We start from the raw sequence: 57,671 nt of genomic DNA, 5'->3' as shown, positions 1-57,671 counted from the left end.
GTGGTCTGGGTGGATACGGGCTATCTACCAGCTGAGACCTATTTCTATGCCGATCAGCTCACGCGTCAGCTTGGGTTGGATTTAAAGGTGGTTCAAAGCCCAATGTCTCCCGCTCGGATGGAGGCTATCTATGGCCGGCTCTGGGAGACAGGCTCGGTGAAGGATCTGGAGACATATCACCGAATTCGCAAGGTGGAGCCCCTCGAACAGGCTCTGGATGATCTCCATGTGCATTGCTGGGCCAGTGGGGTGCGCAGTGATCAGACCGACTATCGGCGCTCAATGGCTTTTTTGGATCTGATTCGTGATCGCCTTTCATTGAGGCCTTTACTCGACTGGACTCCGAAGGAGGTTTTCTATTACATGCAGGAGCATCAGTTGCCGCAGCATCCTCTGTTTGAAAAGGGTTACTCCACGGTCGGCGATTTGCATTCCAGTGCTCCCGATGGGGGGGAGGCATCTGGACGGGAGACACGCTTTGGAGGTCTTAAGCAGGAATGCGGCCTTCACCTTCCAGGTGTGTTGGGCGAAGGCATCTAAAGGTGGAGGTTGTGAGGCATTGCCTGTTGATTGGCAACAGTCGCTGGCATTGGGCCGAGTATCAGGCTGATGCATGGCAGTTTTGCCATAGCGTTCCCAATCCGCTCAAGCTTCAAACGCTTGAGGCCCCTCTTGTGGCATGGGCTGCTGTTGGTCCGATCCCTGCGGGAGTTGTCTTGGATCCGAACCGGCGCTTGGTGTTGGGGGATGTGCCCTTAACCCGAATGCCTGAATGGCTCGGCATTGATCGAGCTTTGGCGGCCTGGGGTGCGTTGAGAAGAGCTCACATCAGCGGGATGTCGTCTTCAGGCCTGCTTGTGGCCGATGCCGGCACCGTGTTGAGCTTGACGCGAGTGACGGCGGCTGGTGATTTCGCTGGTGGACAGTTGGTGCCGGGTTTACGTCTGCAGCTAAGTGCCATGGCGCAGGGAACCCAAGGTCTGATTGATCCAGGCATTGGCTCAGTTAGTGCTGAACCATTTCCTTTCGCCACGGCCGAGGCCATGCGTCGGGGCAGCCTTCAGGCACTGCTTGGCACTCTTCTAGAGGCTCAGCGTGAGGCGGCACTACCGCTTTGGTTGTGTGGAGGTGATGCCTCGGTTCTTCAGGAAGCACTTAGTCAGAGGGGGCTCGGTGTGGTTCATCATCCGAATCTTGTCTTGGAGGGGATGGTTGACGTGCACGATCGGATTAGTCGAGCCCCAAGTCTTTGAGGATTTGATCGGCCATGGTTGCGGCTTTCACCTTGAGATAAATCAGTTCCAGGTTGCCCTTTGGATCTACGACAAAGCTATGGCGCATCATGCCCATGTATTCGCGCCCCATGAATTTTTTGAGCCCATAGCTTTCGTAGCAGCTGGCCACTGGGCAGGGTTCCGTGTCGCTAAGAAGGGTGAAAGGAATCTGATACTTGTTGATGAATTTGGTGTGGGATGTAGCACCGTCTTTGCTGATACCAAGCACCTTGATGTCATTGGCCTCGAAGCGTTTCCATTGGTCTCGGAAATTGCAGGCTTCCTTCGTGCAGCCAGGGGTGTCGTCCTTCGGATAGAAGTAGATCACAACCCTTTGACCTCTTAGTGATGCCAGCTGAACGAGGGTGCCGTCTTGATTGGGGAGATTGAAATCTGGTGCTGGATCACCAATCTGCAGGGTCATTGATGCCGCTTCAACTCAATAGCAGAAGCGTACTGGCGTTGTGGTTATTTCCGATGCAGGCTCCCTTGATGCCTATCAGTAGGGAGGAGGAGCAATGGGCTGGGCGATTGTCTGCGGGGCGTTCAAGGCAGTTCAGACAGTCTCGTGGCTATGTACGTCATGCCCTGGCTGACCTGTGGCAAGTGTCTGCACTTCAGATTCCATTGCAGGCCCCTCCAGGCAAACCTCCAGAGCTGGCAAATGGCTGGGGATACATCAGCTTCAGTCACTGTCAAGATGCACTGCTGGTGGGTTGGTCGCCGCAACGGGTCGGGGTGGATTTGGAGCGCAGTGACCGTCCTATTGCTGCGGAGTTGCTTGCACGTCGTTATTTCTGTGCTGACGATCAGGCAGCTCTCTGCCATTTGAGGGGTGCGGCTTTGCGGGATGCCGTGCTTGAGCAATGGCTAAGTAAAGAAGCAGCGATTAAATGGCAGCGGGGCAGCCTGGCGGCGGATCTGATTCATTGGCGTTGTGGGGTCGACTCTGCGTTTGCTGTTCATGAGCTATTGGGGCATCAGGTCGATGTTCATCGAATTCATCACAACATTTGGAGCATGGCGGTGGTGAGTGATTTCAGTGCGATGTCTAATTCCCCAATGCTCTGCTTAGTTTGAGGGTCATTGTTGAGACGCTCATGCTCGGCATGCTGAGCTCACAGAAAGCCCCATCGCTTGTAGCCGCAGTCCTTTTGGCAGTGATGGGTTTGTTGGGGATGCATCAGGAGCAGGGGCTCATGGTTTCTGGAACTTGGTCGAGTGGTGAAGATGTGACGTCTCTCTTGGCGGAACGGGAGGCCGCTCTCAACCTGCGCAGCGAGGCCGAAGCGTTGTTGTTGTCTTTCACCCGAGCTCAGATGACACGTTTCTATTGGGGTGAGTTTGCCTCGTCGTTGGATGAGCTGGGTCTGACTGTCGGAGAACCTCTCGTCGCACATGTGCAACGATCAAAAAACTTCACCATGTTGTGGTTGGCTCCTCAACATGGCGAGGAAGCCTATTTAGCCATTGTTCGTCGTGACAGCAGCGGCACTAGGCTCGAGAGACTTCATTGCAGAGGCAATGTTTCCAGGTTGAAGAAACCTTTTTTGGGTAGTTGCCCAGATGGATGGAGTGTATTTTTGCCTTTAAACAACATCTGAATGTTGCGATCTTCATTTATTCAGACCTTGTGTTGATTATATGAAGAGAGATTCTTGATCTCTAAGCATGAGGCATGGCAATTGGGGTTCTTATCTTAGCTGTTTACAAAAGTATGAGTTTGGGAATTGATAAGGCGATTGTGTTGGCGAATCTATCTTTAGCAGCTAGTTTAGATTGGATACCTATTCACAATCGTCCGTGTTCACTCGTCTTGCCGCCGGTTTGCTTGCCGGCGCTTCATTGTCGGTCCTAGCGATGCCAGCTCAGGCAGAAACTAATGCCCCCGTTCGCTGGAACTCGGGAGGTGCCGTTTGGACTACTACCTCCAATGATTTTGAAACTTTCTTGAGCACTGGTGAGACTAATCTTGATCGGGCTCTTGACCAAGGAATTGACCGCTCAGGTTGGTCTGCTGATGAAATTCAGCAGGGTATGACCAAAACCTATGACGTCGAAGTCATTGACGTCACTCGCTTCCTCTACTCCGATGATGGAGTTGTCTTCCTTAAGAATCAGACGAAGAGCTATTTCCCTTATTGGAAGATGACTGATACGGCTGTGCAGGGATTGCGTGCCGCAATCATTGCTGATTCCGCTGATGGCAGTATTTCTTCAGCTGGAATTATGGCCAATTTGCCAGTTTCCTTCCGTCTGGCTGACACCTGTGGCACTTTTGATGGTAGCCAGAATGTTTGTGCAGATGGCAAGTGTCAGGGCGACGCTCAATGCACCTCCCTATTGTCTTGGTATGTCTTCTTGCCTGCATGTGTTCAGGCCAACCAACTTGCACCTAGATGGATTTATGGGGGTAAGACATCAATTCCTATGGGTGGTGAGACTACTTTCTACTAACTAAAAAATGCCTTCTTTAAGGTCTTTGGTTAGGCTTTTTTGACGATATATTTCAAGCCCCGGCATTGCCGGGGCTTTTTTTATTGCTGTTGGTCTTCCCGATGGCTTGGCAGTGTTAGTGGAGTCTGCGGCTGCCGATGATGCGTTGATGGATCAGGCGTTGGGGTAGTTGTTGTCCTCGCGTGCGCTTGAGCATGAGCTCCAGGTTTTCCAGGACCTCTAACGATGCATGGTTCGCTACTAGGTCTCGGTAGGGTCGCCCTTCGCTGAGCCAGCGATGCTCAAGGCTCTCATCCACCTGCAGCGTCAGGAGTTCCTCCCATCTCTCCCAGGTCAGCTGCCAGCCGCACTCCTTCAGGTTTTGTGCAAGGAGGGAATCGAGGCGCTGGCTTTCAAGCCAGATCTTTTCGCTAGCGATCAGTGGTGCTAGCAGGTTTCTCTCCGCGGGATTGGCTCCTTTGCTCTCTAGTAATTGCAGTAGGGCCTCGGCCGGCCCGATGTCTGCATGGCTGATCAGGAGCCTTAGACCGGTTTCATTGGTGCATCGCTGGCTGATCAGGCTCCAAAGTTTCTTCTGTTCTGTACCTGCAATGTCTTGGCTGGAGAGACGTCCCCCAATCCATTCGAACTGATGTTCTGCTGGTAAGTCTTGGAGTGCATCGCTGCCTCCATCGATCAGTTCAGGGCGGATGATTGGGTCGAGCAGATCGAGCTGAGCGATTAGGCGCGCCTGATCCTGCGCTGTTGCGCAGAGGATTGTGACACCGCCTTCAGGCACTGCTTGAAGCGGATCGAGTGCCCAGAGCAAGGAGCGTCCACCCATCATCAGAACTCGATGGTGGCGTTGGCAAGTCACTCCCGACCAGAGGCGTTCGCGCAGGTGGTTTAGGCGTTCTCCATCTTGGCTGAGCTGGCGTTGCACCCATCTTTCTAGTTCAGGGGTTTCTGGACCACTGCTAACGAGCAATGGGTTCTCCTGGACTGATTCGCTTGCTGCGGCGAGCTGTGCTGCCCTTCGTTCCAGCATGAGCAGGCGCCGGTGCCCTTCCCAGCCTTTTTGGCTCGGTTGCCAGAAGACTTCTCCTTGCAGGGAGGTGGGTAGGTATTGCTGAGAAACCCAGTGTTCTGCAAAAGCATGGGGGTAGCGGTAGCCGACACCATCTCCAAATGCTGCTCCGTCCCGATGGGCATCGCGGAGATGGCTGGGGACGTCTTGCTTCTGGGCCTCCCGCACCGTGCGTAGGGCTTCGAAGAAACCCAGCACACTGTTGCTTTTTTCGGCGCAGGCCAAGTAAAGGGTGGCTTGTGCCAGGGGGTAGAGACCCTCCGGTAGGCCGATTCGCTCGAAGGCTGCAGCACAGGCTTCTACAACCACGATCGCCTGGGGATCAGCGAGGCCAATGTCCTCTCCAGCGGCAATGAGCATGCGTCTGAAGATGAAGCGTGGGTTTTCACCAGCCTCCACCATGCGCGCTAGCCAGAACAGAGCTGCATCGGCATCTGAGCCTCGTAGGGATTTGATGAAGGCACTGATGGTGTCGAAATGGGCATCCCCATGCTTGTCGTAGAGCACTGCCCGCTCCTGAATTGATTCTTCAGCGATGGCAAGGTTGATATGGATTGAGCCCTGTTCATTGGGACGGCTGCTCTCCACAGCGAGTTCGAGAGCATTGAGCAGACTGCGAGCATCGCCGTTGGCGACATTGACGAGATGGTTTGCAGCTGCTGTGCTGAGCATCACCTGACGATCGCCATAGCCCCGCTCGCAATCTTGAAGAGCGTGTTTCAGGAGGCGATGAAGATCTTCACTCTCGAGGGCCTGTAGTCGGAACAGCCTGGAGCGGCTTACCAGCGCTTTGTTGACTTCGAAATAGGGGTTTTCCGTGGTGGCACCGATCAGTGTCACGGTGCCGTTCTCTACCCAGGGCAGCAGGGCATCTTGTTGGGCACTGTTAAAGCGGTGTACTTCGTCGATGAACAGAATGGTGCGTAAGCCATGTCGCTCCAGCCGCTGCTTGGCTGCGTCTACTTCTTGGCGAAGTTCTTTAACCCCTGCCAGAACAGCATTGAGGCTGCTGAAGTTGGCACGTGTGTGGCCAGCAATAATCCTGGCCAGGGTGGTTTTACCAACACCTGGAGGACCATGTAGCAGCAAGTTGCCTACACGATCGGCCGCAATGGCTCGGCGTAGGAGACGTCCTTCCGCCAGGATCGAACCCTGGCCAACAAATTCCTCCAGGGTTCTAGGGCGCAGGCGATCAGCTAGTGGTGCATGGCGCTTTAGCTCCTGATCTCCCTGGTATGTGAACAGATCTTGATCCAATGAGCTCAGGCACTGGTGGACAATTCTTGCGCTAGAGGATGACTTGTTGTCGTGAGCTGGAAACTTTCCATAATCAGGCTGTTGAACAAGTCGTTAGTGCCGAATCAGCAGCGCGCTCTTGTCGTTTTTACGGTGCTGTTGCTTTGCGCCTGTGGCAAGGCGAAAATACCTTTCTCGCCGATTACCGTCAGCCAGACCCCTGTGAAGACGGCTCAATTCACGGACGATATCGATACGGTGAGCACCTTGGAGGCGAAGGAGGAGGTGCATCTTGCTGCACAAGCTTCTGGTCGAATTATTGAGTTAAAGATTGATCAGGGTGATCAGGTTCAGCCTGGTCAGATGTTGGTTGTGCTTGATCAAGCTCAGATTCGTGCGGAATTGGCAGATTTCAAAGCTCAGGAGCAGAAGAACAAACTCAATTGGCAGCGATATGAATTCTTGGTCCCTCAAGGAGCTGCTTCGGCATTGGATCGAGATGAATACAAGGCCCAGTACATCGCCTCTCGAGAAAAGGTAAAAGCCACAGAAGCAACGCTTGCATATAGCAATTTGCGTTCTCCAATTTCAGGGATTGTGGCTGATGTTGATGTCAAGGTTGGAGATGTTATCCGTTCTGGTGATCCATTCACCAAATTGATCAGAAATAACAGGCTTTTGGCTCGAGTTGAGGTGCCTGCCACATTCTCTGATCGGATTAAGATTGGCTTGCCTGTCTTTCTCAGCAAGACTGGATCGTCAGATGTGATGGCGACTGGTGAAATTAATTCTGTGGGCCCGACTGTGAATAGAACTACCCAGGGCTTACTAGTGAAGGCAGCCTTTGAGAATGGTAGTGGATCGTTGCGAAATGGTCAGCGCTTGCGAACGCGGGTTCAATTAGATACGAGAGAGGAGTTGTCTGTTCCGTTTGCTGCGGTAACACAAACTTCGGGCCAGAGCTTTGTTTATCGAGTGGGCAGTTTCCAAGAGCTTGAGGATTTTTCTAGCAATGTTTCTCTTGAGAAACTTCGTAAGTTACCCCACTCCACACGTTTTGCTTTGCAGACCCCTGTGACGTTGGGGAAATTACAGAAGCAGCGCTATGCAGTTGTAAAGGGGCTCAAACTTGGCGAGCAGGTGATCACAACAAATCTTTTGAAATTGAGACATGGTATGCCCATCTCTGTTAAAAACTGAGGCGAATAGATGTCTGCATCAAATAACTTTATTACGCGACCTGTTTTAGCAACAGTTTGCAGTTTGTTGATCGTCATTGCGGGACTGATTTCTATCCCTATTTTGCCGGTTGAAATGCTTCCGGATATTGCTCCGCCAACAGTAAAAGTAAATTCAATATACACCGGTGCAGATGCTGAATCGGTTGAGCAGGGTGTGACCAGCGTGCTTGAGCAGCAGATTAATGGTGTGGAGAATATGGACTATTTAACTTCCTCAAGCTCTGCTGATGGGGTGAGCTCGATTGCTGTTGCTTTCGAAAGTGGTAGTGATAGCGATATTAATCAAGTTAATGTTCAGAACAGGGTCGCGCTGGCAGAGCCACAGTTGCCGGAAGAAGTGCGTAAGGCAGGGGTGAGTGTTAATAAGGCTTCCAATTCTATCTTGCTTCTTTATAACTTCGTTAGCGAAGATCCAAACTATATTGAATATAGCGTAGAAACGATTAGTGGGCTGCTAGATCTGAGCCTAACGGACGAGGTTAAGCGGGTTAAGGGAGTTGGCGAGGTGACCTACTTTGGTAATCGTAAGGTTGCTTTTAGGCTTTGGCTGGACAATGAAAAGCTTGAGGTCTTTGGCCTGACTTCAGCGGATGTAATTGGGGCGATTGAAAGCCAGAACCGTTTGGTTCCTGCTGGGAATATAGGAGGTGAACCATCTGCAGAAGGGCAGATATTTACTTTTCCTGTGCAATTAAATGGCCGCCTTGTGAGCATTGGAGACTTTGAAAATATGGTCGTCAGGACTACCGAGGATGGCGGATTAGTGAGGTTCAGCGATGTCGGTCGTGTTGTGCTTGGTGGTGAAAGCTATTCCAACAGCGCTACGGATTTGCAGGGAGTCCCTTCTGTGAGCATGGCTGTTTATCAATTGAGTGGCAGCAATGCTCTTGAGGTTTCCAATGGAGTGAAAGATGTTCTTGAAGAATTTTCCGCCAAAATGCCTGTTGGCATGAAGATGGAGAAAATCTATGACAATACAGATTTTATTAATGCATCAATTAATGGAGTCATCAATTCGCTTAGAGATGCGATCATTTTGGTGGTGCTTATTCTGTTTATATTTTTACAGAATTGGAAAGCTACTTTGGTGCCTGGTATTGCCATCCCTGTTGCGCTTGTAGGTACATTCTCTCTGGTTTTAGGGTTTGGCTTCTCGCTCAACCAGCTCACCTTATTTGGATTGGTTCTTGCTACAGGATTAGTGGTTGATGATGCAATCACAGTGATTGAAGATACCTCAACTAAGAAGGCATCAGGGATGACTGCCTTGGAAGCTGCGAAGTCAACAATGGATGAGCTTTTCTCTGCAGTTATTGCTACATCATTGGTTCTTTTCTCAGTTTTTTTGCCAGTGTTATTTTTCCCTGGTGCTACGGGTTCGATCTACAAGCAGTTTGCAGCAACGATTATTTTCGCTATCGCGATTTCTACCTTTAATGCTTTAACTTTTTCTCCCATGCTTTCTGCCTTGCTTTTGGGCCGGGAAGGCACAGCTCCGGGACGCAATACATATGCAATTTCTGGGGCATTCATTGGGTTTATCTACGGACTATTAGTTGTTGGTGGTGGTGCTGCGCTGGCCTTGATCCCTATAGCAATCGCTGCAATTCTTGGCTTTGTGCTTTCTCGCTTGACTGGCCGTTCGTTGAGGCTGCCATTCTCTGTTGCAGGGGCTGTGATTGGCCTTTTCATCGCAGGAGTTTCAAATCCCGTGCCAGTTGTTTTATTCGCTGGCCTTGGCTTGGCCTTGGGTTGGTATACACCATGGATTTTTAGTCATTTCAATCGCATTTATTCCGTCTTTGAGCAGCGCTATGCCGATCTGCTCGAGTGGGTTCTTGGCCGCCGTTCTCTTGTGATGGGAATTCTTGCGGTAGGCGTTCTGCTTACCGGGGTTGCTTTTACTGCGATTCCAGGTGGATTTGTGCCTACTGAAGACCAGGGCTATGCCATCGGCGTGTTGCAGGCCCCAGAAGGTGTGTCTACTCAGGTCACCGAGAAGATTAATAAGCAAGTTGCTGAGATATTGCGCAGCGAACCCGATATCACTTCAGCAGCAATTTTTAGTGGAGCAAGTTTTGATGGCAATAGCCCTAACAAAGGATTGTTTTTTGTTGGGATGCGTAATTGGGATGAGCGAAAAAATCGTGATCAATCTGCCGATGCAATTGTTGGACGGCTAAATCAGAAGTTCTTTGGGGCTATTGATGGCGCGAGGATTTTTGTTGTTGAGCCACCTGCGATTCCTGGATACGGTATTGGCAGTGGATTTGAGTTCCAATTACTTGACAAGAGTGGAGGTGCTTATGGCTTAAACAACTTCTTTGCCTCGGCTGGTCAAATCATTCAGCAGGCGAATGCAAATCCATTGTTGAGCAGTGTACGGACTTTATTCTCTCCTGAATCTCCGCAGCTACGAGTTGAGGTCGATAGGGATATTATGGCCTCTCTTGATGTTGACTTCAGCTCTGCAATGCGTGTGTTTAGCGCTAATTTTGCAGGCGCCTATGTTAATGATACCTTCCAAGAAGGTAAGGTTCTTCGTGTTTATGTTCAGGCCGATGAATTGGGTCGGTCTGCACCTGAAAGACTGGCTTCAATTTACGTTAAGAATCGGGCGGGTGAGCAGATTCAGCTCTCGCAATTTTTAACAGTTGAACCTTCTGTCGGGCCAAGTGTGATCTCTCACTTTAACCTTTACAGATCGATAAAAATAGAAGGATCACCTGCTGCTGGTAAGAGCTCGGGGCAGGCAATTAATGGTATGAAGGAGCTTTTTGCAGCTCAGAATCTTAAGAGCCTCGGATTTGATTGGACAGGGATATCTCGAGAGGAAGTAAAAGCTGGTGCACTAGCTGTTGTGATTTTTGCATTGGGAATTTTGGTGGTTTATCTCGTGCTTGCAGCTCAATACGAGAGTTATGTAGACCCTCTGATTATTTTGATGACAGTTCCTACTGCAATGCTTGGAGCCTTGTTGTTTCTGGCATTGCGTGGCGAGGTTCTCAACATTTATGCACAGGTTGGCCTTGTGATGCTGATTGGCCTAGCTGCTAAAAATGGGATCTTGATTGTTGATTTGGCTAATCAACGCATGGCTGAGGGAGTTACGGCCCTTGAAGCAGTAAGGCAGGCAGCCAAGTCGAGACTTAGGCCCATCATTATGACTGCTATTTCGTCTCTTTTTGGCTTTATGCCGTTGGTCTTGGCTAGCGGAGCAGGAGCCCGCAGCCAAGCTTCTCTTGGCACGGTTGTATTCGGTGGCCTTTTGGTTGCCACGTTCCTTTCGCTTTTTGTTGTGCCTGTCTTTTATGTTGTTGTTAAAGCTCTTGTAGGCACCTTTAGTGATATAGAACAAGCCAGCACCAATTTACTTAATTCGGGAGACCCCTCTGGGCAGGGATAAACCAATGAATCGCTCTCGCTCAATAAGAAACAAGCCCGTCAGCGGTGCGAGGGTATTGATAGCGCTGCTGGTGGGGTTCTTGCTCGGAGGTCTTGTTGCCCTCTTTTTGCGTACGGTGATCTCAAACACTCCTGTAGACATTCACAGTCAGAGGCTGAACCTTTTTTTCATCATGGTCACGCTATCTGGAGCTCTTGGAGCAGTGGTCATTGAAAGCATGCGCCAGCTGCAACAAAGCAGCACCGAGGCGGAATATCACCGCCGCCGACGTCGTGGTCTTCGCTGATCTTTAGGTAATCACTGTTGGATGCTCCATCCCTGTGCGTTTACGTATCTCCGCTAGGGCATCAATACCGTTAATCAGATCGGCCAGGGAGTGCTGAGGATCTTGCGTCAGGTCGCCATTGCTGGCCACATAGCTCTCGAGGTAGACGCGCAATGTGGCTCCTTTGGTGCCGGTGCCGGAGAGTCGAACTACCACACGGCTGCAGTCTTCTAGCAGGATCCGCAGGCCTTGTGATTCTGTGACAGAGCCATCAATGGGGTCGGTGTAACTGAAGTTGTCAGCCTGACTGACGTTGCGTCCCGCAAATGGCTGACCAACCAATCCAGGCAGCATGGCTTCGAGTCTGTTGTAGAGATCATGGGCAGGATCAGTGGCGATGGCTTCGTAGTCGTGACGTGAGTAGTAGTGACGACCAAAGCGCGCCCAGTGGCTATGCATCACTTCCGCAACGCTGCAACGCCGTTTAGCCAGGATCTGCAGCCAGAAGAGAACGGCCCATAGACCATCCTTCTCACGCACATGGTTGCTCCCTGTGCCGAAGCTTTCTTCGCCGCACAAGGTGATGCGATCAGCGTCTAGCAGGTTGCCAAAGAATTTCCAGCCTGTCGGGGTCTCAAAGCAATCGATTCCCAGTTCTTTGGCGACGACATCAACAGCAGCGCTGGTCGGCATGGAGCGAGCGACACCGTTAAGGCCATTGGCATAAGCCGGAGCTAGCTCAGCATTGGCAGTGAGGATGGCGAGGCTGTCACTCGGATTAACGAAGCAACTTGTGCCCAGGACCATGTTTCGATCACCATCCCCGTCACAAGCTGCGCCAAAGCGATAGTTGTCGCTCTTGAGGAGTAGATCGGCCAACTCATGGGCGTAGGTGAGGTTGGGATCGGGATGGCCACCGCCAAAATCCTCAAGAGGTATGCCATTGCGAACGGTGCCCGTTGAGGCACCAAGTATCCCTTCAAGTAGTCGCGTGGCATAGGGGCCGGTGACAGCATGCATCGCATCGAAGGCGATGGGGAAGTCGTTGCGAATCAGGGCAGCGATGCTGTCAAAGTCGAAAAGCTTTTGCATCAGCGTGACGTAGTCATCAACGCCGTCGATGACATCAACCTGCATGCTTCCGATCGCATGCTGCCCAGGTTGGTTTAGTGGGATCTCAGGGCAATCCACCAGGCTGTATTTCTCAAGCGTTTGTGTACGTGAATAGATCGCGTTTGTGAGTGATTCGGCTGCTGGGCCACCATTGGCACCGTTGACTTTGACGCCGAAGTCGCCATCTGGACCGCCTTGGTTGTGGCTCGCGGAAAGGATGATTCCTCCGATGGCCTTATTGGCACGGATGAGATGGGATGCTGCCGGCGTGGAGAGAATGCCATTTGTGGTGGTGATCACTCGGCTTAGGCCATGAGCAGCACCCATACGCAGGATCACATCAATGGCGCGGTGATTGCCGTAGCGACCATCTCCCCCCAAGATCAGAGTCCCCCCCTCAACGCCAGGCAGGGTTTGGAAGATTGCTTCAATGAAGCTCTCCAGGTAATTGGTTTGTTCGAATTGCTTGCTGCTTTTGCGTAGGCCGGAGGTCCCTGGTTTTTGGTCGTTGAAGGGTGTGTTCAGATGCACCTGGCGCTGTGTGGGTCCCGTCTGGGCCGAGCTGGTCATCAGAGACGAAGGCAGTTCTTAATTGAACCTAATCAAACGCAATCATCGATCCTGTTTTGGCCCCCTCCAGTTCTCGCGGCTAGTGTTCGCAAAGATCATTGAGAGGAGCTGAGATGCAGCTCAGTTGTTGGGGAATGGGCCGCCAATCCTATGGGCTGGTTTTGGCTGCTGCCATGCTGTTTTTAACAACTCCGTCGATGGCGTTTAAAGGAATTCGTCAGATCCCTTATCCGCAAGCCGAACAGGTGACGCGTACAGCTGCTGAGGCTGTGATTGTGAGGTCCGGCAGTGAAAGCTGCTTGCGCGGCAAGCTAACAAATGCCCTGCTCGATCTCACCATGAGCTGCAGCGCAACAGGTCGGTCGTCCTCATTGTGCAAATTGGCTGCTCAAGTTGCCTCTCAAGAAGGAGAGTTCAGTCTTGTTCAGATGACGACGACAGCAGAGACCTTGTTGGATTTCCTCGACACTGATTCTGTCGAGCCTTGATTGTTGAGCCTAGGGATTAGTTCAGGGTCATGACTGGGAGCCAACACCTGGATATTTAGGATTTGGGTTTGCTCTTAGACAGCCTTAAACAGGCCAGCAGTTCATTGAGGCAGTAGGTGATCAAGATGATCTACACATCAATTGCTTGATGTGTGCTTGCTGGTTCAGCTTTGTTGGGGGACCAGGCCACCTTTTTGGGAAGGTTTAGGTGCTGTTTGTTTTGCTGGATTGATGCAAATGATGGAGAGTCTTTTAGCGGGCTGATCGATGGCATCCCTACGCTGGAAGCTGTTTTTAGGGACCTTGTTGGCCACCTGAAGCAAATCCCAGACGACATCCTTGCAAGAGGATGGCAAACGGGGGTGGTCTAGTAAAGGATCGATCAATACTCGGGTGCGGCTGCAGGCTTCTGCATCATTGTCTCGGGAGCAGGCATAGGCCTGAAGCTGGATGCTGCGCAGCTCATCTTTGGTTGGGATCGGAATATATTCCACCTCGCTGCGTGCAGCTGGTGCTGCAGCGACTGTGAGGCTAATGAGAGCAAGGGTTGCTGAGATTTTGAACTGTTTCATGGTATCTATTTTGCCTTGAATCATCTGGTTGACAAATCCTAGTTGGAAGGTTTGAGAGGAGTCGAAAAACTGGATGATTTAAATGGTCGAATGATCATGGCTTCTTCGGCGGTTTTAAGCCGCAAACGATTGGCAAACGGAGTGCGTTAATACTCCTTATTGGCCAAATAAATAACTCTGGACCAATCTGTTCTTAGCATTTTGGTGTTCTTAAATTAGTTCTGCTTGAATTGGATGGAAATCTTGACGAAGGCTTCTCTGTGCGTATCAGATCTCTTAGAGATGCCATGCTCTAGGAACTCTTCAAGAAGCAGCCTAGTTATCAGGAGGCCACACGATTTCTAGAGAAGATGTTTGCTCACGAGTACAAGAAGATATTTCCTCGCTCAGGTGCCTGAAAGATCGACTGTTGCCTTTGAACTGCGTTAGGTTTGTTTGCGATGTGCTGGAGGATGTTGCTCTCAAGTGAATTCTGAAGAATTAGTCTAATGCCCTTGAGGCTGATGGTGTATTTGGGCAGAATATATGGTGTCTATAGAAATGAATTTAGCGAATGATTTAAAACTGTTTTTGAGTCCAGAAATGGTACATGGCTGAGAACGTTGAAGGATTTTCTTTCTCAAATTTGCCCCAGTTTTTTAAAGAGGTCATTCCGTTGTCTTCTGGATATTGCTCTTGATAGAGCTTTTTGACTTGGTCGGGGAGCATGAAGCCGCAAAAAATAAGCCCTTGAGCATCGAGTAAATCCTTGAGTTGATCAGTCGTGAATCTGTGCTCTTGAACATGGAAACAGAGATCACGGCATTCTGAGAGTGAGAAAAAGTCTACAAATTTTTCTGGGAGATTTAATAGCTCTTCGATTTCTCCATGAAGCACTTTTCTTCTGAAATCTCTGATGCTTTCGGGAGTGCTCTCTAGCCCTAATGTGTGAATTATTTTCCTTGCGTCCACGATAACTTTTCGGGCAATTTCACTGTACAGGCATAGCTTGATATACCCGCCAGGTTTGAGCTGTTGAACTAATGCTGACAATCCATTGGTTGGATTATCCATATGGTGTAGAACGCCGCCACACTCAATGATGTCAAACATTTCTCCGAGCTCAGAAGCTTTAAGGAGATCCATTTTTTTAAAAGATATATTATTCATCTTGTATTCTTTTGATGTTCTAACAGCGTATGCGAGGCTGCTGCAGCTTAGATCGATAGCTGTTATTTTGGCGTTTTTATAGCGGCTAGCATTTATGATTTGATTGCCGGTGCCGCAGCCAGCAATTAATATTTTAGGCTCAGAAATTAGTTGGTTGAATTGTTCTGGGAATTCTAGTTTTTGTGCCGTCGTTTCTCGCTTTATTGCTTCTGCAGCTGTGCGAGCAAATTCACTGCCAATGTGGATCGCATGTCGATATCTTGGGTATGGATTTTCTTCGTACATTTTCTGGACATTCTGTGAGATTGAATCGGTGATGCGGGCTGAGCTTTTTTCTAAGATAGCCTTGATTGTTTTTTCTTGCTCCGGTTCGTGGAATTGGACGTTGATGAAATCTTGTCTTTCTTCACTGGTGATTGGGTAATTGCAGATTAACTCTTTGCGGAAGCCTACCTGAAGGATAGGTACGTAACAGCTTATGATTGCGAGGTGTTTGTTTAGGGCGTCTTGGCTTTCTAATGCTGTGTCAATCAGTTTTTTCAATAGTTTTGTTTCTTCTATAGATTGGTTATAACAATATTCGTTGAGATAGCATTGTGTTGCCAAGGCTTCCGATAGGAGTTCCAGTTGCGGTGATATTCTCTTTCTCTCGATTGCGAATATTAGAATCTCTTTTCTCAGTCGGGTGAAAAATAGCTCGGCATCTTTATACGGTGGTATTAGTAGGGTGAGAGATTTGCGGAATCTCCAGTCTGCCGCAAGATTGTTGAGTGCTATGTTGTTTTGTGTGATGAGGTTTTCAGCCGATCCAGCTGCTTGAATGGTTGAAAGAAATGCTTGTAGAAATAGGTTAGAGAGATCTCTATGTGAAATGTCTTTTTGGTGGAGTAGGAGTTCGTATACTTGAGTGACGTTCTGTGCATTCGTGGGGTTTAGAGATATTTTTCCGTAGAATTTTTTTAGATTGTGAAATGCTGAAGGGTTGATGGGTTTAAGTGTTAAAGATTTGAGGGTAGAATCAAGAGCCTGATCAAAGTTTCCGAGGTCTTGATAGATTTCGCCTAGCTTTACGTGGGCGCTGGGGTTATTAGGATTCAGTTCTATTGATTTCAGGGTAGAGCCAATGGCTAAATCACTATTGCCGAGACCTTGATAGATATCGCTAAGAATCATAAAGGCAATTGGATTTTCAGGCTTGAGTTCTACGGATTTGAGGGTAGAGGCAAGGGCTAAGTCAAGGTTGCCAAGCTCTTTATAGATGTTGCCTAGGTTTGCGTGGGCTTCAGAATAATTTGGGTTTATTTTTATGGCTTTTTTGTACAGATCAATGGCTTCGTATGGGTTCCCGGCGTTTTTACGGATCACGCCTAGGTTTGAGAATATGCCCTCATGTAGGTATCCAATTTTAATTGCTTCATTGTAGGCTCTTTCGGCATTTTCAAGGTGACCTCGCATGTGATAATTGACTGCTTGTGTGTGAAGCTGCTCTCCTTGTGCCAGGCTTGATGGCGGGGGGGTGTTCCCTTTCTTTTCGTTATATTTGACCAATTTTGCTATTTTTTTCTGTGATTACTTTTTCATATTAAGCCATGGTTAATTCCCGGCTCCTTCCTTTCTACGCCTTGGTTCTCAGGTATGATCTGGGCTCCTAAGACGTTTTAGGAGCAAGAAGCTCTTGTTGAGAACGGAATGGCTACGAACGGCTAACTCCTTCCCTGATGATTTGGCTTTTGGTTAGGGGAGCCTGTAGCTAGAATGCATTGCTGAAGATGGATTTTGAGGAAAGCATCTTCTCTGCTGAAAAACAATGTTGCGTTCCATGTGCGGGTGAGGTTCGACGGGGGCTACCATTTCATCAATTGCCTCGGTCGCTGGGACGATCTAGTTGCCAAATCCATGGGGGAAGTCATCTTTGCCGAGATCTGCCGTGATGCTCAGCATGATGATTTGGACCTGTGTCTGAGTCGATACCGCCCATTGGTGCAGGGACGTTATCAGGATTTGCTTGATGCCCTGAGAGCTCTTTCAGAGGAGAAGCCGCAGGCACTAGTCATCCATCCTATCGCGTGGTGCAGCGATTGAGGAGACGATTCGTAAGGGAATAATAAGCAATATTCCAAGCATTTGTCCTGGTCTAAGAAGGCTTATAGGCCCAGAATTGATACATGCCCCTAAATGTAGGTGGGTGTTTCCTTTCAAATTCACCCCAATTGGCAAGAGAGGTCATTTCAGTGTCGGCAGGGAATTGTTGTTGGTAATTTTTTTTAATTGCTTCTCGAAGCATAAAGCCACAAAATATTAATCCTTCAGCATCTAGGTACTCTTCTAGCAACAATGTCGTGAATCGATGCTCTTGGACGTGAAAGCAAAGGTCTCGGCATTCCGAGAGTGAATAAAAATCCAGCCCGAAGTTTGGCAAGTTGATAAGTTCTTTGAATTCTCCCCTTAGGATTTGTTGGCGAAACTTTTTGATGCCATCCTCTGTACTTTTAACCCCAAGCTGTTTGATTTGATTTCGTGCGTTAACAATATCTTGTCTGGCGATATCGCTGTATAGACCAAGCTTAATGTATCCACCAGATTTAAGTTGTTGGTTTAATGCTGACAGACCCTTGGCGGGGTCGTCCATGTGATGAAGCACGCCACCACATTCGATAATGTCGAATTTCTCATTAAGATTTGCTGCGTCTAATAGATCCATTTTTCTGAACTTAACATTATTCATCCCATAACATTTGACCTTCCTAATGGCATATGCCAGGCTGCTGCTGCTGAGATCAATGGCCGTGATTTGCGCATTCTTATAGCGACTGGCATTGATGACTTGATTGCCAGTGCCGCAGCCAGCAATCAGTACTTTAGGTTTTGAATGATTTCTGGTTAGTGCTTCCGCGAATGGAAGATTAGTCTTGGTTGACTCCTTTCCAATAGCTTTGGATATATTCTGGGCTAATGACTCATCAGTGTGGTCCGCATGACGATATCGCGGGTATGGGTTCTCTTCATACATGTTTTGAACTTTAACTGAGACTGCATCCTTTACCTCCGAATCATCTTGAATTGAGGCTTTGATCCTTACTTCTTCTTGAGGCTCCTGTAGTTGGGTTTGGATGAGTTCTCTGCCCTCCTCGCTCGTAATTCGATAATCCGTTAACCAGTCTTGGTTGAGGCTGAGACGGTAGATAGGGGTGTAGCAGGCTGCAATTGCCAGGTTTTGGTTGAATGTCTCCTGGTTTTCGCTTAAAGCATGGATTAACTGGTTGACTAGCTCTTTCTCTTCTGGTGATTGCGCATACACATATTCATTGAGGAAGCATTGTGTTGCCAGGGCCTCTGTAAGAGCTTTCAAGTCCTCTGGAATAGGCTTTTGATTAGCTGCCAGTACTAAAAGTTCTTTCCTTAAGCGCGTCAGGAAGTGCTCAATAGCTTGATTAGGTGGGATCAGTACTGTAAGAGACTTTCTTAATCGCCAATCCGCAGCAAGGCTGGTGAGAGCATTGTTGTCTACTGAGATGATGAGATCTGATCTGGCAGCTTCCTGGATAATTGGAAGAAATGCTTGAGTAAAAACTGTGGATAGTTTTTGGTGGGAGATATTGTTTAAATTAATCAGCAGTTCATAAGCTTTCGTTAGATTCTGCTCAATGGCTGAGCTGAGTGTGAGCTGGTCTATTAACCCTTTTAGGTTGTTTAGGGCGCCTGGGTTATCAGGCTTGAGTTCTAGGGATTGAAGGGTGGACGCAAGAGCATGATCAAGCTCATCGAGATCTTTGTAGATCCCGCCCAGGTTCATGTGGGCCGTGGGGTTATCAGGCTTGAGCTCTAGGGATTTAAGGGTGGAAGCAAGAGCATGATCAAGTTCACCGAGATCTTTGTAGATCCCGCCCAGGTTCATGTGGGCCGTGGGGTTATCAGGCTTGAGCTCTAGGGATTTAAGGGTGGAAGCAAGAGCATGATCGAGTTCATCGAGATCTTTGTAGATCCCGCCCAAGTTGATGAGGGCCGTGGGGTTATCAGGCTTGAGTTCTAGGGATTGAAGGGTGGAAGCAAGAGCATGATCAAGCTCATCGAGATCTTTGTAGATCCCGCCCAAGTTGATGAGGGCCGTGGGGTTATCAGGCTTGAGCTCTAGGGATTTAAGGGTGGAAGCAAGAGCATGATCAAGTTCACCGAGATCTTTGTAGATCCCGCCCAGGTTCATGTGGGAATCGGGGTTATCAGGCTTGAGCTCTAGGGATTTGAGGGTGGAAGCAAGAGCATGATCAAGCTCACCGAGATCTTTGTAGATCCCGCCCAGGTTCATGTGGGAATCGGGGTTATCAGGCTTGAGTTCTAGGGATTGAAGGGTGGAAGCAAGAGCATGATCAAGCTCACCGAGATCTTTGTAGATCCCGCCCAGGTTCATGTGGGAATCGGGGTTATCAGGCTTGAGCTCTAGGGATTTGAGGGTGGAAGCAAGAGCATGATCAAGTTCACCGAGATCTTTGTAGATCCCGCCCAGGTTCATGTGGGCCGTGGGGTTATCAGGCTTGAGCTCTAGGGATTGAAGGGTGGAAGCAAGAGCATGATCAAGCTCACCGAGATCTTTGTAGATCCCGCCCAAGTTGATGAGGGCCGTGGGGTTATCAGGCTTGAGTTCTAGGGATTTGAGGGTGGAAGCAAGAGCATGATCAAGCTCATCGAGATCTTTGTAGATCCCGCCCAAGTTGATGAGGGCCGTGGGGTTATCAGGCTTGAGCTCTAGGGATTTAAGGGTGGAAGCAAGAGCATGATCGAGTTCACCGAGATCTTTGTAGATCCCGCCCAAGTTGATGAGGGCCGTGGGGTTATCAGGCTTGAGTTCTAGGGATTTAAGGGTGGAAGCAAGGGCATGATCAAGCTCACCGAGATCTTTGTAGATCCCGCCCAGGTTCATGTGGGCCGTGGGGTTATCAGGCTTGAGCTCTAGGGATTTAAGGGTGGAAGCAAGAGCATGATCAAGTTCACCGAGATCTTTGTAGATCCCGCCCAGGTTGATGAGGGCCGTGGGGTTATCAGGCTTGAGCTCTAGGGATTTAAGGGTGGAAGCAAGAGCATGATCAAGTTCACCGAGATCTTTGTAGATCCCGCCCAAGTTGATGAGGGCCGTGGGGTTATCAGGCTTGAGTTCTAGGGATTTGAGGGTGGAAGCAAGAGCATGATCAAGCTCACCGAGATCTTTGTAGATCCCGCCCAGGTTGATGTAAAAGGGTGCAAATGTTGGGTCTAGATCTCTTGCTCTCTCAACCAACTGTTTGGCTAATGGTAAATTTCCTTGTTGCTTGGCAATAAGCCCAAGATTGTTAATAGATGGTGAATAGTCGGGATTGATCTTTAGGGAAAAATTGTAGTATTTTGCCGCCTCTTCATAATTCTGGATAGCGTTAAATATATTTCCAATATCTTTGACTGTTTCAGGATCGCTGCCATCGAGTTGATGTGCTTTGATCAGGTATTGCTGTGCTTTTTCGAATTGCCCTAGGGCAAGTAGGGATTTTCCTGCATACTTAAAAGCAAATGTTTCTGCAGGATTACCTTGAAGAATATTTTGGCAAGCCTGTAGGCATTCTTGATGGCTTCCAGTGGATGAGAGTTCCAGAATGGTCTTTTGGTTCACTGAGTGCTATTGCCATCGAGGAGAGTGGATTTATTCCGTTTGAGCCATTGCTCTAGCCACGCCTTAAGCCACCTCTCAAGCCGCTTTCAATCTCGCTCCACCCTACTCCCGCATTTGATTCTTTGCCGATCAAGCTTGTGGCGCATTCTCGCAGTGATCCCAAGTTCAGCACCACGCCAGAGCCGATTGATCTCATGGGTGAAGTGTTTGGCGAGCTGTTCCCCCATTCAGGGAATGCGTTAATGCTCTGGCAGCAGGGTCGAGTTTTCGGAGATAGCGGCTGGCCCATTTGGTATAGTCAGCCGGCGGCCAATTAAGGTCGCAGCCGATACATCTTTAGTCCTGCTGGTCACCTAGACCAGCCCGGCACTACTCCCACAAAGGAGGAGGTCAGTGCCTGTGCCGTCGCTGATGAAAGCGATGCTGAAGCTATGGCCAAGCTCAAAGGCGATTTACTGCTTGCCAAAGAGTTAGGTTCCCTTTAGAGAGACATCTCCTTCCAATTGCTTAGTTCTTTACAGTACTGCCGATCAATCTTCTCTAGGCGATCTCCATGCATGCCTGAATTTCTTTGTCAGGTCGTGTTTGTTATTGCGCTACACCAAGCTAGAAGTAGGGATATTTTGGGTCCTTCCTTCTGGAAATGTCTCGGGTGCAGTTCTTGCTAAAAAGAGTTAGTAAAGAAAATTCAATTGTCTAGCCAGGCATTGTTGCGTGAGCTATCTCATTCTTTTGAAGTCACATGTTGCTGCCTTGAAATAGTTCTTGATTGTGCTTACAGATGCTAATAAGAGTCAGCCAAAAACTTTTCATTTTTCTGGAGGTCAAATGCAATACAGATCCTTTGCGTTTTGGATTGAAAGGGCAGTGTCCTGTGAAAAAGAGAGGATGAGAAAATGTTTAAGTCTCTGACGTCAGGTCGGATTACTCTTGTATCGAATGACGAATCTCCTTGAGGGTATTTTGGGCCTTGATGGCTGAATTCAATTGCTCCTTCCATTGAGTTGTCTTCTCTTTCTGGCATTTGCAAGTAAAAGGTGCCGGTAAGCCATCCAAGCTCATGGTTGTGAGATAGAAGGTTTCCGCCTGTTTCCATTACGATCGCCCATCCTCTCAAGATGTACATATTATTTTCCCAGTTAGCCATAAAATCTTTGTCAGTATTTATGCTGCACGATTGATTGTAATCTTCAAGTTTTTTTATTAAGAGTTTTTTTAGTTCTTGAAATGGCTTCTTTGGTATGTCAAGTATGTTTCCAGATGTTTGCGAACCGTTGACTAGAAGCCCTTGGTGCTGCGGTTGAATTGTCTTTGCTGAAAGATGCTTGATTATTCCCTCGAGGAGCGTATCTGGGAATTCATGCTTTTTGATCTTTTGATTAACTATAGAGTCTAAGGTGCTTCCTTTGAGCCCATTGTCTAGGGTTTGACTGTATACAATATTGGCGTGGTCTATCGCTGCGATGCTTGTTTGGGTGTGCCAATTTTTGGCTATTAATTCTTTTGCGCATAAATTGAATTCTGCTTTTTTGTTGAGGCACAGGTAAAGGGCAAGAAGAAGGCCTTTCCCTTCTTTGGTCTGGGTTTCGCTTAAGGCTTGTATCCCTTCGCTATATAATCCCATATAGTAATAAGTATCGGCTAAAAGTACTGCAGCTGTTTCTCTCGTTTCTTCGCTTTTTTTAGCTTCTCTCAGGTAAGCAAGAGCATGATCAGGTTGACCTAGGTCTTTGTAGATCCCGCCCAGGTTGATGAGGGCCGTGGGGTTATCAGGCTTGAGCTCTAGGGACTTAAGGGTGGAAGCAAGAGCATGATCGAGTTCACCGAGATCTTTGTAGATCCCGCCCAGGTTGATGAGGGCCGTGGGGTTATCAGGCTTGAGCTCTAGGGATTTAAGGGTGGAAGCAAGAGCATGATCGAGTTCACCTAGATCTTTGTAGATCCCGCCCAGGTTCATGTGGGCCGTGGGGTTATCAGGCTTGAGTTCTAGGGATTTGAGGGTGGAAGCAAGAGCATGATCAAGCTCACCGAGATCTTTGTAGATCCCGCCCAGGTTCATGTGGGAATCGGGGTTATCAGGCTTGAGCTCTAGGGATTTAAGGGTGGAAGCAAGAGCATGATCAAGCTCACCGAGATCTTTGTAGATCCCGCCCAGGTTCATGTGGGCCGTGGGGTTATCAGGCTTGAGCTCTAGGGATTTGAGGGTGGAAGCAAGAGCATGATCAAGCTCACCGAGATCTTTGTAGATCCCGCCCAGGTTCATGTGGGAATCGGGGTTATCAGGCTTGAGCTCTAGGGATTTGAGGGTGGAAGCAAGAGCATGATCAAGCTCACCGAGATCTTTGTAGATCCCGCCCAGGTTCATGTGGGAATCGGGGTTATCAGGCTTGAGCTCTAGGGATTTGAGGGTGGAAGCAAGAGCATGATCAAGCTCACCGAGATCTTTGTAGATCCCGCCCAAGTTGATGAGGGCCGTGGGGTTATCAGGCTTGAGTTCTAGGGATTGAAGGGTGGAAGCAAGAGCATGATCGAGTTCATCGAGATCTTTGTAGATCCCGCCCAAGTTGATGAGGGCCGTGGGGTTATCAGGCTTGAGTTCTAGGGATTGAAGGGTGGAAGCAAGAGCATGATCAAGCTCATCGAGATCTTTGTAGATCCCGCCCAAGTTGATGAGGGCCGTGGGGTTATCAGGCTTGAGCTCTAGGGATTTAAGGGTGGAAGCAAGAGCATGATCAAGTTCACCGAGATCTTTGTAGATCCCGCCCAAGTTGATGAGGGCCGTGGGGTTATCAGGCTTGAGCTCTAGGGATTTGAGGGTGGAAGCAAGAGCATGATCAAGCTCACCGAGATCTTTGTAGATCCCGCCCAGGTTCATGTGGGAATCGGGGTTATCAGGCTTGAGTTCTAGGGATTGAAGGGTGGAAGCAAGAGCATGATCAAGCTCACCGAGATCTTTGTAGATCCCGCCCAGGTTCATGTGGGAATCGGGGTTATCAGGCTTGAGCTCTAGGGATTTGAGGGTGGAAGCAAGAGCATGATCAAGTTCACCGAGATCTTTGTAGATCCCGCCCAGGTTCATGTGGGCCGTGGGGTTATCAGGCTTGAGCTCTAGGGATTGAAGGGTGGAAGCAAGAGCATGATCAAGCTCACCGAGATCTTTGTAGATCCCGCCCAAGTTGATGAGGGCCGTGGGGTTATCAGGCTTGAGTTCTAGGGATTTGAGGGTGGAAGCAAGAGCATGATCAAGCTCATCGAGATCTTTGTAGATCCCGCCCAAGTTGATGAGGGCCGTGGGGTTATCAGGCTTGAGCTCTAGGGATTTAAGGGTGGAAGCAAGAGCATGATCGAGTTCACCGAGATCTTTGTAGATCCCGCCCAAGTTGATGAGGGCCGTGGGGTTATCAGGCTTGAGTTCTAGGGATTTAAGGGTGGAAGCAAGGGCATGATCAAGCTCACCGAGATCTTTGTAGATCCCGCCCAGGTTCATGTGGGCCGTGGGGTTATCAGGCTTGAGCTCTAGGGATTTAAGGGTGGAAGCAAGAGCATGATCAAGTTCACCGAGATCTTTGTAGATCCCGCCCAGGTTGATGAGGGCCGTGGGGTTATCAGGCTTGAGCTCTAGGGATTTAAGGGTGGAAGCAAGAGCATGATCAAGTTCACCGAGATCTTTGTAGATCCCGCCCAAGTTGATGAGGGCCGTGGGGTTATCAGGCTTGAGTTCTAGGGATTTGAGGGTGGAAGCAAGAGCATGATCAAGCTCACCGAGATCTTTGTAGATCCCGCCCAGGTTGATGTAAAAGGGTGCAAATGTTGGGTCTAGATCTCTTGCTCTCTCAACCAACTGTTTGGCTAATGGTAAATTTCCTTGTTGCTTGGCAATAAGCCCAAGATTGTTAATAGATGGTGAATAGTCGGGATTGATCTTTAGGGAAAAATTGTAGTATTTTGCCGCCTCTTCATAATTCTGGATAGCGTTAAATATATTTCCAATATCTTTGACTGTTTCAGGATCGCTGCCATCGAGTTGATGTGCTTTGATCAGGTATTGCTGTGCTTTTTCGAATTGCCCTAGGGCAAGTAGGGATTTTCCTGCATACTTAAAAGCAAATGTTTCTGCAGGATTACCTTGAAGAATATTTTGGCAAGCCTGTAGGCATTCTTGATGGCTTCCAGTGGATGAGAGTTCCAGAATGGTCTTTTGGTTCACTGAGTGCTATTGCCATCGAGGAGAGTGGATTTATTCCGTTTGAGCCATTGCTCTAGCCACGCCTTAAGCCACCTCTCAAGCCGCTTTCAATCTCGCTCCACCCTACTCCCGCATTTGATTCTTTGCCGATCAAGCTTGTGGCGCATTCTCGCAGTGATCCCAAGTTCAGCACCACGCCACAATCGGTTCATCTCACGCGTGAAATGAGCTGCAAGCTTGGGTGAATGAATCACCAGCAGTATTTCGTCATTGGTGTGGGCGGCGGCAGGTGATCAGTTGAAGCTCCCCGTGATCACTGTTTTCTCATCGATCACCGCGAACTTGTGGTGCAGCTTGTCGGTTCTGGCGAGGTGTGGGGTGCCGATACCTTGTGTTTGCAATGATTTTGCAGGAATCGCTCAGGGATACTTAGTACTCTCCTGATCCCATAAGCCCAAACCCAAGCCAGAAGGGCATTTGATCTCGTGTTGAGACGCCCAAGGGCTAAGAAGAGCTACTGGATCTCTAGACCTGGCTTGGCTTTTGAGGGATGTCAGCTCTAAGCCCGAATCCCATGGAAGGGAGACGGATGTTGAAGAAACCACCAGGGTGAGGGACAACAACGGTGCTCTCCAAGTCAGGTAGAGGCTCGATGGGCGTGATCTTTTCATCAATCGCCTTGGGCGCTTTGACGATCCAGTTGCGCAAGCCAGGGGGCAAGCCATCTGCGCCTAGATCTGGCGGGATGCTCAGCAGGGGGATTTGGACCTTTCTCTCAACCGTTACCGCCCATTGGTGGAAGGGCGTGATCAGGATTTGCTCGATGCCCTCAGGGCTTTGTCAGAGGAGAAGAAGCAGGCGGGTGACTCATGCCTATCGATTTGTGAAGCGGTTTGGACTACCGATTAGGACCAGAGCAGAGGTTGATTGCTTTTTGCCGTGGATGAAGGCAGAGGGATTGGCTGCATCGACGCAGTCCACGATCCGCATAAATTGCTTCTGCTTCTTGAAGCTTGACCTGATTGATTAGTACAATTGCTCGTTGCTCTTTTTTAGTTTGCTCCGTAGAGCTCTTGATGGGCTTGGGGTTAGGACATTACTTCTGAGAGGTACTCGAGAACCCAGAGGGCTGTTTTCTTGGTTTGCTCACGATTGAGTGACTAGACATGTTGAACCAAGGCTTGAGAGTTTCTCAAGCCATAGTCATGCTTGTGAGATTGAAGATTGCCGCCTTTTGCCAATTACGATCATCCATCCTCTTGCCAGGAAGCGATTGAGGAGAGAATTCGTCAGGTATATAATAAGCAATATCCCCAGCATCTGAACTGATCTAAGAAGGCTTATAAGCCCAGAACTGGTACATGCCTGTAAAGGTTGATGGATGTTGCTTTTCAAATTCACCCCAGTTTTTTAAAGATGTCATGTCAACATCTTCTGGGTATTGCTTTTGATAAGTTTTTCTAAGTTTCCCTAGCGGCAAGAATCCGCAAAATATTAGCCCTTGACTGTCTAGAAGCTTTTGCAGTTCCGCTGTGGTAAAACGATGTTCTTGAACATGAAAGCAGAGGTCCCGACATGCAGAGAGTGAGTAAAAGTCTAGCCCAAATTGTGGCAGATCTGATAGATTATTGAGTTCTCCAAGGAGAACTTTGTTGCGAAAATCTCTGATTCCAGCTGTCGTACTTTTGAAGTCTAATTGATTGATTTGATTTCGGGCTGCTATGATTTGTTGCCTAGCAATTTCGCTATATAAGCCAAGTTTAATATAGCCGCCAGGTGCGAGTTGGCTGTTTAATGCTGAGAGCCCTTTGCCAGGATCTTCCATGTGATGAAGGACGCCACTACACTCAATAATGTCAAATGTTTCATCAAGATTGCCTGCCTCTAATATATCCAACATTTTGAAAGATATGTTTTTTAGCTCATATTCCTTTGCTTTCCTTATGGCATATGCCAGGCTTGCACGGCTGAGGTCAATTGCTGTGATTTCAGCATTCTTGTAGCGACTGGCATTGATGACTTGATTGCCAGTCCCACAGCCAGCAATGAGCACTTTGGGGTGCGAGTGATTTGCTATTAACTCATCTGAGAATTGGAGATTGCATTTTGTTGACTCTAGTTTGATGGCTTCTGATGGGTTCTTGGCTAAGGATTTGTCAGTATGGTCAGCATAGCGATATTGAGGATATGGATTTTCCTCGTACATTTCTTTGACAATTGATGAAACTGCATCATCAATTGTCAAATTGCTCTGAATTGAGATTTTGATGCTTTCCTCCTCTTTTGGCTCCTCCAGTTGAATTTGAATGAGTGTCTTGCTTTCCTCGGTGGCTCTTGGATAATGCTTCAACAATTCTTGGTTCAGATTTAGTTTATATATTGGTGTGTAGCAGGCAATGATGGAGAGGTGTTGGTTGAATTCTTCTTGGTGTCTGTTCAAGTCCTTGATTAGTCTTTCAACTAGTTTTTCTTCTTCTGGTGATTGCGCGTAAACGTATTCGTTCAGGAAGCATTGTGTGGCTAAGGCTTCTGAGAGCTGTCTTAGTTGTGGTGGAATGGTTTCTTGATGGGAAGCGAGTGTCAAAAGCTCTTTCCTGAGTCGCGTGAGAAAATGTTCAAAATCTTGATGAGGTGGAACAAATAATGTTAGTGATTTTCTTAGTCTCCAATCAGCAGCGAGGTTATTTAGTGCGTCGCTATCCTCTGAGATTATGAGACTTGACTTAGAAACTGCTTGGATTGTTGGAAGAAACAAGTGAATCAAGATTGCCGATAATTTACCGTGAAAGATATTCTTTAGATTAAGCATTAGTTCATAAGCTTTTGTGAGATTTAGTGCATTAGATGCGCTAAGTGTGATCTCGCTGATGACTACGTTTAAGTGGTGAAAGGCACCAGGGTTATTGGGCTTTAGCTCTAGGGATTTAAGAGTGGAGGCAAGGGCTTGATCAAGGTTGCCGAGATCTTTGTAGATGACGCCTAGGTTGTGATAGGCATCTGGGTTATTGGGCTTGAGCTTTAGAGATTTGAGAGTGGAGGCAAGAGCTTGATCGAGGTTGCCGAGCTCTCTATATAAATTGCCTAGATTGGTAGGGGGGGCCGGAGCATTGGGATTAATCTCAATGGCTTTTTTGTATAAGGCAATTGCTTCTTCTGGTCTTCCACTGTTTTTGCAAATTACACCAAGATTTGAGAATAAACTATGGTTTAAATAGCCAGTTCTAATTGCTTCTCTGTAAATTATTTCGGCATTTTTGATATCTCCTTGCATGTGGAGATTTACAGCTTTTTTGTGAAGCGATTCTCCCCCTGACTCGCTTTTATTAAGGCGCTGGTTTTTCTTTTTTTTTTGCTCGCTAAAACCAGCCATTTGGCTTTTGCAATGATCTATTCTAATTTTATTTCACTGATCCAGCCGGTTTCTCCTTCGCTCTATTCCACTTACGCATTTCTTGAGCTGGCGTTCCAGCTTGCGCTGCATCCGAGCGGTGATCCCAAGTTCAGCACCACGCCAGAGCCGATTGATCTCATGGGTGAAGTGTTTGGCGAGCTGTTCCCCCATTCAGGGAATGCGTTAATGCTCTGGCAGCAGGGTCGAGTTTTCGGAGATAGCGGCTGGCCCATTTGGTATAGTCAGCCGGCGGCCAATTAAGGTCGCAGCCGATACATCTTTAGTCCTGCTGGTCACCTAGACCAGCCCGGCACTACTCCCACAAAGGAGGAGGTCAGTGCCTGTGCCGTCGCTGATGAAAGCGATGCTGAAGCTATGGCCAAGCTCAAAGGCGATTTACTGCTTGCCAAAGAGTTAGGTTCCCTTTAGAGAGACATCTCCTTCCAATTGCTTAGTTCTTTACAGTACTGCCGATCAATCTTCTCTAGGCGATCTCCATGCATGCCTGAATTTCTTTGTCAGGTCGTGTTTGTTATTGCGCTACACCAAGCTAGAAGTAGGGATATTTTGGGTCCTTCCTTCTGGAAATGTCTCGGGTGCAGTTCTTGCTAAAAAGAGTTAGTAAAGAAAATTCAATTGTCTAGCCAGGCATTGTTGCGTGAGCTATCTCATTCTTTTGAAGTCACATGTTGCTGCCTTGAAATAGTTCTTGATTGTGCTTACAGATGCTAATAAGAGTCAGCCAAAAACTTTTCATTTTTCTGGAGGTCAAATGCAATACAGATCCTTTGCGTTTTGGATTGAAAGGGCAGTGTCCTGTGAAAAAGAGAGGATGAGAAAATGTTTAAGTCTCTGACGTCAGGTCGGATTACTCTTGTATCGAATGACGAATCTCCTTGAGGGTATTTTGGGCCTTGATGGCTGAATTCAATTGCTCCTTCCATTGAGTTGTCTTCTCTTTCTGGCATTTGCAAGTAAAAGGTGCCGGTAAGCCATCCAAGCTCATGGTTGTGAGATAGAAGGTTTCCGCCTGTTTCCATTACGATCGCCCATCCTCTCAAGATGTACATATTATTTTCCCAGTTAGCCATAAAATCTTTGTCAGTATTTATGCTGCACGATTGATTGTAATCTTCAAGTTTTTTTATTAAGAGTTTTTTTAGTTCTTGAAATGGCTTCTTTGGTATGTCAAGTATGTTTCCAGATGTTTGCGAACCGTTGACTAGAAGCCCTTGATGCTGCGGTTGAATTGTCTTCGCTGAAAGATGCTTGATTATTCCCTCGAGGAGCGTATCTGGGAATTCATGCTTTTTGATCTTTTGATTAACTATAGAGTCTAAGGTGCTTCCTTTGAGCCCATTGTCTAGGGTTTGACTGTATACAATATTGGCGTGGTCTATCGCTGCGATGCTTGTTTGGGTGTGCCAATTTTTGGCTATTAATTCTTTTGCGCATAAATTGAATTCTGCTTTTTTGTTGAGGCACAGGTAAAGGGCAAGAAGAAGGCCTTTCCCTTCTTTGGTCTGGGTTTCGCTTAAGGCTTGTATCCCTTCGCTATATAGCCCTATAGAGGAATAAGTTTGGGCTAAAAGTATTGAAGCTTTGGCTTTCACCTCGTCGCTTTTTTCTGCTTCCCTTAAACAATAAAGAGCTTGATCAAAGTTGCCTATATCTTTGTAAATGCAGCCCAGGTTCATGTAGGCATCGGGGTTATTGGGCTTGAGTTCTAGAGATTTGAGGGTTGAAGTAAGAGCTTGATCGAGATTGCCGAGATCTTTATAGATGCAGCCCAGGTTGATGTGGGCAGTTGGGTTATCAGGATTGAGCTCGAGTGATTTGAGGGTGGAGGCAAGAGCTTGATCGAGCTGTCCGAGATCTTTGTAGATGCAGCCCAGGTTGATGTGGGCAGTTGGGTTATCAGGATTGAGCTCGAGTGATTTGAGGGTGGAGGCAAGAGCTTGATCGAGCTGTCCGAGATCTTTGTAGATGCCGCTCAGGTTGATTAGGGCATCTGGGTTGTCAGGATTGAGTTCTAGGGATTTGAGAGTGGATTTGAGAGCTTGATCAAGCTGTCCCAGCTCTTTGTAGATGAGGCCCAGGTTGAGGTGGGCCGTGGGGTTATCAGGCTTGAGTTCTAGGGATTGAAGGGTGGAAGCAAGAGCATGATCAAGCTCACCGAGATCTATGTAGATGCCGCCCAGGTTCATGTGGGCAGTGCTAAGTTGTGGTTTAAGTTTAATTGCCTTAAGGCTACTCTCTAGACCCTTTCCTCGCTCTCCATTCTGCCATTGGATGTAACCAAGCCTTTCCAGGTATAATGGTTGATTTGGGGCTAGTGCTACTGCTCTACTAGAGTGTTCATGAGCTTTCTTTAGATCGTATTCTTTTAGTAGTCCAGCGTAATTGTGGTGAAAGTCGGGGTTGTCTGGATTCAGGCGTAGTGATGCTTTAAACAGCTCTGATGCGGATGTTGTATGTCCTAGTTGCTTTTCGATGGTGGCGAGGAGTCCTAGTATGGAACTGTCTTGTGGTGATTCTTTAGCCACTTCAGTGCATAGATCTTTCGCTTCCTTTAGTTGACCAGACTGGTATGCAGCTATTGCTGTTTGAAGTTTTACCTGAGCATTATTTGATTTTGTTTTCTTGATGGGTCTTGGATTTTTCTTATGTCCGAATCCCGCCATTTTTTCTGCCAAGATTCTTTATTTTAATCCTGATTGGAAGCCCCTCTCAGTCCCTCTTCACCCCACTTCTGCACTTCAGCCGTTGCCTCTCCAGCTTGAGTTTGATTCGTGGCGAAATCCCCAGCTCAGCACCACGCCACAATCGGTTCATCTCACGCGTGAAATGAGCTGCAAGCTTGGGTGAATGAATCACCAGCAGTATTTCGTCATTGGTGTGGGCGGCGGCAGGTGATCAGTTGAAGCTCCCCGTGATCACTGTTTTCTCATCGATCACCGCGAACTTGTGGTGCAGCTTGTCGGTTCTGGCGAGGTGTGGGGTGCCGATACCTTGTGTTTGCAATGATTTTGCAGGAATCGCTCAGGGATACTTAGTACTCTCCTGATCCCATAAGCCCAAACCCAAGCCAGAAGGGCATTTGATCTCGTGTTGAGACGCCCAAGGGCTAAGAAGAGCTACTGGATCTCTAGACCTGGCTTGGCTTTTGAGGGATGTCAGCTCTAAGCCCGAATCCCATGGAAGGGAGACGGATGTTGAAGAAACCACCAGGGTGAGGGACAACAACGGTGCTTTCCAAGTCAGGTAGAGGCTCGATGGGCGTGATCTTTTCATCAATCGCCTTGGGCGCTTTGACGATCCAGTTGCGCAAGCCAGGGGGCAAGCCATCTGCGCCTAGATCTGGCGGGATGCTCAGCAGGGGGATTTGGACCTTTCTCTCAACCGTTACCGCCCATTGGTGGAAGGGCGTGATCAGGATTTGCTCGATGCCCTCAGGGCTTTGTCAGAGGAGAAGAAGCAGGCGGGTGACTCATGCCTATCGATTTGTGAAGCGGTTTGGACTACCGATTAGGACCAGAGCAGAGGTTGATTGCTTTTTGCCGTGGATGAAGGCAGAGGAATTGTTCCAGATCATTGCCATTGTGCCACTGGTCAGTTAGGGGGCTGCGGTAACGCGCACCATCACGATGGTTGAATACAACTTTGATGCCTACAGGCAAAGGTAACTCTGCTGGCGGTCTGCCCACAATGGAATCAGCCTGACTGCGACTGACGCAGTAGAAGAGTGTTGGCCATAACTCTGACAAGGCAAGTCTGCGCAAAACTTGTACGTCTTGACCTATAAATAGTTTTCCACTTCTCACTGACCTCTCCAAGTGACCTTTTGGGTTGGTTTTAATATTTGCCTTTTTTGGGGTTGATTAGAATGAGAAATTTAGCCAGGCTTATATACCCAGAACTGATACATGCCTCGAAAGGTCATTGGATGTAGCTTTTCAAATCTTCCCCAGTCCTTTAGGCTTGTCATATCGGTATCATCAGGAAATTGATCTTTATAGGTTTTATAGATTGAATTTGGTAGCATGAACCCACAGAAAATCAACCCATGAGTATTGAGAAGTTTGCCAAGTGATTCTGTTGTGAACCGATGCTCTTGTACATGGAAACAGAGATCTCTGCATTCAGAGAGTGAGTAAAAGTTATCTCCTAATTTAGATAACCCTTTTAATTGATCTAAATCACCATTTAGAACTCTGCTGCGAAAATCTCTAATGCCTTCTGGAGTGCTTTTGATGTCCAATTGCTTGATCTGATTTCGCGCCTCAATTATTTGTTGTCGAGCAAGTTCGCTATACAATCCAAGCTTCATGAAGCCACCAGGTTTTAGCTGGTGGACTAATGCTGAAAGACCCTCCTCAGGATCCTGCATGTGATGAAGTACACCAGAACATTCAATGACGTCAAATTTTTCGGTTTGCGCGGCGATATCTAAAATATCCATTATCTTAAAGGTTACATTTTTCATTTGATAATCATCTGCTTTTCTTATGGCATATGCCAAGCTAGTTTTGCTTAGATCGAATGCTGTTATGTCTGCATTTTTGTAGCGGCTAGCCATGATGACTTGATTGCCTGTTCCGCAGCCTGCGATTAGAACTTTTGGGTGGGCAATGTTGATTGTCAATTCTTCCATAAATGGTAGATCTTTTTTTGTGCTTTCTATACGGATGAAGGTTGAAATATTGAGAGATGTGTCCTGACTTGTGAAGTTTGAAAAGCGGTATCTGGGGTAAGGGCTTTGCTCATACATAGCTTTGACATCCACTGAAACTGCGTCACTAATCGCTGAACTGTCGCCAAGTGATTTCTTTAGACTTTCCTCCTGCAGTGGTTCATCAAGCTGTGTCTTTATCAGGGCCTTGCTCTGCTCGCTCATGGTCGGATAGCTGTTTAACCATTCTTGTTTAAGATCCAATATGTATATTGGGATGTAGCAAGCGATTATGGCTAAGTATTGATTCAATTCTTCCTTACTATTGTGGGCCATATTGATCAACTCTTGAACATACTTTTCTTCATCTGATGATTGTACATAAGCGTATTCATTGAGAAAGCATTGAGTGGCTAGGGCTTCTGAGAGGGGTTTTAGATGGTCTGGAATAGCCTGCTTTTTTGATGCGAGTATTAGTAGCTCTCTCCTAAAACGAGTCAGAAAATGTTCGATATCTGGATGAGGAGGGATCAGTAGAGTGAGTGATTTGTTCAGGCGCCAGTCTGATGCAAGTTGATTGAGTGCTTTATTGTTCTTGGAGATGATTGGCTCTGAATTTGATGCTGCCTTGAATATCGGAAGAAATGCTTGAAGAAAGATCTTGGCCAATGTTCTGTGTGAGGTGTTCTCGTCATTCAGTAGCAGCTCATAAGCTTTTGTAAGAATGTGTTTATTTGATTTGCTTAGTGAAGCTTCTTTGATTAATGCTTTTAAGTTATTCATGGCAGCTGGGGTCTCAGGTTTGATGGCTAAGGAATTAATAGTTGCTTCTAGGGCTTTATCAAGCTTGCCAAGCTCTTTGTAGATGATACCCGTATTGATGTAAGCGTCTGCGTTGTCTGGTTTGATCTCTAATGATTTAAGCGTTGTCTCTAGAGCTTTATCAAGCCTGCCAAGTTCTTTGTAGATGATGCCCATATTCATGTAAGCGTCTGCGTTGTCAGGTTTGATTTCTAATGATTTAAGTGTTGCCTCTAGAGCTTTATCAAGCTTGCTCAGTTCTTTATAGATGACGCCCATATTCATGTAAGCGTCTGCGTTGTCAGGTTTGATTTCTAATGATTTAAGTGTTGCCTCTAGAGCTTGGTCAAGGTTGCCAAGATCTTTGTGTATGCTGCCCAGATTTCTATAGTACAGGGCAAAATCTGGATTTATTTCAGTTGCTTTTTTGACCAGAGAAACTGCTTCTTGATGTCTTCCTTGCTTTTGAGCGATTAGCCCTAGATTATTTAGAGCTGGAGCATAATTAGGGTCAATTGAAAGTGCGTGCTTATATGCATTGATGGCTTTTGCATATTCCTGGGCAGCGTTGAAGCAGTTGCCAATATCCTTTGCTGTTTCGGGGTCTGACTGATCGAGCTGATGAGCTTTGAGCAAAAGCTTCTTCGCCTCCTCTATTTGCCCAAGAGCCAAGAATGATTTCCCGGCGTATTTGTAAGCAATTGCCTGCTCAGATTCGACTTGAAAAGCTTCCTGACACGCCTGGATGCATTCTTGATGGTGACCATCCGCTGATAGTTGCTTTATGGTTCTCAGATCCTCCACGCGTTTTAAAGCCAGATACTGATAAGACTACAGCTCTTGCAAAGCAAACCCTCATGTCAGTACCCCCCAGCATCAGCTTTCTAGCTAATGAGCTTTATAGATGGCAAGAAAGGAGAAGCTTTTAAGAAAAAAATTTGATGCTTGATTGAAACTAAGTAGGCTTATATACCCAGAACTGATACATGCCTCCAAAGGTCGTTGGATGTAGCTTTTCAAATCTTCCCCAGTCCTTTAGGCTTGTCATATCGGTATCATCAGGAAATCGATCTTTATAGGTTTTATAGATTGAATTTGGTAGCATGAACCCACAGAAAATCAACCCATGAGTATTGAGAAGTTTGCCAAGTGATTCTGTTGTGAACCGATGCTCTTGTACATGGAAACAGAGATCTCTGCATTCAGAGAGTGAGTAAAAGTCATCTCCTAATTGAGATAACCCTTTTAATTGATATAAATCACCATTTAGAACTCTGCCGCGAAAATCTCTAATTCCTTCTGGAGTGCTTTTGATGTCCAATTGCTTGATCTGATTTCGCGCCTCGATTATTTGTTGTCGAGCAAGTTCGCTATACAATCCAAGCTTCATGAAGCCACCAGGCTTTAGCTGGTGGACTAATGCTGAAAGACCCGCCTCAGGATCCTGCATGTGATGAAGTACACCAGAACATTCAATGACGTCAAATTTCTCAGTTTGATTGGCAATATCTAAAATATCCATTATCTTAAAGGTTACATTTTTCATTTGATAATCATCTGCTTTTCTTATGGCATATGCCAAGCTAGTTTTGCTTAGATCGAATGCTGTTATGTCTGCATTTTTGTAGCGGCTAGCCATGATGACTTGATTGCCTGTTCCGCAACCTGCGATTAGAACTTTTGGGTGGGCAATGTTGACTGTTAATTCTTCCATAAATGGTAGATCTTCTTTTGTGCTTTCTATACGGATGAAGGTTGAAATATTGAGAGATCTGTCCTGGATTGTGAAGTCTGAAAACCGGTATCTGGGGTAAGGGTTTTGCTCATACATAGCTTTGACATTAACTGAAACTGCGTCACTTATTGTTGAACTGTCGCCGAGTGATTTCTTTAGACTTTCCTCCTGCAGTGGTTCATCAAGCTGTGTCTTTATCAGGGTCTTGCTCTGCTCGCTCATGGTCGGATAGCTGTTTAACCATTCTTGTTTAAGATCCAATATGTATATTGGGATGTAGCAAGCGATTATGGCTAAGTATTGATTCAATTCTTCCTTACTATTGTGGGCCATATTGATCAACTCTTGAACATACTTTTCTTCATCTGATGATTGTACATAAGCGTATTCATTGAGAAAGCATTGAGTGGCTAGGGCTTCTGAGAGGGGTTTTAGATGGTCTGGAATAGCCTGCTTTTTTGATGCGAGTATTAGTAGCTCTCTCCTAAAACGAGTCAGAAAATGTTCGATATCTGGATGAGGAGGGATCAGTAGAGTGAGTGATTTGTTCAGGCGCCAGTCTGATGCAAGTTGATTGAGTGCTTTATTGTTCTTGGAGATGATTGGCTCTGAATTTGATGCTGCCTTGAATATCGGAAGAAATGCTTGAACAAACATTTTGGAAATGTTTCTATGTAAGGTGTTCTCGTCATTTAGTAGCAGCTCATAAGCTTCCCTGAAAACATTTGGCTTGGTTTTGGTTGGTGAAACTTCTTCGACCAATGCCTTTAAATTATTGATTCCAGCTGAGTTGTCAGGGTTGATAGCTAAGGAATTAATAGTTGCCTCTAGAGCATTATCAAGCTCTCCAAGCTCGCTATATGCTAACCCAAGGTTCATGTGGGCAGAGACGTTATCTGGATCTAGAGAAATAACTTTTTTTGTTGCTTCTATTGCTTCTTTAATACGACCTTCCCTTTTATGAATTACTCCTATATTCCGCCAAGCTTCAACAAAGTCTTTGTCTAGTTTGATCGCTGTTTCAAAAGCGGCAATTGCTTTATCACTTACGCCAGCCTCTATTAGGCAGAGCCCATAGTTGTAGGGGATTAGTTTGTTATGAGCTACTCCTAAATTTAGTTTCTCATATTCACTGATAGCATCAGACCACTGTTGTTGATTTTGATAAGCCTGTGCTAGCAGAAGAGAGATTTGCTCATTTGGGGCTATTATTGATGCTTGCTTGAGAAGCTTGATCGATTCTGCTGCTTCTTTTCTTTGTAAGAAAATAACTCCTAAATTGACCATTGATACGGAAGCGGCTGAGTTTCTTGAAATTTCTTTTTTGTAGTGCTCAATAGCCTTTTCCTGCTGACCAGTGTTTTGGTATGCGATTCCTAGTAGCTCGTGAGCCTTCAGGGTGTTTGGGCTGATCTCAAGTGCGTTTATTGCAAAAGCAATGGCTTTGTCTGGTTGATTTAGGGCGATTGCACTAGAAGCTGCTCCTAATAAAGCTGGGAAAAGATTTGGATCAGCTGCAATGGCTTGCTTGAAAAGTTCTAGTGCACTGTTGTGATTACCTGACTGGCTGTCTAGATTAGCGATATTGTTTATAGCCGGAGCATAATCCTTGTTGATTACTAGTGATGCTTGATACCATTTTCGTGCATTGGCTATATCTTGAAGTTGTAGATATGAGTTGCCAATATCCTTTGTTGTTTCAGGGTCTGACTTGTCGAGCTGATGAGATTTGATCAAAAGCTTTTGAGCCTGTTCTATTTGGCCAAGAGCCAAGAAAGATTTTCCGGCGTATTTGTAAGCAATTGCCTGCTCCGGTTCGACTTGAAAAGCTTCTTGACATGCCTGGATGCATTCTTGATGGTGACCAGCAGCTGATAGTTGCTTGATGGTTCTGAGATCCGCCACGCGGTTGAAAAGCCAGATGATGATAATGATACATTGATTCCAGAACAAACTCATTAGTCATTTTATGTGCCTCGTTATGGAAATGTCTTTATGCTTTCGGCAAACTAGTGCTAAAGGAGTCGATTAGGTAACAATCAATAGTGAAAGATGTGCTGAAGGATTATGGAGGATAAAGTTAGAAGAAGCTGTGTTTTTGTTGATTGGAATTTTTCCATTTATGAAGGCTTATAAGCCCAGAATTGATAAGTTTCACTAAATGTTGTTGGCCTTTGCTTTTCAAATTTCCCCCAGTTCTTCAGACTTGTTATGTCGCTATCATCTGGGAATTGCTCTTTATAGGCTTTGAGAATTGATCCTGGGAGGATAAATCCACAGAAAATCAATCCGTGATTATTAAGGAGTGCTTGAAGTGATTCAGTAGTGAATCGATGCTCTTGAACATGAAAGCACATATCTCGGCACTCTGAGAGTGAGTAAAAGTCACGTGCCCATTGAGCTATTTCGAAAAGTCCCTCTATATTGCCTTGTAGAACTTGGTGTCGAAAGTCTCTAATGCCTTCTGGAGTGCTTTTGATATTTAATCGCTTGATCTGGTTTCGTGCCTGGACTACTGGCTGTCTAGCAAGCTCGCTGTATAAGCCTAATTTGACATAGCCACCTGGCTTTAGATTGTTGATTAATGCCAGGAGACCTTGTTGTGGCTCTGACATGTGATGAAGCACACCCTTGCATTCAATTATGTCAAATTTCTTGCCTAGTTTGCTAATATCTAAAATATCCATGATTCTAAAATCAACATTCTGGATTCCATATTCTTCTGTCTTCCTCATGGCATATGCTAGGCTCTTGGAACTCAGGTCAATGGCAATTATTTTTGCGTTTTTGTATCGGCTTGCATGGATAATTTGCTGACCTGTGCCGCAACCTGCGATTAGAACTTTTGGATTTGAATTGCTGGTTGTTAATTCCTTCGCGAATATAAGTTTTTGTTTTGAGCTTTCTTCTTTAATATAAGTCGAGATATTCTTGGCTATTTCTTTGCAGGTGAACTGTGCAAAACGGTATCTGGGGTATGGATTTTTCTCATACATTGCTTTGACTTCAACTGAAACTGCGTCACTGATGGTTGAAAAACTTCGCAGTGAATTTTTTAGCTCTTCCTCTTGCAGAGGCTCCTCAAACTGTATCTTTATCAGAAGATTGCTCTCCTCATTCAGCGTTAGGTAGCTGTTTAACCATTCTCGTTGAAACTCGAGTTCATGTATTGGAACATAACAGGCAATGACGGATAAATATTGATCGAACTCTTCTTTTTTATGGCGAGCCCTGAGAATTAATTTATTAACATAATTTTCTTCCTCTGAGGATTGTGCATAAGCGTACTCATTGAGAAAGCATTGAGTGGCTAAAGCATTTGAGAAGGGCTTTAGATGATCTGGAATAGTATTTCTCTTTGATGCGTGCATTAGAAGCTCTTTTCTAATACGAGTCAGGAAAAATTCTATATATGGATGCGGAGCGATTAGTAGGGTTAAGGACTTTATAAATTGATGGTCTGTTAGGAGCTCCTTTAGTTTTGTATTGTTTGCTGAAATGATCGGGTCTGAGCCTAATGCTGCCTGGCAACCTGGCAGAAACCTGTAAACGAAGATTTTCGAAAGCTTGTCATGAAAAATGTTTTTATTATTGAGTAAAATAGCATAAGCCTGTGTTAAAATTGCAGCATTTTCTTGGCCAACTATGGCCTCCCTCGAGAATTTATTTAGGTTATTTATAGCTAAAGCATTGTCAGGCTTTAATTCTAATGATTTAAGGGTATGCTCTAGTGCTCGTCTAGTGTCGCCTAAGTCTTTGTAGATTGCACCCAGGTTGATATATGCTTTCTCGTTATCAGCTTTTAGTTCTAAGGATTTAAGTGTTGCCTCTAGTGCTTCATCATGCTTCCCAATCTCTTTATAGATGTTGCCCAGGTTAATGTAGGCATCAGCATTATCAGGTTTGATTGATAAGGATTTAAGTGTTGCCTCTAGTGCTTCATCATGCTTCCCAATCTCTTTATAGATGTTGCCCAGGTTAATGTAGGCATCAGCATTATCAGGTTTGATTGATAAGGATTTAAGTGTTGCCTCTAGTGCTTCATCATGCTTCCCAATCTCTTTATAGATGTTACCCAGGGTAATGTAGGCATCAGCATTATCAGATTTTAGTTCTAATGTCTTAAGGGTTGCTTCTAAAGCTTCTTCAAGGTTGCCGAGCTCTTTGTAGATGCTACCTAAGTTCATATGTGCAACCGCATTATTAGGCTCTAGGAGAAGTGCTGTTTGCGTTGCTTCAAGAGCTTCTTTAAGTCGACCTTCTCTTTTATGAATTACTCCGATATTCCCCCATGCTTCAACAAAGTCTTTGTCTAGTTTGAGTGCTGTTTCAAAAGCGGCAATTGCTTTGTCACTTACGCCAGCCTCTATTAGGCAGAGCCCATAGTTGTAGGGTATTAGTTTGTTATGAGCTGCTCCTAAATTTAGTTTCTCATATTCACTGATAGCATCAGACCACTGTTGCTGATTTTGATAAGCCTGTGCTAGCAGAAGAGAGATTTGCTCATTTGGGGCTATTACTGATGCTTGCTTGAGAAGCTTGATCGATTCTGCTGCTTCTTTTCTTTGTAATAAAATAACTCCTAAATTGACCATTGATGCGGAAGCGGCTGAGTTTCTTGAAATTTCTTTTTTGTAGTGCTCAATAGCCTTTTCCTGCTGACCAGTGTTTTGGTATGCGATTCCTAGTAGCTCGTGAGCCTTCAGGGTGTTTGGGCTGATCTCAAGTGCGTTTATTGCAAAAGCAATGGCTTTGTCTGGTTGATTTAGGGCGATTGCACTAGAAGCTGCTCCTAATAAAGCTGGGAAAAGATTTGGATCAGCTGCAATGGCTTGCTTGAAAAGTTCTAGTGCACTGTTGTGATTACCTGACTGGCTGTCTAGATTAGCGATATTGTTTATAGCCGGAGCATAATCCTTGTTGATTACTAGTGATGCTTGATACCATTTTCGTGCATTGGCTATATCTTGAAGTTGTAGATATGAGTTGCCAATATCCTTTGTTGTTTCAGGGTCTGACTTGTCGAGCTGATGAGATTTGATCAAAAGCTTTTGAGCCTGTTCTATTTGGCCAAGAGCCAAGAAAGATTTTCCGGCGTATTTGTAAGCAATTGCCTGCTCCGGTTCGACTTGAAAAGCTTCCTGACATGCCTGGATGCATTCTTGATGGTGACCATCCGCTGATAGTTGCTTGATAGTTCTGAGATCCGCCACGCGGTTTAAAAGCCAGATGATTATAAGGATACATTGATTCCAGAACAAACTCATGAGTCATTTTCCAAGCCTCTTTGAAGAGTAACTAAGAGAGATACTTCGAAATAATTCTCGCTATTTGTGGGCATATAATATTGCGATTGAAGCAGTCTCATTATTTTAACTATTTGACAAGAAAATAGGATTTCAGTGAATGCCGAAGGATTGCTCGTATTAGTTCTCAGGAGGCTCTAAGATGGCCGGTTGCTTTTTGTCTTCGTCAATTTCCCAATGTTTGGGATCTATGGGTGCAACTAAAAGTTAGTGGATTTAAAGCTGCGTACTCGGCACCAAAAATTCCAGGATTTACAAATGCCTTTAGATAGTTTGGTCTTGAGAACTTGATGATCCTTGCATTGTGTTCAAAAAATAAACAATGCAAACCATAATTTTAGTTTGCTTTTTTGTATGGGTGTTGCCCATGCCTGAATTCAACAAGTGTTCCTTTGTGCTCGATAAGCACTTGCTTAAAAGTAAGCCCCATTAAATCAGCTTCAATTAAGATGTCCTGAGCTCTCCATTGTGTTGGTATAATAAGTATATCAATATGCTTGCTTGATAGGCAAGATGGCGGTTTGATTTCTTGCCCCACGCCAGGAACATATGTTCCCCACTTACGCTGATCTGAATCTACTACCAGAGGAATATCTGCACTGGAGATGTCATAATGATGCATAAAAGCGGCACACTTTCCTGTACCACCCCAGATAGCCAGTGATTGGCCTGCCTTCCTAAAATCAAATAATTCTCTTTTGATCTGATTAATTGCATTGGAAGTAGCTGAGAAATAAATGTCTGCATTCTTGCTGAGCTCAGTCTGCTCTGCTGATGGCGTGAGTTCTACGAGTCCGCATATTACCTCTCCATCATAGGCAGGATGAATATCTACAACTTTCCCAGCGGTGCTAAGCATCCTTTTAAAAGATGATGTTGTGAATTGCGATGGATGCTCATAGTAGAAATCTGCCAAACGACCTGTTTGAAACACGCGATCGATGCAAGGGACTTCACAGTAAAGATATGTTGGCTTTCCATAGCCAGATGCACCCCATGCAAGTGAATGTAGAAATGATGAAGGTGCTGTGAGATGTTCAATCACGTGCCTCATCACAATCAGATCAGGTTTGTGTTTTGCAGTATCTACTAAAGGTGAAAATAATTCACGCTTAAAGTTTATACCTGGCTGGTTTGGATCAACATCTCCACTTGGATCATACCCATGGAATTTGCCTTTGCCTCCACAGTGCTCAGCCATGCTGATGAGAAAACTTCCGTCACCACAGCCAATGTCAATAACAGTTGGATTGCTTTGTATCTGATCTGATAGCCATTCTTGTAAATATTCAATGTGCTTCTTCCAATGTGAACCGTTGTTAAACATCTTGTTTGGTTTGTTTCCGTAGGGCACATGCTCCCAATCAAATAGATGGTTCCAAACATGCGCACAATTCAAGCACTGAATATATTCTTGTTTGAATGCCTGAACCGCTTTTGCTTCTTCCTCGGACTCTGCCCAGGCAATCGTTGCAAGTGGCTTTACCCCTGCGTCAAAAATAATTTTGGCGATTGTGTAGCCGCATGCAGGGCACTGCTTATTGAGATATTGGCTATTCACGGAGTATTGCTCTTAGTTGGTTTCCAGTTTACAGGAAGTAGCTCACCTGTTTCCCGTTTGCAGTCTACCGCTGTATGAATGAATTCAAAAATTTCATCAGCTACTTCTTGGTCGTCAAAGAGATGCTTTTGAGCAGCAGACTTGATTTTACGCTTAAGGGTTTCTCTTAAGTAAGAATCCTTTACCAGTCTGACTGTGATATCAATGTATTCATTGATATTTGCGGCAATAGGCGCATCGTCTAGTTTCATCTGATTGTATCCGCCTTTCACAATTCGTCCCCGCATGTATTTCCCTGCTGTTGTCACCAGAGGTGTGCCTACAGCCATTGATTCATAAAATGTATTTCCGCTCCCAAAGTAAATTGGATCTAGAAGGACATCAACAGTTTCTAAAAGGCAGAGGTAGTCTTGTTGAGTCATTCTTGGCAAGAAGATTGCATTCTCAAGTGTCTTTGGCGCCTCTATTGCCCACCTTGCTTTAAGGCGTTCAGTCTGTGGTTTATTTGTGCCTTCTATTAGGATTAATTTTGCGCTGGGAAGTCTTGAAATAATTTCTTCCAACACCTTATCGTAATCCGGATGAAACTTGAAAAGACTTTGTGGTATTCCAATCAAGTCTTTGTCTGATGGCAATTTGAATTTGGATCTATTTTTTTCGACCAAGTCTAGACTTGGCATCTTGTATACAGTAGGTAGCTTATTGAGCCTAACAAGTTGTTCAAGGTAATGATCTTGCCCGTTAGTTGGCTCTATGAGACTAGATGATAGATAGTAGTCCATTGTCTCAGAGCCCGTAGTTACTGGATTGCCCCATGTTGCAATTTGTACTCTTGCCAGCCTAGACATGGACAATATGTACGGACAGAAGCTTGCTGTGTTCTCGGTGTATATGATTGCATCAAGGTCTATGTCCCTTATGCGTTTTATGTTCGAAGTAATATTGCTTGAAAGTTTAAGCGATCTGGAGGAAATTGAGGCTAGACGCTTTTCTTGTTCTATACTTTTCTCTGGCGGCGTGATAATCCATGTCTCCGCCTCTTTGTTGGTGAATATCCTTACTAATTCTGCAAAAAGCTTGTGAACGCTATGCTTCTCCTGAGGATTGTCGAAATAAAAACCGATCCGTAGCTTCGCTAGACTCTTTTTGTTTATTTGTTCGTTCAAAGGCCTTTTGCAGATTATTCCTTTTAGTGCCTTGCTCCTTGAAAATGCATCGCATGCCTGTCGAAGAATTTCTTTGTCATCATTTTCGTTATGATAGGCAAGATAGAAAGTGTCTAGGTTTATTGGTAAGCCTTTGTACACGAGGCTCTTGTCCTCCAGCGTTTTTATGATTGATTCGCGAAATTCACGCCTTTGATTAATAATGCTTTGCTTGTCAAGCTGTATATCACGAATTAGACCTATCTTGCACAATCTAAGAGATAGATCTGTTCTCTTAAGTTCGGATGCTCTTTTGAAGCTGTTTTGTGAACTCTCTAACTGTCCGAGTTCTTTGTAGATGCTGCCCAGATTTATATGGGCATAGGGATTGTCAGGCTTGAGCTCTAGGGATTTTAGAGTGGAAGCAAGAGCTTCATCAAGCTTGCCCAGATCTCTGTAGATGCCACCTAGGTTCATGAGGGCAGTGTCGTTGTCAGCGTTGAGTTCTAGAGATTTAAGGGTGGAAGCAAGAGCTTGTTCGAAGTTACCGAGATCTTTGTAGATGCCGCCCAGGTTCATGTGGGCATCTGAGTTGTCAGCGTTGAGTTCTAGAGATTTAAGGGTGGAAGCAAGAGCTTGTTCGAAGTTACCGAGATCTTTGTAGATGCCGCCCAGGTTCATGTGAGCATCTGAGTTGTCAGGCTTGAGCTCTAAGGATTGAAATGTGGAGGCAAGAGCTTGATCAAGGTTGCCGAGATCTTTGTAGATGCCGCCCAGATTCATGTGGGTAGTGGGATTGTCAGGGTTGAGCTCTAGAGATTGAAGTGTGGATGTAAGAGCTTGGTCAAGGTTTCCGAGTTCTTGATAAATCAAGCCAACGCTCATGTGGGCAGTAGGGTTGTCAGGCTTGAGATCTAGAGATTTGAGGGTGGCGGCAAGCGCCTGCTCATGGTTGCCGAGACCTTTGTAGATGATGCCCAGGTTGATGAGGGCAGTGGGGTTATGGGCCTTGAGATCTAGAGATTTGAGGGTGGAAGCAAGAGCTTCATCGAGTTCACCTAGCTCTTTGTAGATCCAGCCCAGGTTCATGTGGGCGTCGGCGTTATTAGTTTTTAGCTCTACGGATTTGAGGGTGGAGGTAAGGGCTTGTTCAAGATTGCCGAGATCTTTGTAGATCCTGCCCAGATTCATGTGAGCTGTGTGGTTATCAGGCTCTAGCTCTAAAACTTTATGTGTTGCTTGGATAGCTTCTTTTGTACGACCTTCTTTTTCAAGAACGTTACCTATGCTTCCCAGTGCGGCAATAAATGTCTCGTCTAGGTGAACGGCAATCTGGAATGCTTCTATGGCTGCATTGTTGTCGCCAATTTCTAGCAAGCAGAGTCCAAGATTGAATGGAATAAGCTTGTTGTTTAATTGATTAATATTCAATTTCTTGTATTCAATAATAGCTTCTTTGAATAGCTCTAGATTTTGATATGCCTGCGCTAAAAGAAGTGAGCATTGTTCGCTTGGTACAAGAGCTGATGCTTTTGCGAGTGCTTCAATGGCTGCTGCTGTATGTCCTTTCAGTAGCAGAAGCCGTCCTAAATTGAGAAGCGAGTTTCTTGCTTGTGGATTAATGATTAATTCTTTTTGATAGTACTCAATGGCCTTGTCTGGATTGGCTCTATTTTGAAAGATGATTCCAAGAATTTCGCTTGCTCCTGGTGTGCTTTCATTGATGTCTAGGGCTTGATCTGCAAATGATTTGGCTTGATCAAGATCCCCAAGTGCAAGGTGGCTTTTGGCTGCTCCTCTATATGCCTGGAAGAGTTTTGGATCTGCTTGAATGGCGCGCTTGAATAAATCGATCGCTTCATGGTTGTCGCCTGTCTGCATCTTGAGGTTGGCAAGGTTATTAATAGCAGGAGCATAGTTATTGTTTATTTCTAGGGCTTTCTCGTACCATTGAGAGGCAGCGTCTTCATTGTCTAGATTCAAAAAAATGTTGCCAATGTCTTTCGCTATTTCGGGGTCGCTGCCATCGAGTTGATGAGCTTTCGCTAAGTACTGTTGAGCTTTCTCTAATTGCCCTAGAGCGAGAAATGATTTTCCTGCGTATTTATAGGCAAATTTCTCCTCAGGATTCCCTCGCAGAGCATTTTGGCAAGCTTGTAGGCATTCCTGATGGCGAGCAGCCTCTGAGAGCTCTTTGATGGTCGCCATATCTGCCATGACTTCTGGTGTGTGATGGGTTGGGCCTACATGTATTTCTAGCCGTCCTCAAAGCTAGATCAGAAGCCTCAGTGGTCTCCAGTATTGGTTTTACTCCCTCTCAACCCCACTCCCACATTTCTTTGACTGCCGTTCCAGCTTGCGCTGCATCCGAGCTGTGATCCCCAGCTCAGCGCCACGCCATAAACGATCCATCTCACGGGTGAAGTGTTTGGCAAGCAAAGGTGAATGGATCACCAGCAGGCTCTCGTCGTTGGTGTGAGCTGCAGCAGGACTCCAATTGAATGAGCCTGTGATCACTTTTTTGTTGTCAATCACCGCGAACTTGTGGTGCAGCTTGTCTCCGCTCGCCAGTCTCGGTGTACCTACACCCTTAAGAGGTGAATTAAAAGGGTTATTACCTGCTTCTATTTTGCAACGGTGATCTGGAAGTGCAACACCTAATAAGTCCAGTACTTCTGAATAGGAGCGGCTGGCAAAGCCAGGGTCGGCGATTAATCGTATCTTCACACCGCTTTGAACTTGCTCCCGCAGTTTGTTAGCCAAACCTTGTGCAGAAAAGATGAACAAGGCCATGTCTATGCTTTGTTTTGATGTTTCTATTTGCTTGGCAATGAATTGCAGGCCGTTCATCTTTTGTCGTTTTGCGTGTGGAGCGAAGAGCACTTCAATTCGGGTGCCACTAACCTTTGCAGTTTGAATGCCAGGCGCGTTTTTAGCTAACCCAAACTGGCTGTCTTTTGCACCTCCCGGACCATCGCCCCACATCAAAAGGAACTCCTTTTTGAATAGTTCAGCTAGTTCTGTACTGTTAAAGCTCAGCAAGTGGTTGACATTGCCGCGCGTTTGTATCGCTGCGGGATCTCCATGCATGCCTGAATTGCTGAAGTTTGCACTTCCAGTAATCACTATTTGATTGTCGATAATCAAGAATTTGTGATGCATAAGTCCACTGCCTTTGCTGCCGTCTTCGCTGTCATCAATTAAAGGGATTTGATGACGCCTGAGGATTTGCATCGCATCGCCGCGATAGCGTTCTGTGGGGCTTAGCTCCCCGTCGTGATTACGATCTGCCAACATCTTTAGATGGGCTACTCGACGGCGTTCATGAAGGGACAGATCTGCTTCATGTAGATCACCCCAGGGCTGGCTAAAGCTGTTTTCGATCACCATTTGCACGGTCACGCCCCGTTGCTTGGCTGCCACGAGTGCATCTGCTACTCCAGGCAAGCTGAGTTCTTGCACGGCCACAAGAATCTCTTGCTGTGCTTTTTCTATGGCAGTGATGACGAACTTCTCAAGGTTGTCGCCGTTGCGCCACTGATCATCAAGAGGACTGCGGTATCGCGCACCATCGCGATGGTTGAAAACCACCTGGATCCTTTCAGGTAAGGGCAGTTCCGTAGGGGCATTGCCCTGTACAGATCCAACTTTGCTGCAACTTGCACACCCTAGAAGTACGGGGAGCATCCACTCCCAGGCTTGCTTGCACACCTTTTGACCTCAACCAGCCGCTAATAGGGTTCCACCTTGATTTCGCCCCAGTTTGTTAATGGGGCATTTCTGCGGTGCGCAGCATGGTTACGAACCAGATAGTGGACACCATCAGCGTTATGAGCACTCCTGCACCGACACCAAGACGGGCCATGCTGAGGGGTACAACGAGAGGGAGGATGATCGCCCCAGCAAGAGGAGTGATGGCGACAAACCTACGCAACGTCGTCATGATCTTGGGAGCTCATTTAAAACCATTCTGCGACTGCTTGGTCTTCTGGGTTTGTGTTATCGGTTGGCGTTCTCCGTTGGAAGTTCAAGGTGATATTGCGCTTCTGCTCACCGTCGGCCGCAGTCGCCTCAATCGCATAGACCTGCTCTCCGTCGCGGAAGGGAACTTGGATTCGGAAGGTTCCATCATTGGAGAGAGGAATGTCTTCGCCGCCGATGGTTAGGCGGGCAGAAGGATCTGTCGCGCCGTAGATCATCAGCTCAGCGTCGGCAATAAGCCAGAAGGTTTTTGGGCGTGGTGGTACTCCACCCAGTCCGGACTCATTACGACCACTGGCCCAAAGGCCGACACCTGAATCGTTCAGACCACGTTGATCGCTATTTAAGTTGTTGTGTTCTTGGAAGACTTCCGACCCGACCCTGCTGCTGCGGAAGTGTTGTGTGGCGCTCTGATAGAGCCGCTCGTGTAGACCGCTATCAATTGCGTCGCCAATGGGATCATCCTCTAGCTCTGGTGCTTGTGTAGCGGTGGGTGCAGGACTGCTTGTGATGCCCTCAAGGCTGAAGGGAACAAACTGATCGAGGATTTGCTCGCTGGGGTGGAGTGTTGGGACCTTGGCTATAGAGGAAAAGGCCAGGGACATCCAGAGAGTACCGACGCGATAGCCGAGTTCAACTCGATAGTCCCTATTAGACATTGGAACAGGTAGGTACCATTCGTTGCTGTGGCTGTCTACAGAGACTTCCTGGAGTGTGTGGGGATGTGCTTTGTCGTTATCGATGCCGGTTACGTCGGTTAAACGTAGGCAGAGTCGGTTTGCTCCTTTCGATAGGGCTCGCTTGCGATCAGTTTCGGAGAGTTCCCAGAAGACATAAGCCCATTGAGGATCTCGGGGTAGGAAAACCACTCGAGTATCGGACTTGAGTCTGGATGGGGAGTTGAGTTCAGCTTCTAGCCCCAGTCGGTTGCTTTCTTCTTTTTCCTGACGAACAGTAATAGCGCTGAGCAATTGTTCCTTTGTCTTGCGGCTGTAAAGGGTTACGCCCAAATCGCTGGCGACTTGGCGGAGCTGACGGATGGTGAGACGTGCCATAGAAGATAAGGCTTGGGTCACGTCTAAAAACACTCCGTTTTTGTTTGGGATCACATTCTGTGGGCAATTGGTCGTTTACGGGTGGTTAGAGCTCTGGTGGTCAGCATCTACTGACCGCACTGGGATCTGCAGGTGACGCTCAATTGAGTGCACCTACAAAGCAACAACTCAGCTTTCCTCTTGGCTGTGAATGGGAGCTTCTGTTGATTTGTTCTCGAGCTGGGATGGATCAGAACTCAATGCTGCGACATCCACCTTGGCCATGCAGATCATTCCGGGGCTGTTCCCTCCCCCTTGAATGAGATGCATAGGTGCTTTGCTGGTGAGTGCATCCTGGGGAAGGGCTCCTCTGGTCTGCCTTGACGGGATTGGCAGAAGATTTGACCTTGGGTACTTCCGATGGCAGTGGCCTCAACCACGATCAGGCAGGCAAAATTGCACTTTGTAGGTTTTGCGGTTGCGGTGTTGGTGACCTTGCTCGGACCTTGCGCTGATCGACCCAGCGATTGGGCTGGTTTGGGAGGGTGTCGTAGCCGGAAGGATGGAATTATTTTGGCTGTCGCGGATTTGATTGAGCCTGGCTTGGATCTGCCCGAGGGACTTCCAGGCTGAGAGGATGCACCTACTACGTCTCCTGATCAGTCATGATCTTGAGTTGGCTTGATTTGGAAGCCGCAGCAATTGCCGTATTCCAGACGCCAGTTCACTCGATCAATCAAGCAGTCGGGGAATGTTTGTCTCATGAGCAGTAATTCCTGCTCGCAAACCGATGGATACTCCTCTGCAATTCTTTGCAGGGAACAGTGAAAGTCTTTGATGAACCAGCCAATACCATCTGGAGCGGGCTGCCATTCTGTTGCATAGCCCTCTTGGCGACGTAATTCCACCAGCTTCTCAAGGCGATCCTCGATAGACCCTGAGCCGAGCTGATGGCGGTAGAGGTTGGCTTTTTTGAGTGCTTGTTGACTTAGTAGTGACGTAAATGTCTCGGGAGACAGGGCGGCTTTCATGGACTCCATCAAGCCAAGGGCGAAATTCTCACTGCCATCAGGGAAGTGATGATGTCCCTGCTCTGTCAATTGCCAGAGGTTCGAGGGACGCCCTGGGCCTGTGGGAGTTGGGCTGGCCTCGACCAGACCATCGTCTTCGAGACTGCGTAGATGGCGTCGCATTGCTTGGACTGAGATGCCCAACGATGCAGCCAGGTTTGCCGCACTACTCTCACCCTGCCGCAATAGCAGAGTGAGGGTTGCTTCGCGGGTAGGTGCCTGCGCCTCTGTGGTCATGGATAGTCAGTGCTCCTATAACCATGCCACGCAGAAACAGAAGGTGGCGGCATAGGGTGCGTTAGATCAGGTTCAACGCAGGGTTCAAGCCGCAATCCTATGGACACAATCTGGTTGCGTCTTGAACATTGCTTCACCAAGCGGCCAGTCACCTCAAGGCCTTTTGCCTTAGGCTTCTGGAAACGAAACCTATTGGTTTCGTTTCTTCTGAGAGCCTTCAACGGCTTCTTGTTTATTCATGTCGTCGTGCCTACGTTGATCGGCCCATCCTCCTTCTCGATGTCATGCCAGATGCGGTCCTCCATATTTCACAAGCAAAGGCCTTTGTCTAGAGGGTTTCAAAACCTTCACTCCCTTCTGATCGGCTATCAATTATGACCAGCCAAAGCCACGTTGGGCAGCTTGTTTCAGAGCCTTATAAGTATGGGTTCGTAACTGACATCGAAACTGAAAAGATCCCTAAGGGCCTTGATGAAGATGTGGTTCGCTTGATTTCGGAGAAGAAAAATGAGCCGCAATTCCTGCTTGATTTTCGGATCAGGGCCTATCGACACTGGCTTAAATTGCAGACGCCTGATTGGGCAGGTCTTGGTTATCCACCGATAGATTATCAAGATATTGTTTATTATGCGGCCCCTAAACAGAAGGAGAAAAAAAATAGCCTTGAAGAGGTTGATCCAACTTTGTTGGAAACTTTTGATAAGCTTGGTATTCCACTTAGTGAACAAAAGCGCTTGTCAAATGTCGCTGTTGATGCCGTATTTGACAGCGTTTCGATTGCAACTACCTATAAAGAAAAGCTTGCCGAGCATGGAGTGGTCTTTTGTTCCATTACTGATGCTGTGAATGAGTATCCAGAATTGGTTCGCAGATATCTTGGCACAGTTGTGCCTTCGAATGATAATTATTTTGCAGCGTTGAACTCAGCTGTGTTCAGCGATGGCTCTTTTGTTTTTATTCCTAGGGGTGTGGAATGCCCGATGGAATTATCTTCTTATTTTCGTATTAATTCGGGCGATATTGGACAATTTGAGCGGACTTTGATTGTTGCAGAAGAGGGGGCGTCTGTGAGCTATCTCGAGGGTTGTACAGCTCCGATGTTTGATACGAATACACTCCATGCTGCTGTTGTGGAGTTGGTGGCACTTGATGATGCTTCGATCAAGTATTCCACGGTACAAAACTGGTATGCGGGTGATGAGAATGGTGTTGGAGGTATTTATAATTTTGTCACCAAGCGTGGGCATTGCTGTGGCGCGCGCAGTAAAATTAGCTGGTCACAAGTAGAAACAGGTTCAGCGATTACTTGGAAGTATCCAAGTTGCATCTTGCAAGGTGCTGATTCCGTAGGTGAATTTTATTCGGTTGCTCTCACAAATCATCGTCAGCAGGCAGATACTGGCACAAAAATGATCCATCTAGGGCCTCGTACTCGCTCTACAATTGTGAGCAAGGGCATCAGCGCAGGCCATTCGGCGAACAGCTATCGCGGTCTGGTGCAGATGGGTCCAAAGGCTGTCAATGCCAAGAATTACAGCCAGTGCGATTCCATGTTGATTGGCGACCAGGCTGGAGCCAACACCTATCCTTATATACGCAGTCAGCAGCCTGATGCCAGTATTGAGCACGAGGCCAGTACCTGCAGAATCTCAGAAGATCAGCTTTTTTATCTTCAGAGCCGGGGCATAGATTTTGAAGCTGCAATTTCGATGATTGTTAGTGGATTTTGTCGAGATGTTTTTAGTCAGTTGCCAATGGAGTTTGCTGCTGAGGCTGATAAGCTATTGGCTCTTAAATTGGAGGGTTCGGTTGGATAATGAATTGCTGCGTTGGCTTACCCTCTCCTAATTCTTTTCGTTTCTTATAGTGATTTCTCTCGATGCTCCAGTACTGATAGAGATACGCGACTTGTCTGCTTGCGTTGATGATCAGCCTATTCTTAATGGAGTAAATCTCACCATCCGTGCAGGCGAGATTCATGCCTTGATGGGTCGTAATGGCAGCGGTAAAAGCACTTTATCTAAGGTCTTGGCAGGGCATCCTGCTTACAAAGTCACCGAGGGCAGTGTTCTTTATCGCGGGGAGGATTTACTCCCTCTTGAGCCAGATGAGCGCTCTCGAATTGGGCTCTTTCTCGGTTTTCAGTACCCGGTTGAGATTCCTGGAGTGAGTAATCTTGAGTTCTTGCGGGTATCCACGAATGCCCGTCGCCTAGAACAAGGTCTGGAGGAATTGGACACCTTTGCGTTCGAAGATTTTGTGCGTGAGCGTCTCGGTTTGGTGCAGATGGACCCAGCTTTTCTAGATCGTTCGGTGAATGAGGGCTTCAGTGGTGGAGAGAAGAAGCGCAATGAGATTTTGCAAATGGCGTTACTAGAACCTCTTGTAGCGATTCTCGATGAAACCGATTCCGGTTTGGATATCGATGCTTTGCGCATCGTTGCTGGGGGTGTCAATCAACTCGCAAATCTTGATAATGCCACCTTGTTGATTACTCATTACCAGCGTCTACTTGATCTCATTCAACCCGACTACGTGCATGTGATGGCGGCGGGGAGGATTGTGCGCTCCGGTGACAAGGCGCTGGCACTTGAGTTGGAGCAACGAGGTTATGAATGGGTGGATCGTGAATTGGATGCACTGGAGATGACCTGATGGTGGAAGCCCCCATCAAAAACTCCTCAGCTCTCGATGACTGGTGTGAGCGGCTCTTGCACAGTCTTGAAGCCCCATCAGGTCCGATGGCTGCCTGCCAGGCTCAGTCGCGCAATCACCTTGAAACCCTCTCTGCCCCTCATCGTCGACAGGAGGCATGGCGTTTTTGTGATCTTGCACCCATCGCTGAACTTGAGCCTCGACAGATTTGCTCTCTAGGTGAGCCATCGGCTCCTGGTGTTTCTGATCAGGTGACACGTCTGGTCTTAGGGACGGGGCAGGACCCTTTTGCTGGAGTGACTCTCCCGAAGGGCCTGTCGCCGCTTAGCGATGAGGAACTGAAGCATTCTCTCGGGCACACTTTGAACCTGGCGACATCCAAAGGCCAATGGCCTGTGGCGTTGAATCAGGCCATCGCTTCACAAGTCATTGGCTTGCGGGTTCGCGGGACAGTGGATAGCCCTCTTGAATTGGTGTGTGATGCCGGCGCCGATCGGGGTGTTTTTGCCGTGCGGGTGCTCTTGTTCCTTGAGGAAAAGGCCAAGCTTGAGTTGCTACAAGTTCAGCTGAGTTCAGGTGCCAATCTCACCAGCGTTTTGGTGGAAGCTCACTTGCAAAGTGAGGCCAAGTTGCGTCATGGCCTTCTAGCTTTCGGCCATCCTCAAGCTGCATTGTTGGCTCATCTTGCTGTTGAGCAGGAACCAAGCAGTGATGTTTCCCTGGGGAGTGTCTGTCAAGGTTGGGGTGTGATTCGTCATGAGCCCCAATTGATTCAGTTGAAAGGTGGTGCCAAGAGTCAATTGCGGGCCCTGCAACTGGTGCAGGCTAATCAGCTTGCTGATACTCATTCCTGCGTGCGTTTTAATGGCCCGGAAGGAACCTTGGATCAACTTCACAAGGTAGTTGCAGCCGGTCATGGCCGCAGTGTTTTTAACGGGGTGGTGCAGGTACCTCGTGAGGCGCAGCGTACCGATGCCGCTCAGCTAAGTCGTAGCTTGTTGCTCTCAGATCGGGCCCGAATTGACACCAAGCCTGAGTTGGAAATTGTTGCTGACGATGTGAAATGCGCCCATGGGGCCACAGTGAGCCGGCTTCAGCCGGAGGCACTTTTTTATCTTCAAAGTCGCGGAATTTCACCTGATCAAGCCGCACAGCTTTTACTGCGCGCATTTTGTGATGAGGTGATTTGCATGCTCCCATCTATTTCAAAGGCCTGGCAGCCGTTAGCTCGATTGTTGGATGGGGTTTGAGTCGATCATGACCTCTTCCGTTAGTTCAGAGCAGAGCATGCCGTTGGCAATGGCAGCTGTAGAAACTTCAGCGAACCTGGCAGAGCTCACGCGAGCGGATTTCCCGCTACTAGGCCAGACCGCCTGCTTAGGTCAGCCCTTGATTTACATGGACCATGCGGCGACAAGTCAGAAGCCGCGGCAGGTGCTGGATGCCTTACAGCATTACTACGACCATGACAACGCCAATGTGCACCGTGGTGCCCATCAGTTGAGTGTTCGTGCAACCGAGGATTTTGAACGAGCACGTCAGAAGGTGGCTGATTTCATCGCTGCCTCAAGCGCGCGGGAAATCGTTTTCACAAGGAATGCGAGTGAGGCGATCAACCTGGTGGCGCGCACTTGGGGAGATGCCAACCTCCATGAAGGTGACGAGGTGCTGCTCACCTTGATGGAGCATCACAGCAACATTGTTCCTTGGCAGATGCTTGCCAAGCGAACGGGTTGCGTACTGCGCTTTGTCGACCTCACTGATTGCGGGGAGCTTGATTTAAACGATCTTCGGCACAAGCTCTCCGAGCGAACTCGTTTAGTCAGCCTGGCTCATTTGAGCAATGTGCTGGGCTGTTTTAACCCGATCTCTGAGGTGACTGCAGAGGCTCATCGCTTTGGTGCTCTGGTGTTGCTGGATGCTTGCCAGAGCTTGCCACATATGCCTGTTGATTTGTCTCGGCTTGGCTGTGACTTTCTCGTGGGTTCTTCCCACAAATTGTGTGGTCCTACCGGGATGGGTTTTCTTTGGGCTCGGGAGGAGTTGCTTGATGCTATGCCGCCTTTCCTCGGTGGTGGCGAAATGATTCAGGATGTCTATCTCGACCACAGTAGCTGGGCTGATCTGCCTTACAAGTTTGAAGCAGGTACCCCTGCTATTGGGGAAGCTATTGGTATGGGCGTTGCTCTCGACTATCTGAACCAGGTTGGCCTAGATCGTATTCACGCTTGGGAGCAGCAGCTCACGCTGCAATTGTTTGATCGCCTCCAAGGCATCGATGGGTTGACGATTCTGGGCCCAACTCCTCAGCAGGAGCCTAATCGGGCGGTCTTGGCGGCTTTCACGGTGGATGGCTTGCATCCCAATGATATTGGTGCCCTGCTTGATTCAGCAGGGATCTGTATTCGTAGTGGCCACCACTGCACCCAGCCTTTGCATCGTCACTATGGGATCCCTGGATCAGCTCGTGCCAGCTTGAGCTTCACCAACACACCAGAAGAAGTCGATCGTTTTGCTGAGGAATTGGTTGCGACGATCGGCTTCTTAAGGGAGCACAGCTAGAGCTTTAGGTGGCGGCGGAAGAATTGCTCAGTTGCTTCTAAGACTTTGGTCTTGACAGCACTGTCGCGAAAGCCGTGGCCTTCCTGCTCAAAAATGTGTAGTTCAACTGGTATGCCGTTTTCTTTTAAGGCATTGGCCATCCGTTCTGTTTGCTCTGGGGGAACCACTTTGTCTTGAAGTCCCTGAAAGAAGATCACTGGGCATTGGATCTTGTTGGCATGCAGGAGAGGTGAGCGGTTTTCGTAAACTTGTCTTTGGTCGGGCCAACGGCCTACCAGGTGATCGAGGTATCGAGCTTCAAATCGATGGGTGTCTTCTGCCATGGCGGTGAGATCACTCACTGCATAACGGCAGGCAGCAGCGCGAAAGATATCGGTGAAGCAAAGGCAGGCCAGGGTGGTAAATCCACCGGCACTGCCTCCTTCAATGGCGATTTGTGTTGGGTTTGCCTTGTTGCATTTCACTAGTGCTAGTGCGGCTTCGGCGCAATCCGTTACGTCTGTTTCGCCCCAGCCTCCCCGGAGGCGTTCGCGGTATGCACGGCCAAATCCAGTGGAGCCGCCATAGTTCACATCCACCACTCCCCAGCCTCTGGATGTCCAGAACTGAATGCTAAGGCTTAGACCGCGGTTGGCCATGCTGGTAGGGCCGCTATGGCTTTTGACAAGCAGTGGCGCAGGGCCTTTGCTGCCATTGATTGGCGGGTAATACCAGGCATGGGTTTGCTGCCCATGGCAGCCTTCAAACCAGATAGGCTCCGCAACGCTGATCGCATCAGCATTCAGTAAAGGCTCACTGGCTGGGGTGTGCTTCCAGCTGCCACAGTTGAGGTTGAGTTCTAGTAGCCCAGGGCTCGTGGTGGCATTGCTAGCGATGGCTACGGCTCGACCTTCCTGTGCCTGCAGACCATTTAGATCATCAAAAGGTTGGTTGATGGTGCTGATCTGTCCATCATCGGCCAAGCGGCTCAGCCTCCAAGAACCTTGGTCACAGATGGCGGTCAGAATTTGCTCTCCATCCCATGCGCTGCTGCTCATGCCATAAACCCACTGCGGCATGCCGGTTTCGGCTGAAAGCGGCCAGGGGCGTCGCCAAGTGGGTTGGACAGCGGGGTCAGTCGTCAGTTTTGTCACCATCAGATTCCACCAGCCGCTGCTGTCTTCGCTGACAACCAGCTCTCCATTGGGTAGCCAAAGGGGCTGGAAGACGGATGTTTGTTTGTGATCAAGTGGTTTGCTACCAGCTAGACAGGCCGAGCTTGTGATCAAACCCGCAGGGTCGAGGCTTGCCCACCAGAGTTGGCTTGCCTCCCAGGGCATGGCCGGTTGTTGCCATTCCACCCAGGCCAGTTGATCGCCATTGGGGCTGAGGATCGCGTAACCAGCAAAATCAGCAGGGCGATGCAACACCGTGGCAGCCTGGTTCTCATGGTTGAGGGAGAAGGTCACCAGCCAGTCCCGCTTGTCTGCTTCCATGATTCCGAGCCAGCGCTCTCTTGGCAGGTCAATCAGACCATCAGCAAGTTGGGCATCGTTTGGTTTTGAGAGGCGAAGCGGAGGATTGAGCGGAGATAATTCCTTCTTCCCTGTGGTGGCCTGGTGGAGGCCCTGCCAGCGCTGGAACCAGAGGCAGCCATCGACATCATCGATCCAGGCCATCAGGAGCTGGTTGTCCTGGCAGGCTGTGGCTAGAACCCCTCCTCCGTAGTCGTGAATACGACTACGGAGGTTGGCTGGGGCAGGTGTCAGCTCTTGGGGGGGGTGGTCAGATTGACCCCAGCGACGGATAAGGGCAGTGGTGCGACCATGTTCCTGAGGACGTTGCTCCAGCCAAAGCACCCAGTCATCAATCAGGCGCGGTTCTTTGAGGGTGGGTGTTTGTCCGAGAGCGCGTTTGGCAGAAAGAGGTTGAGTGGTTTGCTTCGGGTTTCGCTGGTGATGGCTTGTGCTTTCCATGGCGGTTTGGGGTCTGATGTGCGGTGGAGTTGCCTAAACTCAATCAATTGATGCTGAGACTTTTCTTTGGCTCGAAGCTTCGCTCAGCTGGCACGTACGGCTGAAAAAACCAAGGGGTCTGTTGCCGTCCCGAAGGAGCCGCTTGATCATCCGCCTCTCCAAATTCACACTTTGGGCAATGGGGTTTTGCGGCAATCCACTCGTCGGATTGGCAAGGTTGATGAATCTGTGAGGGACTTGGTGAGGGACATGCTTCGCAGCATGTACGCAGCTAAGGGGATTGGTTTGGCTGCCCCGCAGGTGGGAATTCATAAACAGCTCTTGGTCCTTGACCTTGATCTGGAAACCCCTACAACCCCGCCAGTGGTGTTGATTAATCCCGAGATCATTAGCTCCAGTGCAACTGTTGAAACCTATGAGGAAGGCTGTCTGAGCATCCCAGGCGTTTATCTCAATGTGGTGCGGCCTAGTGAGATCGTGCTCAGTTTTCGCGATGAGATGGGACGACCACGCAAAATGAAGGCCGACGGCCTGATGGCTCGCTGCATCCAGCACGAGATGGATCACCTTGAAGGTGTCCTTTTTGTAGACAGGGTCACCGATGAGAATGAGCTCAGCCTTGAGTTAAAGGAGCATGGCTTCAAGCGGGCTGATGTTCGTCCGCTGGTTTGAATGCGTTGGCTGAAGCCTTTGAGGATGCTTTCCTTGTCGGTTTCTTGTGTGTTTGGCGTCGCGCTTTGATTGGTTCTTGCTTGGCCTTGGTTTGAAGCGCTTGAGATCCATCTCTTGTGGCTTGAGCGACTGGCAAGCTTCTGTTGGTTGCAGCTTCAGGCATGGTGGATTCACTGTTGGTCATGATTCGACTCAACAAACCGGCCTGAGGTGGCAGCCGATTGCTCGGCAGACTT

44 protein-coding genes and 2 pseudogenes (2 of these 46 cut by a window edge) are annotated in these 57,671 nt (G+C 47.4%); 21 read left to right on the top strand and 25 right to left on the bottom strand.

What is annotated here, in order from left to right; all coding sequences use genetic code 11:
• Both SIB80_RS12590 and SIB80_RS12585 read left to right on the top strand, forming a co-directional pair.
• On the top strand, positions 1-540 hold the 3' portion of the coding sequence (locus tag SIB80_RS12590) for a phosphoadenylyl-sulfate reductase (RefSeq protein ID WP_063418989.1). It extends 261 nt beyond the left edge of the window; only the last 540 of its 801 coding nucleotides appear in the window; the start codon falls outside the window, past its left edge; it ends in the stop codon at positions 538-540.
• A complete protein-coding gene (locus tag SIB80_RS12585) occupies positions 498-1,253 on the top strand; it encodes a type III pantothenate kinase (protein ID WP_063418941.1) in 756 nt (251 codons plus the stop codon). The genes SIB80_RS12590 and SIB80_RS12585 overlap by 43 nt, the downstream gene beginning before the upstream one ends.
• Here SIB80_RS12585 and bcp read toward each other — a convergent pair.
• Entirely contained in the window at positions 1,231-1,698 is a 468-nt protein-coding gene (gene bcp, locus SIB80_RS12580; protein ID WP_063418939.1) for a thioredoxin-dependent thiol peroxidase, read from the bottom strand. The two genes, SIB80_RS12585 and bcp, sit on opposite strands and share 23 nt — an antisense overlap.
• Positions 1,699-1,751: 53 nt before the next feature.
• Between bcp and SIB80_RS12575 the strand changes: the two genes are divergently transcribed.
• The 3 genes from SIB80_RS12575 (at position 1,752) to SIB80_RS12565 (ending at position 3,731) form a co-directional block, all read left to right on the top strand.
• Positions 1,752-2,354 (top strand): 4'-phosphopantetheinyl transferase family protein, encoded by a 603-nt coding sequence (locus tag SIB80_RS12575; RefSeq protein WP_240951587.1) that lies wholly within the window; start codon positions 1,752-1,754, stop codon positions 2,352-2,354.
• Positions 2,355-2,383: 29 nt separating this feature from the next.
• Complete coding sequence (locus SIB80_RS12570) at positions 2,384-2,878, top strand: thymidylate synthase (RefSeq protein ID WP_236065933.1); 495 nt, start codon at positions 2,384-2,386, stop codon at positions 2,876-2,878.
• A gap of 199 nt (positions 2,879-3,077) precedes the next feature.
• Positions 3,078-3,731: a protein phosphatase gene (locus SIB80_RS12565; protein WP_236065932.1), complete on the top strand. Its 654-nt coding sequence runs from the start codon at positions 3,078-3,080 to the stop codon at positions 3,729-3,731.
• Positions 3,732-3,846: 115 nt separating this feature from the next.
• Here SIB80_RS12565 and SIB80_RS12560 read toward each other — a convergent pair whose 3' ends face one another.
• Entirely contained in the window at positions 3,847-6,054 is a 2,208-nt protein-coding gene (locus tag SIB80_RS12560) for an AAA family ATPase (RefSeq protein WP_063418933.1), read from the bottom strand.
• A 51-nt stretch (positions 6,055-6,105) separates the two neighbouring features.
• On the opposite strand from SIB80_RS12560, the gene SIB80_RS12555 reads away from it, so the two are divergent.
• Genes SIB80_RS12555 through SIB80_RS12545 form a run of 3 tightly spaced genes read left to right on the top strand, consistent with a single transcriptional unit; the run spans position 6,106 to position 10,966 of the window.
• Complete coding sequence (locus tag SIB80_RS12555; RefSeq protein ID WP_063418931.1) at positions 6,106-7,233, top strand: efflux RND transporter periplasmic adaptor subunit; 1,128 nt, start codon at positions 6,106-6,108, stop codon at positions 7,231-7,233.
• Between the two features lie 9 nt (positions 7,234-7,242).
• Entirely contained in the window at positions 7,243-10,680 is a 3,438-nt protein-coding gene (locus tag SIB80_RS12550) for an efflux RND transporter permease subunit (protein WP_063418929.1), read from the top strand.
• A gap of 4 nt (positions 10,681-10,684) precedes the next feature.
• A complete protein-coding gene (locus SIB80_RS12545; RefSeq protein ID WP_063418927.1) occupies positions 10,685-10,966 on the top strand; it encodes a hypothetical protein in 282 nt (93 codons plus the stop codon).
• Positions 10,967-10,969: 3 nt separating this feature from the next.
• Here SIB80_RS12545 and SIB80_RS12540 read toward each other — a convergent pair whose 3' ends face one another.
• Positions 10,970-12,628, bottom strand: a complete 1,659-nt coding sequence (locus tag SIB80_RS12540) for an alpha-D-glucose phosphate-specific phosphoglucomutase (protein WP_063418925.1) — start codon at positions 12,626-12,628, stop codon at positions 10,970-10,972.
• Positions 12,629-12,762: 134 nt separating this feature from the next.
• Between SIB80_RS12540 and SIB80_RS12535 the strand changes: the two genes are divergently transcribed.
• Entirely contained in the window at positions 12,763-13,116 is a 354-nt protein-coding gene (locus tag SIB80_RS12535) for a hypothetical protein (protein ID WP_236076873.1), read from the top strand.
• 164 nt (positions 13,117-13,280) lie between these two features.
• On the opposite strand, the gene SIB80_RS12530 is transcribed toward SIB80_RS12535, so the two are convergent.
• On the bottom strand, positions 13,281-13,688 hold the full coding sequence (locus SIB80_RS12530) for a hypothetical protein (protein ID WP_063418921.1): 408 nt from the start codon (positions 13,686-13,688) through the stop codon (positions 13,281-13,283).
• Between the two features lie 558 nt (positions 13,689-14,246).
• On the bottom strand, positions 14,247-16,385 hold the full coding sequence (locus SIB80_RS12525; protein WP_413352195.1) for a tetratricopeptide repeat protein: 2,139 nt from the start codon (positions 16,383-16,385) through the stop codon (positions 14,247-14,249).
• Between the two features lie 228 nt (positions 16,386-16,613).
• On the opposite strand from SIB80_RS12525, the gene SIB80_RS12520 reads away from it, so the two are divergent.
• Positions 16,614-16,919, top strand: a complete 306-nt coding sequence (locus SIB80_RS12520; protein WP_063418919.1) for a hypothetical protein — start codon at positions 16,614-16,616, stop codon at positions 16,917-16,919.
• 52 nt (positions 16,920-16,971) lie between these two features.
• Here SIB80_RS12520 and SIB80_RS12515 read toward each other — a convergent pair whose 3' ends face one another.
• Positions 16,972-20,472 carry a tetratricopeptide repeat protein gene (locus SIB80_RS12515; protein ID WP_413681490.1) on the bottom strand — a complete coding sequence of 1,167 codons (3,501 nt, stop codon included), beginning with the start codon at positions 20,470-20,472 and terminating at the stop codon, positions 16,972-16,974.
• 122 nt (positions 20,473-20,594) lie between these two features.
• On the opposite strand from SIB80_RS12515, the gene SIB80_RS12510 reads away from it, so the two are divergent.
• Positions 20,595-20,789 (top strand): hypothetical protein, encoded by a 195-nt coding sequence (locus tag SIB80_RS12510; protein WP_169189934.1) that lies wholly within the window; start codon positions 20,595-20,597, stop codon positions 20,787-20,789.
• 467 nt (positions 20,790-21,256) lie between these two features.
• Here the strand turns inward: SIB80_RS12510 and SIB80_RS12505 are convergent, their stop codons facing one another.
• From SIB80_RS12505 to SIB80_RS12495, 3 genes and pseudogenes are all read right to left on the bottom strand, one after another.
• Positions 21,257-24,679, bottom strand: coding sequence for a tetratricopeptide repeat protein (locus SIB80_RS12505; RefSeq protein WP_413681489.1), 3,423 nt, complete (start codon positions 24,677-24,679; stop codon positions 21,257-21,259).
• Between the two features lie 86 nt (positions 24,680-24,765).
• Positions 24,766-25,050: pseudogene (locus SIB80_RS12500) on the bottom strand (phospholipase D-like domain-containing protein); the annotation flags it as partial.
• 133 nt (positions 25,051-25,183) lie between these two features.
• The gene (locus SIB80_RS12495) at positions 25,184-25,378 is read right to left on the bottom strand and encodes a hypothetical protein (protein ID WP_063418768.1); all 195 of its coding nucleotides are present in this window, start codon (positions 25,376-25,378) and stop codon (positions 25,184-25,186) included.
• A gap of 42 nt (positions 25,379-25,420) precedes the next feature.
• Here SIB80_RS12495 and SIB80_RS12490 point away from each other — a divergent pair, with 42 nt between their 5' ends.
• On the top strand, positions 25,421-25,567 hold the full coding sequence (locus SIB80_RS12490; RefSeq protein ID WP_169246856.1) for a hypothetical protein: 147 nt from the start codon (positions 25,421-25,423) through the stop codon (positions 25,565-25,567).
• A gap of 421 nt (positions 25,568-25,988) precedes the next feature.
• On the opposite strand, the gene SIB80_RS12485 is transcribed toward SIB80_RS12490, so the two are convergent.
• Positions 25,989-28,028, bottom strand: a complete 2,040-nt coding sequence (locus tag SIB80_RS12485; protein ID WP_169276516.1) for a tetratricopeptide repeat protein — start codon at positions 28,026-28,028, stop codon at positions 25,989-25,991.
• 12 nt (positions 28,029-28,040) lie between these two features.
• Between SIB80_RS12485 and SIB80_RS12480 the strand changes: the two genes are divergently transcribed.
• Positions 28,041-28,310 carry a hypothetical protein gene (locus SIB80_RS12480; RefSeq protein WP_413352201.1) on the top strand — a complete coding sequence of 90 codons (270 nt, stop codon included), beginning with the start codon at positions 28,041-28,043 and terminating at the stop codon, positions 28,308-28,310.
• A gap of 467 nt (positions 28,311-28,777) precedes the next feature.
• On the opposite strand, the gene SIB80_RS12475 is transcribed toward SIB80_RS12480, so the two are convergent.
• The 3 genes and pseudogenes from SIB80_RS12475 to SIB80_RS12465 form a co-directional block, all read right to left on the bottom strand.
• Positions 28,778-30,733 carry a tetratricopeptide repeat protein gene (locus tag SIB80_RS12475; protein ID WP_169246855.1) on the bottom strand — a complete coding sequence of 652 codons (1,956 nt, stop codon included), beginning with the start codon at positions 30,731-30,733 and terminating at the stop codon, positions 28,778-28,780.
• Positions 30,734-30,779: 46 nt separating this feature from the next.
• Positions 30,780-31,064: pseudogene (locus SIB80_RS12470) on the bottom strand (phospholipase D-like domain-containing protein); the annotation flags it as partial.
• A gap of 133 nt (positions 31,065-31,197) precedes the next feature.
• Positions 31,198-31,392: a hypothetical protein gene (locus tag SIB80_RS12465; protein WP_063418768.1), complete on the bottom strand. Its 195-nt coding sequence runs from the start codon at positions 31,390-31,392 to the stop codon at positions 31,198-31,200.
• A gap of 42 nt (positions 31,393-31,434) precedes the next feature.
• On the opposite strand from SIB80_RS12465, the gene SIB80_RS12460 reads away from it, so the two are divergent.
• On the top strand, positions 31,435-31,581 hold the full coding sequence (locus tag SIB80_RS12460; RefSeq protein WP_169246856.1) for a hypothetical protein: 147 nt from the start codon (positions 31,435-31,437) through the stop codon (positions 31,579-31,581).
• Here SIB80_RS12460 and SIB80_RS12455 read toward each other — a convergent pair.
• The 10 genes from SIB80_RS12455 to SIB80_RS12410 form a co-directional block, all read right to left on the bottom strand.
• The gene (locus SIB80_RS12455; protein WP_063434728.1) at positions 31,571-31,816 is read right to left on the bottom strand and encodes a hypothetical protein; all 246 of its coding nucleotides are present in this window, start codon (positions 31,814-31,816) and stop codon (positions 31,571-31,573) included. The two genes, SIB80_RS12460 and SIB80_RS12455, sit on opposite strands and share 11 nt — an antisense overlap.
• A 128-nt stretch (positions 31,817-31,944) precedes the next feature.
• Complete coding sequence (locus SIB80_RS12450) at positions 31,945-34,326, bottom strand: class I SAM-dependent methyltransferase (protein WP_074160110.1); 2,382 nt, start codon at positions 34,324-34,326, stop codon at positions 31,945-31,947.
• 151 nt (positions 34,327-34,477) lie between these two features.
• On the bottom strand, positions 34,478-37,216 hold the full coding sequence (locus SIB80_RS12445) for a class I SAM-dependent methyltransferase (RefSeq protein WP_063418762.1): 2,739 nt from the start codon (positions 37,214-37,216) through the stop codon (positions 34,478-34,480).
• A 161-nt stretch (positions 37,217-37,377) separates the two neighbouring features.
• The gene (locus SIB80_RS12440; RefSeq protein WP_413352206.1) at positions 37,378-40,524 is read right to left on the bottom strand and encodes a tetratricopeptide repeat protein; all 3,147 of its coding nucleotides are present in this window, start codon (positions 40,522-40,524) and stop codon (positions 37,378-37,380) included.
• A gap of 376 nt (positions 40,525-40,900) precedes the next feature.
• On the bottom strand, positions 40,901-42,124 hold the full coding sequence (locus tag SIB80_RS12435) for a class I SAM-dependent methyltransferase (RefSeq protein ID WP_063419132.1): 1,224 nt from the start codon (positions 42,122-42,124) through the stop codon (positions 40,901-40,903).
• Complete coding sequence (locus SIB80_RS12430) at positions 42,121-45,477, bottom strand: tetratricopeptide repeat protein (RefSeq protein WP_063419131.1); 3,357 nt, start codon at positions 45,475-45,477, stop codon at positions 42,121-42,123. The genes SIB80_RS12435 and SIB80_RS12430 overlap by 4 nt, the downstream gene beginning before the upstream one ends.
• 99 nt (positions 45,478-45,576) lie before the next feature.
• Positions 45,577-46,980, bottom strand: a complete 1,404-nt coding sequence (locus tag SIB80_RS12425; RefSeq protein ID WP_169189972.1) for a phospholipase D-like domain-containing protein — start codon at positions 46,978-46,980, stop codon at positions 45,577-45,579.
• Positions 46,981-47,035: 55 nt separating this feature from the next.
• Entirely contained in the window at positions 47,036-47,212 is a 177-nt protein-coding gene (locus SIB80_RS12420) for a hypothetical protein (protein ID WP_169189973.1), read from the bottom strand.
• Between the two features lie 16 nt (positions 47,213-47,228).
• The gene (locus SIB80_RS12415) at positions 47,229-48,326 is read right to left on the bottom strand and encodes a DUF4912 domain-containing protein (RefSeq protein ID WP_063419130.1); all 1,098 of its coding nucleotides are present in this window, start codon (positions 48,324-48,326) and stop codon (positions 47,229-47,231) included.
• 147 nt (positions 48,327-48,473) lie between these two features.
• Positions 48,474-48,614 (bottom strand): hypothetical protein, encoded by a 141-nt coding sequence (locus SIB80_RS12410; RefSeq protein WP_169189974.1) that lies wholly within the window; start codon positions 48,612-48,614, stop codon positions 48,474-48,476.
• A 90-nt stretch (positions 48,615-48,704) separates the two neighbouring features.
• Between SIB80_RS12410 and SIB80_RS12405 the strand changes: the two genes are divergently transcribed.
• Positions 48,705-48,917, top strand: a complete 213-nt coding sequence (locus SIB80_RS12405; protein ID WP_063419129.1) for a hypothetical protein — start codon at positions 48,705-48,707, stop codon at positions 48,915-48,917.
• Between the two features lie 26 nt (positions 48,918-48,943).
• On the opposite strand, the gene sufR is transcribed toward SIB80_RS12405, so the two are convergent.
• Positions 48,944-49,591, bottom strand: coding sequence for an iron-sulfur cluster biosynthesis transcriptional regulator SufR (gene sufR / locus SIB80_RS12400; RefSeq protein WP_063419128.1), 648 nt, complete (start codon positions 49,589-49,591; stop codon positions 48,944-48,946).
• A gap of 374 nt (positions 49,592-49,965) precedes the next feature.
• On the opposite strand from sufR, the gene sufB reads away from it, so the two are divergent.
• The 4 genes from sufB to SIB80_RS12380 are packed head-to-tail and all read left to right on the top strand — an operon-like array spanning position 49,966 to position 54,808.
• Positions 49,966-51,408: a Fe-S cluster assembly protein SufB gene (gene sufB / locus SIB80_RS12395; RefSeq protein WP_063419126.1), complete on the top strand. Its 1,443-nt coding sequence runs from the start codon at positions 49,966-49,968 to the stop codon at positions 51,406-51,408.
• Positions 51,409-51,457: 49 nt separating this feature from the next.
• A complete protein-coding gene (gene sufC / locus SIB80_RS12390) occupies positions 51,458-52,246 on the top strand; it encodes a Fe-S cluster assembly ATPase SufC (protein ID WP_063419125.1) in 789 nt (262 codons plus the stop codon).
• Positions 52,246-53,496, top strand: coding sequence for a SufB/SufD family protein (locus SIB80_RS12385; RefSeq protein WP_063419124.1), 1,251 nt, complete (start codon positions 52,246-52,248; stop codon positions 53,494-53,496). Before sufC ends, SIB80_RS12385 begins: the two co-directional genes overlap by 1 nt.
• Positions 53,497-53,503: 7 nt before the next feature.
• Complete coding sequence (locus SIB80_RS12380; protein ID WP_063419135.1) at positions 53,504-54,808, top strand: SufS family cysteine desulfurase; 1,305 nt, start codon at positions 53,504-53,506, stop codon at positions 54,806-54,808.
• Here SIB80_RS12380 and SIB80_RS12375 read toward each other — a convergent pair.
• Entirely contained in the window at positions 54,805-56,763 is a 1,959-nt protein-coding gene (locus SIB80_RS12375) for an alpha/beta hydrolase family protein (RefSeq protein ID WP_063419123.1), read from the bottom strand. The genes SIB80_RS12380 and SIB80_RS12375 overlap by 4 nt on opposite strands.
• Before the next feature lie 66 nt (positions 56,764-56,829).
• Between SIB80_RS12375 and def the strand changes: the two genes are divergently transcribed.
• Both def and SIB80_RS12365 read left to right on the top strand, forming a co-directional pair.
• Positions 56,830-57,435 carry a peptide deformylase gene (gene def / locus SIB80_RS12370; protein WP_011130968.1) on the top strand — a complete coding sequence of 202 codons (606 nt, stop codon included), beginning with the start codon at positions 56,830-56,832 and terminating at the stop codon, positions 57,433-57,435.
• Positions 57,436-57,645: 210 nt separating this feature from the next.
• Positions 57,646-57,671, top strand: the 5' portion of a protein-coding gene (locus tag SIB80_RS12365) for a DUF3747 domain-containing protein (RefSeq protein ID WP_328585570.1). 763 nt of this gene lie beyond the right edge of the window; the window shows 26 of its 789 coding nt (coding positions 1-26); the start codon lies at positions 57,646-57,648; its stop codon lies off the right edge, out of view.

The organism is Prochlorococcus sp. MIT 1327 (genome assembly GCF_047304785.1).
GTDB lineage: Bacteria > Cyanobacteriota > Cyanobacteriia > PCC-6307 > Cyanobiaceae > Prochlorococcus > Prochlorococcus marinus_D.
Note: the sequence above shows the minus strand (reverse complement) of the source record. Positions and strands in the feature narration are given on the sequence as shown.

Excerpts from the sequence above, each read along its gene's own strand:
- SIB80_RS12585 (WP_063418941.1), top strand. The coding sequence starts at position 498 with ATGCGGCCTTCACCTTCCAGGTGTGTTGGGCGAAGGCATCTAAAGGTG.
- bcp (WP_063418939.1), bottom strand. The coding sequence starts at position 1,698 with ATGACCCTGCAGATTGGTGATCCAGCACCAGATTTCAATCTCCCCAAT.
- SIB80_RS12575 (WP_240951587.1), top strand. The coding sequence starts at position 1,752 with ATGCAGGCTCCCTTGATGCCTATCAGTAGGGAGGAGGAGCAATGGGCT.
- SIB80_RS12570 (WP_236065933.1), top strand. The coding sequence starts at position 2,384 with ATGCTGAGCTCACAGAAAGCCCCATCGCTTGTAGCCGCAGTCCTTTTG.
- SIB80_RS12550 (WP_063418929.1), top strand. The coding sequence starts at position 7,243 with ATGTCTGCATCAAATAACTTTATTACGCGACCTGTTTTAGCAACAGTT.
- SIB80_RS12545 (WP_063418927.1), top strand. The coding sequence starts at position 10,685 with ATGAATCGCTCTCGCTCAATAAGAAACAAGCCCGTCAGCGGTGCGAGG.
- SIB80_RS12540 (WP_063418925.1), bottom strand. The coding sequence starts at position 12,628 with ATGACCAGCTCGGCCCAGACGGGACCCACACAGCGCCAGGTGCATCTG.
- SIB80_RS12535 (WP_236076873.1), top strand. The coding sequence starts at position 12,763 with ATGGGCCGCCAATCCTATGGGCTGGTTTTGGCTGCTGCCATGCTGTTT.
- SIB80_RS12530 (WP_063418921.1), bottom strand. The coding sequence starts at position 13,688 with ATGAAACAGTTCAAAATCTCAGCAACCCTTGCTCTCATTAGCCTCACA.
- SIB80_RS12485 (WP_169276516.1), bottom strand. The coding sequence starts at position 28,028 with ATGGCTGGTTTTAGCGAGCAAAAAAAAAAGAAAAACCAGCGCCTTAAT.
- SIB80_RS12480 (WP_413352201.1), top strand. The coding sequence starts at position 28,041 with ATGATCTATTCTAATTTTATTTCACTGATCCAGCCGGTTTCTCCTTCG.
- SIB80_RS12475 (WP_169246855.1), bottom strand. The coding sequence starts at position 30,733 with ATGGCGGGATTCGGACATAAGAAAAATCCAAGACCCATCAAGAAAACA.
- SIB80_RS12445 (WP_063418762.1), bottom strand. The coding sequence starts at position 37,216 with ATGAGTTTGTTCTGGAATCAATGTATCATTATCATCATCTGGCTTTTC.
- SIB80_RS12440 (WP_413352206.1), bottom strand. The coding sequence starts at position 40,524 with ATGAGTTTGTTCTGGAATCAATGTATCCTTATAATCATCTGGCTTTTA.
- SIB80_RS12430 (WP_063419131.1), bottom strand. The coding sequence starts at position 45,477 with ATGGCGACCATCAAAGAGCTCTCAGAGGCTGCTCGCCATCAGGAATGC.
- SIB80_RS12420 (WP_169189973.1), bottom strand. The coding sequence starts at position 47,212 with ATGACGACGTTGCGTAGGTTTGTCGCCATCACTCCTCTTGCTGGGGCG.
- SIB80_RS12410 (WP_169189974.1), bottom strand. The coding sequence starts at position 48,614 with ATGCATCTCATTCAAGGGGGAGGGAACAGCCCCGGAATGATCTGCATG.
- SIB80_RS12405 (WP_063419129.1), top strand. The coding sequence starts at position 48,705 with ATGGCAGTGGCCTCAACCACGATCAGGCAGGCAAAATTGCACTTTGTA.
- sufR (WP_063419128.1), bottom strand. The coding sequence starts at position 49,591 with ATGACCACAGAGGCGCAGGCACCTACCCGCGAAGCAACCCTCACTCTG.
- sufB (WP_063419126.1), top strand. The coding sequence starts at position 49,966 with ATGACCAGCCAAAGCCACGTTGGGCAGCTTGTTTCAGAGCCTTATAAG.
- SIB80_RS12385 (WP_063419124.1), top strand. The coding sequence starts at position 52,246 with ATGGTGGAAGCCCCCATCAAAAACTCCTCAGCTCTCGATGACTGGTGT.
- SIB80_RS12380 (WP_063419135.1), top strand. The coding sequence starts at position 53,504 with ATGACCTCTTCCGTTAGTTCAGAGCAGAGCATGCCGTTGGCAATGGCA.
- SIB80_RS12375 (WP_063419123.1), bottom strand. The coding sequence starts at position 56,763 with ATGGAAAGCACAAGCCATCACCAGCGAAACCCGAAGCAAACCACTCAA.